This window comes from Streptomyces sp. NPDC090045 (genome assembly GCF_044747975.1).
GTDB lineage: Bacteria > Actinomycetota > Actinomycetes > Streptomycetales > Streptomycetaceae > Streptomyces.
In genome coordinates this window covers 114,424-171,866 of record NZ_JBIVFA010000007.1, presented here as the reverse complement: position 1 = coordinate 171,866, position 57,443 = coordinate 114,424, and the positions used below count along the sequence as shown (strand labels likewise).

45 protein-coding genes (2 of these 45 only partly in view) are annotated in these 57,443 nt (G+C 71.8%); 21 read left to right on the top strand and 24 right to left on the bottom strand.

Annotated features, from left to right (window positions below):
• The 5 genes from ACIPYQ_RS20450 to mce all read right to left on the bottom strand — a co-directional run.
• Nucleotides 1–730 carry the 5' portion of an ABC transporter permease gene (locus ACIPYQ_RS20450; RefSeq protein ID WP_361754934.1) on the bottom strand. It extends 41 nt beyond the left edge of the window, so the window shows 730 of its 771 coding nt (coding positions 1–730); its start codon is at nucleotides 728–730; its stop codon lies off the left edge, out of view.
• A 2-nt stretch (nucleotides 731–732) separates the two neighbouring features.
• Nucleotides 733–1,755, bottom strand: a complete 1,023-nt coding sequence (locus tag ACIPYQ_RS20445) for an ABC transporter ATP-binding protein (protein WP_361754937.1) — start codon at nucleotides 1,753–1,755, stop codon at nucleotides 733–735.
• Between the two features lie 114 nt (nucleotides 1,756–1,869).
• Nucleotides 1,870–2,808 (bottom strand): cellulose-binding protein, encoded by a 939-nt coding sequence (locus ACIPYQ_RS20440; protein WP_327416486.1) that lies wholly within the window; start codon nucleotides 2,806–2,808, stop codon nucleotides 1,870–1,872.
• A gap of 195 nt (nucleotides 2,809–3,003) precedes the next feature.
• A complete protein-coding gene (gene scy / locus ACIPYQ_RS20435) occupies nucleotides 3,004–7,560 on the bottom strand; it encodes a polarized growth protein Scy (protein WP_401252977.1) in 4,557 nt (1,518 codons plus the stop codon).
• 193 nt (nucleotides 7,561–7,753) lie between these two features.
• Nucleotides 7,754–8,182: a methylmalonyl-CoA epimerase gene (gene mce, locus ACIPYQ_RS20430; protein ID WP_008738238.1), complete on the bottom strand. Its 429-nt coding sequence runs from the start codon at nucleotides 8,180–8,182 to the stop codon at nucleotides 7,754–7,756.
• A gap of 135 nt (nucleotides 8,183–8,317) precedes the next feature.
• Between mce and ACIPYQ_RS20425 the strand changes: the two genes are divergently transcribed.
• Complete coding sequence (locus ACIPYQ_RS20425; protein WP_361754943.1) at nucleotides 8,318–9,517, top strand: acetyl-CoA C-acetyltransferase; 1,200 nt, start codon at nucleotides 8,318–8,320, stop codon at nucleotides 9,515–9,517.
• 262 nt (nucleotides 9,518–9,779) lie between these two features.
• Entirely contained in the window at nucleotides 9,780–10,742 is a 963-nt protein-coding gene (gene meaB / locus ACIPYQ_RS20420; RefSeq protein WP_361754946.1) for a methylmalonyl Co-A mutase-associated GTPase MeaB, read from the top strand.
• A 146-nt stretch (nucleotides 10,743–10,888) separates the two neighbouring features.
• Here the strand turns inward: meaB and ACIPYQ_RS20415 are convergent, their stop codons facing one another.
• The 5 genes from ACIPYQ_RS20415 to ACIPYQ_RS20395 form a co-directional block, all read right to left on the bottom strand.
• Nucleotides 10,889–11,455, bottom strand: coding sequence for a PepSY domain-containing protein (locus tag ACIPYQ_RS20415; RefSeq protein WP_401252972.1), 567 nt, complete (start codon nucleotides 11,453–11,455; stop codon nucleotides 10,889–10,891).
• 118 nt (nucleotides 11,456–11,573) lie between these two features.
• Nucleotides 11,574–12,050 (bottom strand): MarR family winged helix-turn-helix transcriptional regulator, encoded by a 477-nt coding sequence (locus ACIPYQ_RS20410; protein ID WP_030660375.1) that lies wholly within the window; start codon nucleotides 12,048–12,050, stop codon nucleotides 11,574–11,576.
• Between the two features lie 64 nt (nucleotides 12,051–12,114).
• A complete protein-coding gene (locus ACIPYQ_RS20405; RefSeq protein ID WP_361755066.1) occupies nucleotides 12,115–12,927 on the bottom strand; it encodes an AIM24 family protein in 813 nt (270 codons plus the stop codon).
• A gap of 11 nt (nucleotides 12,928–12,938) precedes the next feature.
• Entirely contained in the window at nucleotides 12,939–13,589 is a 651-nt protein-coding gene (locus ACIPYQ_RS20400; protein WP_362234114.1) for an AIM24 family protein, read from the bottom strand.
• Complete coding sequence (locus ACIPYQ_RS20395; RefSeq protein ID WP_030009698.1) at nucleotides 13,589–14,227, bottom strand: AIM24 family protein; 639 nt, start codon at nucleotides 14,225–14,227, stop codon at nucleotides 13,589–13,591. The genes ACIPYQ_RS20400 and ACIPYQ_RS20395 overlap by 1 nt, the downstream gene beginning before the upstream one ends.
• 187 nt (nucleotides 14,228–14,414) lie before the next feature.
• Between ACIPYQ_RS20395 and ACIPYQ_RS20390 the strand changes: the two genes are divergently transcribed.
• Nucleotides 14,415–14,759, top strand: coding sequence for a DUF3817 domain-containing protein (locus ACIPYQ_RS20390; RefSeq protein ID WP_401252968.1), 345 nt, complete (start codon nucleotides 14,415–14,417; stop codon nucleotides 14,757–14,759).
• A complete protein-coding gene (locus tag ACIPYQ_RS20385; RefSeq protein ID WP_401252965.1) occupies nucleotides 14,756–15,052 on the top strand; it encodes an MTH1187 family thiamine-binding protein in 297 nt (98 codons plus the stop codon). The genes ACIPYQ_RS20390 and ACIPYQ_RS20385 overlap by 4 nt, the downstream gene beginning before the upstream one ends.
• A gap of 303 nt (nucleotides 15,053–15,355) precedes the next feature.
• On the opposite strand, the gene ACIPYQ_RS20380 is transcribed toward ACIPYQ_RS20385, so the two are convergent.
• Nucleotides 15,356–16,375: a glycoside hydrolase family 6 protein gene (locus tag ACIPYQ_RS20380; protein WP_401252962.1), complete on the bottom strand. Its 1,020-nt coding sequence runs from the start codon at nucleotides 16,373–16,375 to the stop codon at nucleotides 15,356–15,358.
• A gap of 71 nt (nucleotides 16,376–16,446) precedes the next feature.
• The gene (locus ACIPYQ_RS20375; protein WP_361754964.1) at nucleotides 16,447–17,445 is read right to left on the bottom strand and encodes a DUF5937 family protein; all 999 of its coding nucleotides are present in this window, start codon (nucleotides 17,443–17,445) and stop codon (nucleotides 16,447–16,449) included.
• A 93-nt stretch (nucleotides 17,446–17,538) separates the two neighbouring features.
• On the opposite strand from ACIPYQ_RS20375, the gene ACIPYQ_RS20370 reads away from it, so the two are divergent.
• From ACIPYQ_RS20370 to ACIPYQ_RS20350, 5 genes are all read left to right on the top strand, one after another.
• On the top strand, nucleotides 17,539–18,795 hold the full coding sequence (locus ACIPYQ_RS20370) for an MFS transporter (protein WP_401252960.1): 1,257 nt from the start codon (nucleotides 17,539–17,541) through the stop codon (nucleotides 18,793–18,795).
• 21 nt (nucleotides 18,796–18,816) lie between these two features.
• Entirely contained in the window at nucleotides 18,817–19,326 is a 510-nt protein-coding gene (locus ACIPYQ_RS20365) for a MarR family transcriptional regulator (RefSeq protein WP_361754967.1), read from the top strand.
• A gap of 67 nt (nucleotides 19,327–19,393) precedes the next feature.
• Nucleotides 19,394–19,723, top strand: a complete 330-nt coding sequence (locus ACIPYQ_RS20360) for a DUF3817 domain-containing protein (RefSeq protein WP_362241414.1) — start codon at nucleotides 19,394–19,396, stop codon at nucleotides 19,721–19,723.
• 87 nt (nucleotides 19,724–19,810) lie between these two features.
• Nucleotides 19,811–21,511 (top strand): methylmalonyl-CoA mutase, encoded by a 1,701-nt coding sequence (locus ACIPYQ_RS20355; RefSeq protein WP_401252956.1) that lies wholly within the window; start codon nucleotides 19,811–19,813, stop codon nucleotides 21,509–21,511.
• A gap of 48 nt (nucleotides 21,512–21,559) precedes the next feature.
• A complete protein-coding gene (locus ACIPYQ_RS20350) occupies nucleotides 21,560–21,967 on the top strand; it encodes a hypothetical protein (protein WP_401252953.1) in 408 nt (135 codons plus the stop codon).
• A 67-nt stretch (nucleotides 21,968–22,034) separates the two neighbouring features.
• On the opposite strand, the gene ACIPYQ_RS20345 is transcribed toward ACIPYQ_RS20350, so the two are convergent.
• On the bottom strand, nucleotides 22,035–22,655 hold the full coding sequence (locus tag ACIPYQ_RS20345) for a TetR/AcrR family transcriptional regulator (RefSeq protein WP_401252951.1): 621 nt from the start codon (nucleotides 22,653–22,655) through the stop codon (nucleotides 22,035–22,037).
• A 273-nt stretch (nucleotides 22,656–22,928) separates the two neighbouring features.
• Between ACIPYQ_RS20345 and ACIPYQ_RS20340 the strand changes: the two genes are divergently transcribed.
• The 4 genes from ACIPYQ_RS20340 (at nucleotide 22,929) to ACIPYQ_RS20325 (ending at nucleotide 27,114) form a co-directional block, all read left to right on the top strand.
• Nucleotides 22,929–23,933 carry a tetratricopeptide repeat protein gene (locus ACIPYQ_RS20340; protein ID WP_362241921.1) on the top strand — a complete coding sequence of 335 codons (1,005 nt, stop codon included), beginning with the start codon at nucleotides 22,929–22,931 and terminating at the stop codon, nucleotides 23,931–23,933.
• Between the two features lie 583 nt (nucleotides 23,934–24,516).
• Complete coding sequence (locus ACIPYQ_RS20335) at nucleotides 24,517–25,155, top strand: DUF6230 family protein (RefSeq protein ID WP_361754984.1); 639 nt, start codon at nucleotides 24,517–24,519, stop codon at nucleotides 25,153–25,155.
• A gap of 107 nt (nucleotides 25,156–25,262) precedes the next feature.
• The gene (locus ACIPYQ_RS20330; protein ID WP_401252948.1) at nucleotides 25,263–25,838 is read left to right on the top strand and encodes a DUF6114 domain-containing protein; all 576 of its coding nucleotides are present in this window, start codon (nucleotides 25,263–25,265) and stop codon (nucleotides 25,836–25,838) included.
• On the top strand, nucleotides 25,828–27,114 hold the full coding sequence (locus ACIPYQ_RS20325; protein WP_401252946.1) for a hypothetical protein: 1,287 nt from the start codon (nucleotides 25,828–25,830) through the stop codon (nucleotides 27,112–27,114). Before ACIPYQ_RS20330 ends, ACIPYQ_RS20325 begins: the two co-directional genes overlap by 11 nt.
• 149 nt (nucleotides 27,115–27,263) lie before the next feature.
• Here the strand turns inward: ACIPYQ_RS20325 and pyk are convergent, their stop codons facing one another.
• From pyk to pta, 3 genes are all read right to left on the bottom strand, one after another.
• Nucleotides 27,264–28,694: a pyruvate kinase gene (gene pyk / locus ACIPYQ_RS20320; RefSeq protein WP_361754993.1), complete on the bottom strand. Its 1,431-nt coding sequence runs from the start codon at nucleotides 28,692–28,694 to the stop codon at nucleotides 27,264–27,266.
• 61 nt (nucleotides 28,695–28,755) lie between these two features.
• Complete coding sequence (locus tag ACIPYQ_RS20315) at nucleotides 28,756–29,970, bottom strand: acetate kinase (protein ID WP_401252943.1); 1,215 nt, start codon at nucleotides 29,968–29,970, stop codon at nucleotides 28,756–28,758.
• Nucleotides 29,971–30,010: 40 nt separating this feature from the next.
• Nucleotides 30,011–32,101, bottom strand: a complete 2,091-nt coding sequence (gene pta / locus ACIPYQ_RS20310; RefSeq protein ID WP_401252940.1) for a phosphate acetyltransferase — start codon at nucleotides 32,099–32,101, stop codon at nucleotides 30,011–30,013.
• Nucleotides 32,102–32,325: 224 nt separating this feature from the next.
• Between pta and ACIPYQ_RS20305 the strand changes: the two genes are divergently transcribed.
• Together ACIPYQ_RS20305 and ACIPYQ_RS20300 are read left to right on the top strand one after the other, a co-directional pair.
• Nucleotides 32,326–33,351: an ATP-dependent 6-phosphofructokinase gene (locus ACIPYQ_RS20305; protein WP_361755001.1), complete on the top strand. Its 1,026-nt coding sequence runs from the start codon at nucleotides 32,326–32,328 to the stop codon at nucleotides 33,349–33,351.
• 226 nt (nucleotides 33,352–33,577) lie between these two features.
• Nucleotides 33,578–35,596 (top strand): hypothetical protein, encoded by a 2,019-nt coding sequence (locus ACIPYQ_RS20300; RefSeq protein WP_401252937.1) that lies wholly within the window; start codon nucleotides 33,578–33,580, stop codon nucleotides 35,594–35,596.
• Nucleotides 35,597–35,623: 27 nt separating this feature from the next.
• On the opposite strand, the gene ACIPYQ_RS20295 is transcribed toward ACIPYQ_RS20300, so the two are convergent.
• Nucleotides 35,624–36,307, bottom strand: coding sequence for a helix-turn-helix transcriptional regulator (locus tag ACIPYQ_RS20295; protein ID WP_361755007.1), 684 nt, complete (start codon nucleotides 36,305–36,307; stop codon nucleotides 35,624–35,626).
• Nucleotides 36,308–36,574: 267 nt separating this feature from the next.
• Here ACIPYQ_RS20295 and ACIPYQ_RS20290 point away from each other — a divergent pair, with 267 nt between their 5' ends.
• Nucleotides 36,575–36,895 carry a thioredoxin domain-containing protein gene (locus tag ACIPYQ_RS20290; RefSeq protein WP_401253414.1) on the top strand — a complete coding sequence of 107 codons (321 nt, stop codon included), beginning with the start codon at nucleotides 36,575–36,577 and terminating at the stop codon, nucleotides 36,893–36,895.
• On the opposite strand, the gene glgB is transcribed toward ACIPYQ_RS20290, so the two are convergent.
• The 4 genes from glgB to ACIPYQ_RS20270 all read right to left on the bottom strand — a co-directional run bounded on the left by glgB (nucleotide 36,885) and on the right by ACIPYQ_RS20270 (nucleotide 44,496).
• The gene (gene glgB / locus ACIPYQ_RS20285) at nucleotides 36,885–39,176 is read right to left on the bottom strand and encodes a 1,4-alpha-glucan branching enzyme (RefSeq protein WP_401252934.1); all 2,292 of its coding nucleotides are present in this window, start codon (nucleotides 39,174–39,176) and stop codon (nucleotides 36,885–36,887) included. The genes ACIPYQ_RS20290 and glgB overlap by 11 nt on opposite strands.
• Nucleotides 39,173–40,618, bottom strand: a complete 1,446-nt coding sequence (locus ACIPYQ_RS20280; protein WP_361755016.1) for a maltokinase N-terminal cap-like domain-containing protein — start codon at nucleotides 40,616–40,618, stop codon at nucleotides 39,173–39,175. The genes glgB and ACIPYQ_RS20280 overlap by 4 nt, the downstream gene beginning before the upstream one ends.
• Nucleotides 40,619–40,774: 156 nt before the next feature.
• A complete protein-coding gene (treS, locus tag ACIPYQ_RS20275) occupies nucleotides 40,775–42,505 on the bottom strand; it encodes a maltose alpha-D-glucosyltransferase (RefSeq protein WP_361755019.1) in 1,731 nt (576 codons plus the stop codon).
• On the bottom strand, nucleotides 42,502–44,496 hold the full coding sequence (locus tag ACIPYQ_RS20270) for a maltotransferase domain-containing protein (RefSeq protein WP_401252930.1): 1,995 nt from the start codon (nucleotides 44,494–44,496) through the stop codon (nucleotides 42,502–42,504). The genes treS and ACIPYQ_RS20270 overlap by 4 nt, the downstream gene beginning before the upstream one ends.
• A gap of 638 nt (nucleotides 44,497–45,134) precedes the next feature.
• On the opposite strand from ACIPYQ_RS20270, the gene glgP reads away from it, so the two are divergent.
• On the top strand, nucleotides 45,135–47,771 hold the full coding sequence (gene glgP, locus ACIPYQ_RS20265; protein ID WP_401252927.1) for an alpha-glucan family phosphorylase: 2,637 nt from the start codon (nucleotides 45,135–45,137) through the stop codon (nucleotides 47,769–47,771).
• A 19-nt stretch (nucleotides 47,772–47,790) separates the two neighbouring features.
• On the opposite strand, the gene ACIPYQ_RS20260 is transcribed toward glgP, so the two are convergent.
• Nucleotides 47,791–48,792, bottom strand: coding sequence for an AsnC family transcriptional regulator (locus tag ACIPYQ_RS20260; RefSeq protein WP_361755027.1), 1,002 nt, complete (start codon nucleotides 48,790–48,792; stop codon nucleotides 47,791–47,793).
• Between the two features lie 145 nt (nucleotides 48,793–48,937).
• Between ACIPYQ_RS20260 and ACIPYQ_RS20255 the strand changes: the two genes are divergently transcribed.
• Both ACIPYQ_RS20255 and ACIPYQ_RS20250 read left to right on the top strand, forming a co-directional pair.
• Entirely contained in the window at nucleotides 48,938–50,500 is a 1,563-nt protein-coding gene (locus ACIPYQ_RS20255) for an MFS transporter (protein ID WP_401252924.1), read from the top strand.
• Nucleotides 50,501–50,642: 142 nt separating this feature from the next.
• A complete protein-coding gene (locus ACIPYQ_RS20250; protein WP_401252921.1) occupies nucleotides 50,643–51,368 on the top strand; it encodes a hypothetical protein in 726 nt (241 codons plus the stop codon).
• 491 nt (nucleotides 51,369–51,859) lie between these two features.
• On the opposite strand, the gene ACIPYQ_RS20245 is transcribed toward ACIPYQ_RS20250, so the two are convergent.
• On the bottom strand, nucleotides 51,860–54,130 hold the full coding sequence (locus tag ACIPYQ_RS20245) for a M4 family metallopeptidase (protein WP_401252918.1): 2,271 nt from the start codon (nucleotides 54,128–54,130) through the stop codon (nucleotides 51,860–51,862).
• A 382-nt stretch (nucleotides 54,131–54,512) separates the two neighbouring features.
• Here ACIPYQ_RS20245 and ACIPYQ_RS20240 point away from each other — a divergent pair, with 382 nt between their 5' ends.
• Nucleotides 54,513–55,988, top strand: a complete 1,476-nt coding sequence (locus ACIPYQ_RS20240; RefSeq protein WP_401252915.1) for a sugar transferase — start codon at nucleotides 54,513–54,515, stop codon at nucleotides 55,986–55,988.
• A gap of 30 nt (nucleotides 55,989–56,018) precedes the next feature.
• On the opposite strand, the gene ACIPYQ_RS20235 is transcribed toward ACIPYQ_RS20240, so the two are convergent.
• On the bottom strand, nucleotides 56,019–56,963 hold the full coding sequence (locus tag ACIPYQ_RS20235) for a GDP-L-fucose synthase (RefSeq protein ID WP_361755044.1): 945 nt from the start codon (nucleotides 56,961–56,963) through the stop codon (nucleotides 56,019–56,021).
• A gap of 284 nt (nucleotides 56,964–57,247) precedes the next feature.
• On the opposite strand from ACIPYQ_RS20235, the gene gmd reads away from it, so the two are divergent.
• Nucleotides 57,248–57,443 carry the 5' end (the start) of a GDP-mannose 4,6-dehydratase gene (gene gmd / locus ACIPYQ_RS20230; RefSeq protein ID WP_361755047.1) on the top strand. It continues 818 nt past the right edge of the window, so only the first 196 of its 1,014 coding nucleotides appear in the window; the start codon lies at nucleotides 57,248–57,250; its stop codon lies off the right edge, out of view.

Below are 57,443 nucleotides of genomic sequence, written 5' to 3'. Positions count from 1 at the left end.
CCGCCGCCAGCGTCCAGAGGACCATGATCCCGAAACCGCCCCACGGGCCGTACGGGGTCTCGGGGGAGCCGAAGGCGTTGGGTACGACCTGCATGATCCTCGCCCCGGCGTTGCTCGGCAGGTACTGGCCGACCGTGCGGGTCGCGTCGAAACCGTTGAGGAGGTTCGAGACGATCAGGAAGAACGGGATCAGGATGCTGATGGCGGCGACCGAGCTGCGCAGCATGGCCGCCACGCCCATGCAGAACAGGGCGAGCAGCGCCAGGTACAGTCCGGCGCCGATCAGGGCGCGCAGCACGTTCTCCTCGCCGACACCGATGCCGAGGTCACCGAGGAGCGCCTGGGTGAGGAAGAACGACACGAAGCTGGTCAGCAGTCCCACGGCCAGGGCCAGCGCCGTCGCCACCGCCATCTTGCCGAGCAGGAAGTGCCCGCGGCGCGGTACGGCGGCCAGGGAGGTGCGGATCATGCCCGTGCTGTACTCGGTGCTCACGACCATCACACCGAAGACGATCATCGCGAGCTGACCGAACTGCATCGAACCGAAGCTCATCGCGGTGGGGTCGAAGGTGGCCTGCTGGGCCGCGTCCAGATTGTTCTTGTCGAACGTGGCGCTGAACAGCGCGGCGAAGCCGACGGTGACGAGGAAGACGAGGGCGAGGGTCCAGCTGGTGGAGGCGACCGTGCGGATCTTGGTCCACTCGGACTTGAGGACGGCGTTGAAGGCCATGGTCACTCGCCACCCTTGCGCGTCGCCTCGTAGCCGGCGCCCCAGGCGGGGACGTCGGCCGGCCGGGCGGGGTTGTCGGCGGCCATGCCGGGCGGGACCGGGGCGCCGGGTGCGCCCGGTGCGTGGGCGTGGTACTCGACGGAGTCGGCCGTCATGCGCATGAACGCTTCTTCCAGTGAGGCCCGTTGCGGGCTGAGCTCGTGCAGCACGATCTGGTGCTGGGCGGCGAGCTCGCCGAGCTGTTCCGCGCTCGCTCCGTCGATCTCCAGCGTGCCGGTGGCGGGGACGCTGACGGCGTTGATCCCGGCATCGTGCAGGACGTCCTTGAGTCGTTCCTGCTGCGGGGAGCGCAGCCGGACGTAACTCCGGGAGTTCTGCTGAATGAAATCAGCCATCGGAAGATCGGCCAGAAGTCTCCCTTGACCAATGACGACCAAATGGTCTGCGGTCAGCGCCATTTCACTCATCAGGTGGGAGGACACGAAGATCGTCCGCCCCTCTGCCGCCAGACCCTTCATCAGATTGCGGATCCAGAGAATTCCCTCCGGGTCCAGACCATTGACGGGCTCGTCGAACATCAGGATTTCCGGATCGCCCAGCAGCGCGGAGGCGATTCCCAGGCGTTGGCCCATGCCCAGCGAAAATCCTTTGGACTTCTTCTTCGCCACGGCCGTCAGTCCGACCAGGTCCAGCACCTCGTCGACCCGGCTCTGCGGGATATCGTTCGACTGCGCCAGGCAGAGCAGGTTGTTGTACGCGCTGCGGCCGCCGTGCATGGCCTTCGCGTCCAGCAGCGCCCCGATGTGCTTCAGCGGCTCCGTCAGGTCGCGGTAGTGCTTCCCGTCGATCCGGACCGTTCCGCTGGTCGGATTGTCGAGGTCGAGCATCATGCGCATGGTCGTGGACTTCCCTGCCCCGTTGGGGCCGAGGAAGCCGGTCACCACCCCCGGTCGGACCTGGAAGCTGAGGTTGTCCACGGCGGTCTTCGCGCCGAATCGTTTGGTAAGGCCCTCAAGCTCGATCATGCGGGCCACGCTAGAACGCCGAAGGGCCGTACGCCACCTCCGAAAGGTGACGCACGGCCCTACTTAGGTCGTGAAACGGGCGAACGGTACCGCCCGGTAACCGCGACGCGGAGGTCAGCGGCTCTGCTGCGCCGGGACGCCGCGGCTGACCGGCTCGTCGTCCACGATCGGGGTGGCCGCGGCGACGGCCGCACCGGTGAGCGTCGCCAGCATCTCGCGGACGTTGGTCAGCTGCGCGTTGATCGAGTCGCGGCGGTTGGTGAGCGCCGCCAGCTCGCGCTCGGACTCGCTGCGGATACGGTCCGCCTTGGCGTTGGCGTCGGCCACGATGTCCTCGGCCTGGCGCTGCGCGGTCTCCACCGTCTGCCGGGCCCGGCGCTCCGCGTCCGTACGCAGCTTCTCGGCCTCCAGGCGCAGCTGCTCCGCGCGGTGCTCGATCTCGGCGAGGCGCTTCTCCGCCTTGGCCTGACGCGAGGCCAGGTCGCGCTCGGACTGCTCACGGCGCTTGGCCAGGTTGGTCTCGAAGTCCGCGGCGGCCTGGGCGGCCTTGGCGCGGGTCTCCTCGAACAGCGCGTCGGCCTCCTCGCGCTTGGAAGCCGCGTCCTTCTGGGCCTCCGCGCGCAGGGTCGACGCGTCGCCCTTCGCCTTCTCGACGATGCGGACGCCCTCGTCCTCCGCCTTCGTCTTGCGGTCGGCGGCGAACGACTCGGCGTCGTTGCGCACCTGCTGGGCAGCCGACTCGGCCAGCTCGCGGTGCTGCTCGGCCGCGCGACGGGCCTCCTCGCGCAGGTCCTTCGCCTCCTCCTCGGCCAGCCGCAGGATCTTCTCGACCCGGGCGCCGAGGCCGGCGTACGACGGCTCGGCGTCGTTCACCTGGGCCTGGGCGTTCTGCGTCTCGAGGTGCAGCTCCTCGATCCGCTTTTCCAGAGAGTTGATACGTCCAAGGGCGCTGTCGCGGTCGGAGACCAGCTTGGTAATGCGGTCGTCCACCTGACCGCGGTCATAACCACGCCGCACGAGCTCGAAGCCGAAGGGGGAGGAAGTGTCGCTCATGGGGTTCCTGTCGAATGAGACCGATGAGGTGCTACGTGAGGTGTTAGGGGAATCCTAGGCGCCCAGACGGCGTGTCATCGAGTCAATCCGCGTTTGATCTGGACAATGACACCCCTTTTGAGTGGCAAGGCGGCGGAATGCTTGTCACCCGTTCGCCTGAACCTTCATCAGGTGCGCACATCCCGGACCGCTTGGCTACCCCTCCGACGACTTGCCACCCGAACGAGTGGAACCTGCGGACACTCCGGCTTTGGCACCCCCCGAGCCCTGGCCGCCGACCGTGGGCTTTCCGCCGCCCGTAGGCGCCTCGAATGATTCCAACGCCTCAAGAACGTCCTGGACACGGGAGATCTCCCCCTGAATGTCCTGCCGCCGACGCACCAGGACCTCCAGCTCACGGCGGCCCTCGTCGACGAGGCGTTCGGCCTCCGCCTTGGCCTCCGCCAGGGTCTTCTCGGCCTCCCGGGTCAGCTCGGCCTTCTTCTGCTCGGCCTCCTTGAGCAGCGCCTCCGCCTTGCGCACCGCGGCGATGCGCACCTTGCTCGCCTCGCTGCTCGCGTCCGACACCAGGGCCTTGGCCTTCGCCTCGGCCTCGACGCTCTGCTCGGTCGCCGCCCGCACCAGCTTGTCCACGCGCTCGCCGGCCGACTTCATCTGCTCCGCCGACTCCCGGCGGGCCCGCTCGTGCAGCTCCTCGACCTCGCCCTCGACACGGCCGCGCAGCTCCTCCGCCCGCTCCCTTATGGCGGCCGCGTCCGTGCGCGCGCCGACCAGCAGCTCGTCCGCGTCCGTACGGGCCTTCTCCACCATGGAGTTGCCCTCGACGGTCGCCTCCGAGGCGATCCGCGCCGCCTCCTTGCGCGCCGCGTCCACCATCGCGTCGGCCTGCTCCTCGGCGGCCGTGGTGGCGGCGAGGGACTTCTTCTGCGCATCGGCCGTGAGCTTGTCGGCCTCCGCGGAGGCCTCCGTGATGAGCCGGTCGACCTGCTCCGCGGCCTCGCTGCGGCGCTTGTTGGCCGCCTCGCGCGCCTCGTCCAGCAGCCGCTCCGACTCCGTACGGGCCTCCGTGCGGGTGCGCTCGGCCGCGGTCGCGGCCTCCGCCTTGACCCGCTCGGCCTCCGCCCGGGTGCGGGTCGCGTGCTCCTGCGCCGACGACAGCGCCTCCGACGCGTCCGCGCGCAGCCGCTCGGCCTCGGCGGCCGCCTCGCCGACCGTGCGCTCGTTCGCCTTGCGGGTCTCGGCGGTGAGCTTGTCGGCCTCGGACGCGGCCTCGGAGATGAGCCGGTCCGCCTGCTCGGCCGCCTCGGTGCGCAACCGGTTCGCCTCGGCGCGCGCCTCGTCCAGCGTCTGCTCGGACTCCCGCTCCGCGCTCGCCAGGGTCTCGCTCGCCGCGGCCGTGACGCGGTCGGCCTCCGCGGTGGCCTCGCCGATGATCCGGCCGCCGTCCGCGCGGGCGTCGTCCAGGACCCGGTTCGCCTCGGCGCGCAGCCGGTCGGCCTCCGCCGCCGCCTCGCCCACCGTGGCCTCGTTGGCCACCCGGGTCTCGTCGATGAGCCGGTCGCCCTCGGCGCGCGAGTCGACCATGATCCTCGCGGCGTCGCGCTCGGCGCTCGCCAGCGTCTCGGCCGCCTGCGCCTTGAAGCGTGCCGCGTCGGCGCGCAGCCGCTCGGCCTCCGCCGCCGCCTCGCCCACGGTGGCCTCGTTGGCCGCCCGGGTCTCCTCGATGAGCCGGTCGGCTTCCGCCGAGGCCTCGGTGATGAGGTGGTCGACCTGCTCCGCGGCCTCGGTGCGCAACCGGTTGCCCTCGGCGCGGGCCTCGTCCAGGGCCGCCGCGGCCTCGACGCGGGTGGCCTCCGCCGCCTGCGCCGCCTCGGCGGTGATCCGCGAGGCCTCGGCCTCGGCCCCGGTGACCGTGGCCTCGTTGGCCGCCCGGGTCTCCTCGATGAGCCGCTCGGCCTCCGCCGTCGCCTCCGCCGTGATCCGGGAGCCCTCGGCGCGCGCGCTCTCCAGCGACTCCGCCGCCTCGCCGCGGATGCGGTTCGCGTCGTCACGGGCATCGGCCCGGGTGCGCGCCGCGTCCCGCTCGGAGGCGGCCAGCGCGTCCGTGGCCTCCGTACGCACCCGCTGCGCGTACTCGGCGGTGTCCCCGCGCAGCTGCTCCGCCTCGGCGATCGCCTCGCCGACCGTCCGCTCCGCCAGCGCCTTCGCCGCGTCCGTCTCGGCCCGCGCCTCGCTGCGGACCCGGTTGGCGTCCTCGGTGGCCCGCTCCCGCTCCGCGTAGGCGTCGGAACGGACCCGGCCCGCCTCCTCCTCGGCCTCCGTCTTCGTACGCTCCGCCGCGTGCTCGGCGGCGCTGCGCAGCCCGGCGACCTCCTCCTCGGCCTGCTCGTGCAGACCCGCCACGGCATCCCGTACCTGCTGGGCGGTGGCCTCCGCCGCCGACACCAGCTCCGACGCGCGCCGCTCGGCCTCCTCGGTCAGCCAGACCGCCTCGGCCTGCGCCTCCTCGGAGCGCTTGCGGGCCTGCGCCAGCAGTTCCTCGCTCTGCTCGCGGGCCTGGGCCCGCTCGCTGTCCGCGTCCGTCCGGGCCGACGCCAGGGTCTCCTCGGACTCCCGGCGGCGCCGGGCGGCCTCCTCCTGAGCGGCGGCCAGCGCCTCCGCGGCCTCCTCGGCGACCCGCTCGGCCGCCGCCTTCGCCTCGGCGCGCAGCCGGTCCGCGGTCTCCTGCGCCTCCGAGCGCACCCGCTCCGCCTCGGCCTCGGCCTCGCCGCGCAGCCGTACGGCGACCTGCTCGGCCTCCGCGCGCACCCGCCCGGCGTCCTGCGCCGCGTCCGTGCGCAGCTGGTCGGCCTCCGCCTCGGACTGCGACTGCAGGGTGCGGATCCGCTCCGCCGACTCGGCGCGCAGCCGGTCGTTCTCCTCCGACGTCTCCCGGCGGATGTTCTCCGCCGCCGCGCGGGCGTCGCGCAGGGTCTGCTCGGCCGTCGTCAGCCGGCCCTCGGCGTCCGTGTGCAGCCGTACGAGCTCCTCGTCGGCCTCCGCCCGCCGGGCGGCCACCGCCTGCTCGGTCTCCTCGCGCCGCGCGAGGGCCGCCGCGTCCGCCTCGGCGCGTACGGCCTCGACCTGCTCCTCGGCCTCGGCGCGCAGCCGCTCGGCCTCGGCGCGGGCCCGCTCCAGGGTCTCCTCGGCCTGCTTGCGCAGCGTGCCCGCCCGCTCGACGGCCTCGGCACGGACCCGCTCGCTCTCGGCGGTCGCCCCGCCGCGCAGCTCGTCCGCGTCGGCCTTGGCCTTGCCGAGCAGCTCCTCGGCGGTCCGGGCCGCCTCCTCGATCTGCTGGACCGCCTCGCGGCGGGCCTCGCCGCGGATCCGCTCGCCCTCGGCGACGGCCTCCGCGCGCAGCTGCTCGGCCTCGCCGCGCAGCCGCCGGGCCTCCGACTGGAGCTCGACCGTGCGGGCCCGGTACTCCTCGGTGTCGTCCTTCGCGGCGCCCTTGAGCTCGTCGGCCGTGGCCGCCGCCTGCAGGCGCAGCCGGTCGGCCTCCGTCTCGGCCTCGCGGCGGATCCGCTCGGCCTCCTCGGACGCGGCCCGGGTGGTGGCCCGGGCGTCCTCCGAGGCCTTGTTCAGTACGTCCTCGGCGGTACGGGCGGCCTTCGCCAGCTGCGCCGCCATGTCCTCGGCCGCGGCCGTACGGGCCTGCTCGCCGGCCTCGGTGCGCTGCCGCTCGGCGTCCGCGCGGGCGTCCGCCAGGGCCTGCTCGGCCTCCGTCTTGAGGGCCTCGGCCTCCTTGGTGGCCTCGCCGACCAGCCGGGCGACCTGCTCCTTGGCGGTGCGGGTGCGCTGCTCGTTGACGGACTCGGCCGACGCGAGCTGGCGGGCCGCGCTCTCCTTGGCCTCGGAGAGGACCCGCTCGGCCTCGGCCCGGGCCTCGCGCAGCGCGGACTCGGCCTCCTGCGCGCGGGACTCGGCCACCCGGCCGAGGTCCATGGTCTGCTGCCGGGTCTGCTCGGCCTCGGCGGAGGTGGTGGAGCGCAGCCGCTCCGCGTGCTCGGTGGCCTCCTGGGCCTGCGCGGAAGCGGCGGTCAGCAGCCGCTCGGCCTCCTTGCGGGCGCGCAGCAGCGTGGCCTCGGTCTCCGCGCGGGCGGCCTCGGCGTCGGCGGCCATCCGGCGCCGGGTCTCCTCGGCGACGCGGGCGGCCTCGGCGCGGGCGGCGTTCAGGGACTGCTCGGCCTCGGCGCGGGACTCCTCCATGAGCCGGCGCGCCTGGGACTCCGTACGGGCGCGCAACTGCTCGGCCCAGGCCACGTTCTCGTTGACGTGCGCCTCGACGGTCTGGCGGCGCTCGTTGAGCTCCTGGTCCAGCCGCTGGCGGCGGTTGACGGCCTCCGCGTGCAGTTCCGCCTGCAGGCGCGCCTGGTGCTCGGCGTGCTCCTGGAGGATGCGCTGGGTCTGTGCCCGGGCGTCGCGCAGCTCGCGCTCGGCGTCGGAGCGCATCTGGTCGGCCTGGATCTGGGCATTGCGGAGCAGCTGCTCCGCCTGGTAGCCCATGTCCGCGCCGTCGTAGGCGGGGCGGGACGCCAGAGATCGGCGTACCTCGTGGAGCTTGGCGCGCAGCACCTCGACCTGGTACCCCAGGTCCTCAGCGTGCTGGACGGCCTTCCCGCGCTCCTTCTTCAGCCGCTCCATCTCGGCTTCGAAGCGCGAGAGATGGTCGGCCCCGGCCTGATGGCTCTCCTGGCTTTCGTAGCCCCGCACAGCGCGGTCCCATCCGTCCCCTGGTCGCAAGCTCACTCCCAAATGAGCATCGCTCGCCCGCTGAACGACGCCCCCGGGGGAATGGTGTCAGATACCGGGGCAGGGGTCACAGGCCCCGACCCCGTCTCCGCACCGAACCCCGGCCGAGCCATGGCCACTCTACCGGCCGGGGAATCGGGCTATCAGTGGTCCATCAGTGCTCGGGGTTGGAAGTGACGAGTTCGGTGAGGACGCCGTGGCAGTCCTTGGGGTGCAGGAAGGTGATGGAGGAGCCCATCGAACCCGTGCGGGGCTGGTCGTAGAGGACGCGGACGCCCTTGCCGCGGATGGCCTCCGAGTCGCCCTGGACGTCCTCGGTGCCGAAGGCGATGTGGTGGACCCCCTCGCCGTTCTTGGCCAGCCACTTGCCCACCGCGGAGTCCTCGCGGGTGGGCTCCAGGAGCTGGAGGTAGGAGGCGCCGCCGTCGGACGTCTCGTTGATCTTCAGCATGGCCTCGCGGACACCCTGCTCCTCGTTGACCTCGGAGTGGAACACCTCGAAGCCGTACGTGGCACGGTAGAACTCGACGGTTTTGTCCAGGTCGAAGCAGGCGATCCCGATGTGGTCGATTCTTGTCAGCATGGTGACAGTGCACCGCCGAAGGGGGCGGTCACGCAACGTGCGCGCGATCACACCGGCAGCCCGGTGACCGCTGCGGTACCGCCCAGTACATTCACGTAAACCCTCGTTCACTCCTCATCCAAGGGGCTGTGCCTCATGTCCGGATCGAACAACACCACTTCTGTGATCGTCGCCGGGGCCCGCACGCCCATGGGACGGCTTCTCGGCTCGCTCAAGTCCTTCTCGGGTGCCGATCTCGGCGGCTTCGCCATCAAGTCCGCGCTGGACCGGGCCGGGATCTCCGGCGACCAGGTCCAGTACGTGATCATGGGCCAGGTGCTGCAGGCCGGCGCGGGCCAGATCCCCGCCCGTCAGGCGGCGGTCAAGGCCGGCATCCCGATGAACGTCCCGGCGCTCACCATCAACAAGGTGTGCCTCTCGGGCCTCGACGCGATCGCGCTCGCGGACCAGCTGATCCGCGCCGGAGAGTTCGACATCGTGGTCGCGGGCGGCCAGGAGTCCATGACGAACGCCCCGCACCTGCTGCCGAAGACCCGCGAGGGGTACAAGTACGGCGCGGTCGAGATGCTGGACGCGATGGCCTACGACGGCCTCACCGACGCCTTCGAGAACATCGCGATGGGCGAGTCCACCGAGAAGCACAACACCCGCCTCGGCATCGAGCGCGCCCCGCAGGACGAGTTCGCCGCGGCCTCGCACCAGCGTGCCGCCGCCGCCCAGAAGAACGGCGTCTTCGAGGCCGAGATCACCCCGGTCGAGATCCCGCAGCGCAAGGGCGACCCGGTGATCTTCTCGACGGACGAGGGCATCCGCCCCGAGACCACCGTGGAGTCCCTGGGCAAGCTGCGCCCCGCCTTCGCCAAGGACGGCACGATCACCGCGGGCACGTCCTCGCAGATCAGCGACGGTGCGGCCGCCGTGGTCGTGATGAGCAAGGCGAAGGCCGAGGAGCTCGGACTGGAGTGGATCGCCGAGATCGGCGCCCACGGCAACGTGGCCGGTCCCGACAACTCTCTCCAGTCGCAGCCGTCCAACGCGATCCTGCACGCCCTCAAGAAGGAGGGCCTGGAGGTCTCCGACCTGGACCTCATCGAGATCAACGAGGCCTTCGCGGCGGTCGCCGTCCAGTCAATGAAGGACCTCGGCGTGACCCCGGAAAAGGTGAACGTCAACGGCGGCGCCATCGCCCTGGGCCACCCGATCGGCATGTCCGGTGCCCGTGTGGTGCTGCACCTGGCGCTGGAGCTGAAGCGCCGCGGCGGCGGCATCGGCGCGGCCGCGCTGTGCGGCGGCGGCGGCCAGGGCGACGCGCTGATCGTCCGCGTCGCCAAGTAGGGCACCGGCCGGGGGGGGGGGGGGCCCCGGGGGGGGGGCGGGGGGGGGCCCCGCCCCCCGCCCCCCCCCCGCCCACCCCCCCCCCCCACCCCGCCCGGGGGGGGGGGGGGGGGGCGCCGGGGCGGGGGGCCGGGGCGCCGCGGCCCCCCCCCCCGCCCCCCCGGCCCCCCCCCCCCGCCCCCCCCCCCCCCGCGCGCGGCCCCCCGCCCCCCCGACCGTACCCGCACCCGTACCCGTACGAGAACCGAGGAGCGCAGCACGTATGACGGCGGTGGACGTCCCCCAGCTGGTGGCCCAGGCGCGTGAGGGCCGGCCGAGAGCGGTGGCCCGGCTGATCTCGCTGGTCGAGGGGGCGTCCCCGCAGCTGCGGGAGGTGATGGCCGCGCTGGCCCCGCTGACGGGCGGGGCGTACGTGGTCGGGCTGACGGGCTCGCCGGGCGTGGGCAAGTCGACCTCGACCTCGGCGCTCGTGTCCGCGTACCGCAAGGCGGGGAAGCGGGTCGGCGTCCTCGCCGTCGACCCGTCCTCGCCCTTCTCGGGCGGGGCACTGCTCGGCGACCGGGTCCGGATGTCGGACCACGCCTCCGACCCGGGCGTCTACATCCGCTCCATGGCCACCCGGGGACACCTGGGCGGGCTGGCGTGGGCCGCCCCGCAGGCGATCCGGGTCCTGGACGCGGCCGGCTGCGAAGTGATCCTGGTCGAGACGGTCGGCGTCGGCCAGTCGGAGGTGGAGATCGCCTCGCAGGCCGACACCTCGGTGGTGCTGCTGGCCCCCGGGATGGGCGACGGGATCCAGGCCGCGAAGGCGGGGATCCTGGAGATCGGCGACGTGTACGTCGTGAACAAGGCCGACCGGGACGGTGCGGACGCGACGGCCCGCGAGCTGAACCACATGCTGGGGCTGGGGGAGGCGCGCGGCCGGGAGGACTGGCGGCCGCCGATCGTCAAGACGGTGGCGGCGCGCGGGCAGGGCATCGACGAGCTGGTCGAGGCGCTGGAGAAGCACCGGGCGTGGATGGACGCGCGCGGGGTGCTGGCCGAGCGGCGTGCGGCGCGGGCCGCTCGGGAGGTGGAGACCATCGCCGTGACGGCGCTGCGGGCGCGGATGGCGGACCTGCACGGGGATGCGCACCTCGACGCGCTGGCCGGGCGGGTTGCGGTGGGTGAGCTGGATCCTTACGCGGCCGCGGATGCGTTGTTGGCGACGCTGACCGAGGCGTGAGCGTGAGCCTGGGCTGAGGCGGGGGCCGGGTGCGGCGCCGTTGCCGGGGCTCCGCCCCGGGCCCCGCGCCTCAAACGCCGGCGGGGCTGAAAGAGCGGGGCTCCGCCCCGGGCCCCGCGCCTCAAACGCCGGCGGGGCTGGAGGGGTCAGTTGTTGTCGTCGCCGTTGTTCGAGTTCGAGTCGGACTGGGTGACCTTGCCCGTGGCGTGGTCGACGTGGGCGTCCCAGGTCTTGCCGTCGGAGGATCTGACCTCGACCTCCCAGTAGTGGGCGCCGCCGTCCTCGTCGTCCTGCCAGCTGACGGACCAGACCTGCCCGGGGTGGGCGGCCAGGGCCGCCTTCATCGCCTGTTCGGCGGTGACCTTGGCGGCGATCAGGTCCTTGTGCTCGGCGGGGTTCTCGTCGGTGTCGAGGTTCTCCTCGGTGACCGTGCCGTCGGCCGCCACCTCCAGTTCGGCGTGGCCCTTGCCGTCCTTGCTGATCACGTCGACGTGCCAGACGGTGCCGTCCTTGTCGAGGGACTCGACGACGCCCGGGTAGTGCTTCAGGGCCGCCGCCGATGCCTGCTCGGCCGTCTCGGCGGTGGGGACGGCGGCAGCGGCGGCGGTGACCGTTCTCGCCGTGTCGGCGGATGCCGCGGTCGCGGCCGACACCGGGCCTCCCACGATCAGGACGACGGACGCGGCCGCAGAGATGCACGTGGTGCGCTTCATGGAGGGACCTCCTCAGGCCGGCCATGGCGCTCACGGTTGCCCGGCGGCGGCCGGCAGCGGGCGGATATCGCCCATTGTCCGGCCCGCCGCCGTGCGGGGCGCGTCGAGCGCCCGGAGGTCAGACCTTGCCGCGGGTGCCGCGCAGGTGCTCCGCCACCGGGGTCAGCGAGGCGCGCAGCGCCGCCAGGGCCTCCGGCGGCAGCAGGTCGATGAAGTGCTGACGGACGGACGCCACGTGGTGCGGGGCGACCTTGCGCATCGTCTCCATGCCCTCGTCCGTGAGCACCGCGTACAGGCCGCGGCGGTCGGACTCGCAGTTCACCCGGCGGACGAGGCCCGCCGTCTCCATGCGCGTGATCTGGTGCGACAGTCGGCTCTTGGACTGCAGGGTGGCGGTGGCGAGGTCGCTCATCCGCATCCTGTGGTCCTGCGACTCCGAGAGGTTCACGAGGATCTCGTAGTCGTTGTTGGTGAGTCCGAAGGGCTGGAGATCCTTTTCCAGCTGGTGCATCAGCAGTCTGCTGACGTCCAGGTGGGTGCGCCACGCGCACTGTTCGGCGTCGGTCAGCCAGCGGGTGGCCGTCTCGGTCTCCATGGTCTCCATGAATGAACTCTACCTAAAAAGTTGAATTACGTACAAAGGTCGGAAGTCTTGGGCGTCACAGTCCGAGGCGGCGCTGGAGATCACCCAGCTGTCCCGGCATCCGCGGTACGCCCAGCTGCCCCATCGGGCCCTGACCGGCCCCCGGAACGCCCTGGGCGTTGCCCGTGGCCGCGCCGGCGCCGACCGCGCCGATCGCCTGCTCCGCCATCAGCATCTCCGACGACTGCAGCAGCACCGTCCCGGCTCCGACGAACTCGAACTGGTGCTCCTCGCCCGAGCTGCCACCGATGCCGGTCAGCGAGCGCAGGCCGCCCAGCACGCCCGACATGTAGCCGTGGTCGTAGTGGTGGCACGGCGAGGGGCAGTCCGCCCAGCCCACCAGTGCCTGCGGGTCCACGCGCAGCGGCGGCTCCATGAACACCACGGGGCCGTTGGACGCCGCCACGAACTTGCCCGTGCCGATCAGGGTCAGGAAGCCAGGGACGATCGACTGCTTCAGCGCCAGGGAGGGCTGGTAGGCGAGCAGGTTGCCCGACCGGATCGTCAGGTTGCCGTTGTCCAGGTCGTACGAGTTCACGTCGAAGGCCCGGTCGGCCAGCAGCATCTTGCCCGAGCCCTCGGCGACCACCCAGTCGCTGGCGTGCAGGGGCGAGTGGAAGCTGGTGCGCAGCAGGCGGTCGAAGCGTCCGTTGCCGATGCCGTTGAACTCGATGTTCCCGTAGTACGAGATCATCTTGCCCTTCTGCAGGAACCACTGGCTCCCCTTGAGCTCCACGCAGAAGGTGTAGGCGTTCACGTTGTCGTCGGAGGGCAGCGTGTACGGGTCGAAGACCGTTGGACTGCCAGCGCCGCCGGGTCCGCCGGTCACAGGGCCAAAGTTCACAGCTTCTCCTCGGAGGCCTGTACGTACACCGCGCCCTGGCCGGACAGCTCCAGCTGGAACGCCTCGCCCGAGCCGCGCCCGACCATGTCCCGCCAGCCGAGCGCGGTGGAGAGCTTGTTGCGTACGTCGCCGTGGTGGGCGACGTACGCCTGCGGGTCCACGTGGACCGGGCGCTGAGGGCTGATGGGGAGCTCGATGACCCCGCCGTGGGCCATCACGGCGACCGAGCCGTGGCCCTTGAGGGTGGTGGTGAACAGACCCTGGCCGGTCACCTGGCCGCGGACCATGCCCATGACCCCGCCCTGGGAGCCCATGAACATCGTGCCCTGCTGGAGGGTGCCGTCGAAGGCGAGCAGCCGGTCCGCCTCGACGTAGAGGGTCTCGCCGGTCAGGTTGATCACCTGGATGTGGTGGCCGCCGTGGCCGAACATCACGGTGCCGCTGCCCTCGACCGTCATCAGCGGGGTCTGCTCGTTGGCGACCCGGCGTCCGATCATGCCCATGACCCCGCCCTGACCGCCCGTCAGGCTCGGGGTGAAGGAGACCTCGCCGCGGTACGCGAGCATCGCGCCGCGCTGGCTGAACATCTTCTGGCCCGGGACGACCTGGGCCTCGACCATCTTCGAGTTGATCTCGCGGAACGGCATCAGATGTCGCCCCCGACGGTGTTGCGCTCGCTGGGCTGCACGTACACCAGGCCCTCGCCCTCGAAGCGGATCTGGAACGCCTCGCCGGAGCCCTCGCCGATGAGTGTGCGGAAGTTCACACCGGACTGGAAGGACTGCTGGAGGTTGCCGGTGTGCGCGATGTACGCGCCCGGGTCGACGGAGAGCGGGTACTGGGCGCTCACGCGCAGCACCACCGCCGGACCGTCCGACATGATCGCCGCCTGGCCGGAGCCCTCGACGGTCGTGGTGAAGAGACCGTTGCCCGTCGTCGCGCCGCGCAGGCCGGTGAAGGTGGTGCCGGTTCGCAGGCCGGCGTCGGTGCACAGCAGGTTGCTGGACTCGACGTAGAGCTTCTCGCCGCGCAGATTGACCAGATTGATCTCACTTGCGCGGTCGGCGAAGAAGCAGGTGCCGTGCCCCTGTACCTCCATCACCGTCATCTGTTCGCCGGTCAGCCGGCGGGTCACCATGCCGCGGAGGCCTTCGCCACCGCCGGTCATCTTCTTGAAGGCCATCTGCCCGTCGTACGCGACCATGGAGCCGTTCTTCGCTTTCACGGCATCCCCGGTCAGGTCGACGGCCAGCACCTTGCTGCCTTGGAGTCGGAACTGAGCCACGGGAAGACGTTATCGGCAGCGGGCGGGCCCGAACAGAGCCCCGTGGCCGATATATGCCACACCTGGTCGATATGGGCGCGATGCCGGGGCCGTCCGGGCCGCCGCGAGGGGGGAGGGGCCGGGCCAAGATCCCGCAAAGCGACTGAGACACTGGAACCGACCCAGGCCTCCACCCCGAAGGTTGAACGTGGACATCAAGACCGCCTCCGCCCTGCACCGTCTGCGCCTGATCTCCGTTCCGGAGGCGCTGTCGTTCCCGGCCCTGCTGATCTTCGGCTCCCTGCTGAGCCGGGTCTCGGACATCGACTACCTGGTGCTGCCGCTCGGTGCCATCCACGGAATCCTGTTCCTCATCTACGGCGTCCTGCTCATCGACGTCTGGGCCAAGACGAAGTGGCCGGTGAAGCGGGTCCTGTTGTTCTTCGTCCTCTCGCTGGTGCCCTTCGGGGGGCTGTACGGCGACAAGCTGCTCAAGCGGGAAGAGGCCGACAGCGTGGTGGCGGCCCGCGCGCGACAGGCGGCGGAAGCGTGATCGTCGCGTTCTCGGTGACCCCGCTGGGGGTCGGGGAAGAGGTCGGCGAGTACGTCGCCGACGCGGTGCGGGTGGTCCGCGAGTCCGGGCTGCCGAACCGTACGGACGCCATGTTCACCACCGTCGAGGGCGATTGGGACGAGGTCATGGACGTGGTCCGGCGTGCGGTGGCCGCCGTCGAGGAGCGGGCGCCGAGGGTCTCCTTCATCCTCAAGGCCGACATCCGACCCGGCGTCAGCGACGGGATCACCTCGAAGGTGGAGACGGTGGAGCGGCACCTGGCCGGGGGCTGAGGCGCCCGGCTGCCGTGCCTGATGTGCCCAAGCGCCCCTGGCCTCCTGGCCGGGGGCGCTTTCGCGTGCGCGGGCCGGTGGTGGGGGCCCGGGCTGCGCCCGGCTTCCTGGGGCGCCGCCCCAGACCCCGCGCCTCAAACGCCGGCGGGGCTGGATTTTGTGCGGCGGGGGTGGAGGATCGGGGCTCCGCCCCCGGCCCCGCGCCTCAAACGCCGGCGGGGCTGGAGTGGTGCGGCGAGGCTGGAGTGGTGCGGCGGGGTGGAGGGTGCAGTGGGGCTGTATCTGCTGCGCTGCAAGCGCCGGTTACTCCGTGGCGCGGCGGGCCAGGCCCAGGGCGTGGGCTGGCCACCAGGTGCCGGGTGGGGGGCCGCCGTGGCAGGTGCCGTCGGAGTCGCCGGGGCGCTTGATCCACAGGTACGCGTCGACGAGCGGGTCGCCGGTGCGGTCGGTCGGCGGGGTTCCGAGGGCGCGGCCCGGCGGGTTGCACCGTGCCCGGTCCCCATCGCCCGGCAGCGGGCCGGCGCCGTTGCGGCCGGTGTCGATGACGAAGTGTCTGTTCCCGGTCCGTTCGGAGATCCTGGCGCCGTAGGCCCGCGCGGCCGCGTCGGGCTGGAAGCCGGAGACGTTGACGGCGAAGCCGTCCGCGTGTTCCAGGCCCGCCTTGGTGAGGGGTGCGACGAGGTCCGTCGGATTCTTGACCGAGGCAGGATCGCCCGCGTCCAGGTAGACCTTGGTGTTCGGGTTCCGCTTGAGCCGGTCGACGGCCTCGGACAACAGCCGGTAGCGCTCGGCGTGGTGGCCGGCCGGGGTGCAGCCGTCGAGGGTATGCGCGAGGGCGCCGGGCTCCAGGACGACCAGGGCCCCGGTCTTCCCGATGCCGTCGGCGAAGGCGCCGATCCAGTTGCGGTACGCCCGGGCGTTCGCGGCGCCGCCGGCCGGGTGCTGCCCGCAGTCGCGGTACGGGATGTTGTGCGCGGCGAGCAGCAGGGTCCGCCCGGTGGCCCGGGCGCCCGCCGCGGCCCGGCGGATCTCGGGGCCCGGGTCGCCGCCCGGCGCCCACAGGGTCAGCGGCCGGTCCGCGATCCTGCGCAGCGCCTGTGCGTCGCTGTTGCGGCCGGCCGCCTCCCAGGCGGCTACTTGCCGGGCGGCCTTGCTCCCCGGGTCCACCCAGTACGGGGACTCGGCGGCGGGCGCGCCGGGCGAGGGGGCCGCGGGGGGACCGGGGGCGGGTGCGGGCCCACCCGAGCAGGCCGTCGCGGCGGCGAGCAGCAGGAGGAGGCCGAGGGCGGACGGGAGGCGGCGGCTGGCGGCGGCGGGGGGCATCCGGCTTCCTCGGGACGAAGGGTCGGGCAGCGGACCGGGATATCGTGACATAACGGTCAGTTGCCGCCCCTTTACGACACCGTGGGGTCTCCGGCCGCGAGGGCGATGGCCAGGGGGGTGCGCTCGTACAGGACCTGGTGGCCGTGGCGGGCGGAGATGAGCAGGCCCGCCGCGTGCAGGATGCCCAGATGGGCCGAGACCGTGGACGGGGCCAGGCCGAGCCGGTGGGCCAGCGCCGTCGTGGAGGACGGTTCGTCCAGCGCGCACAGCACGTCCGCCCGCGCCGGGCCCAGCAGGCGGGCGAGCGCGGCCGGGGTGTCCTCCCGTACCGGGGTCCACAGGGCGCCGATCCCGCGGGCCGGATAGACCACGGTCGGCTGCCAGGGCGGGTCGAACCCGCCCGCGATCTGCGGCCAGACGAAGGCGCTCGGCATGAGGACCAGCCCCTGGCCGCCCAGGACGCGCTCGTGGTGACTGGGCCGCTCGATGGTCAGGGTGAGGGAGGCCGCGTCCCAGGAGAGGTCCGGGTGCAGACCGTCGAAGAGCGACTCCAGTCCGCCTGCGGCGAGGCGGCGCGTGTGGAAGAGGACGTCGGCCTCCAGCAGGGCCCGCAGCCGCGGCCAGTGCGGTGCGACCAGGACGCTCCAGGCCCGCTCGATCAGATCGGCCAGCTCCTGCACCGACCGCGCCGGATCGGCGAGCAGGGCCCGGCCCGCTTCGCTGTCGAGCGCGCCCGGCGTGCAGGCCAGGGCCTTGCGCATGTCCTCGCGCGCCGCGGCCGGATCGGCCGCGCGGATCAGCGCGAGCTCCTCCTCGAAGGTGACGCCGGGGCCGCTCGGCGGCGGGCTGATGAAGTCCGTACTGTGCCCCCGGCGCGGCATCAGCAGCCACAGCGGCCGCAGGTCCAGCCCGTCGGCGGCGGCCCGGATCCGCCGCAGCCAGGGCAGGTGGTAGCCCTGCCGGTCCGGGCGGTTCAGGGTGCGGACCGCCTCCTGCGTCTCCCACGCGGGCGACAGCGCGAACCGGCACCGCAGCAGGTCCCGGTGTCCGAACCGATGGTGCAGACCCATCCCCGCCCCCTTTCCTCACCGTGTGCGCCACTTCAATATTCGGGTACGGACGAATCTCTGGGGCGCCGCACCCCAGGCGCGGACGCTGGGCCCATGCCAGCCGACACCCAGGAGCCCGGGCGGTCCACGCCGTCGCCGGGCTACCGCTCCGTCTTCCGGACTCGCGAGTTCCGCCCCGTCTTCGCCGCGCACCTGATGTCCGTGCTCGGTGTCGTCGTCGCCGAGATCTCCCTCACCGTGCTCGTCTACCGCGCCACCGGCTCACCCCTGATGAGCGCGCTCACCTTCGCCCTGGGCTTCCTCCCGTACGCCCTCGGCGGGACCCTGCTCGCCGGGATCGCCGACCGCCACCCCGCCCGGCGGGTGCTCGTCGTGTGCGACCTGGTCTGCGCCGCCTGCGCGACGGCCATGATCCTGCCGGGTACCCCGGTCGCCGTGCTCCTCGCCCTGCGCTGCGCGATGGCCTTCGTGGCACCGCTCTTCCAGGGCACGCGCAACGCCTCTCTCGCCGACATCCTCGGCCCCGGCGACACCTTCGTCCTGGGCCGCTCGCTGATGCGCATGGTGGCCCAGAGCGCCCAGCTCGTCGGCTTCGGCCTGGGCGGGCTGCTGCTCACCGTGCTCGCGCCGCGCGGGGCCATCGCCCTCACCGCCGCCGGATTCCTCGGTTCCGCGCTGCTGCTGCGCCTCGGCACCCGCAGCCGGCCCGCCCGCACGCGGACCCGTACCTCCCCGCTCGCCGGGCTGCGCGCCGTACTCGGCCGACGCCGGCTGCGCGCGCTCACCCTGCTGTTCTGGCTGCCGCCCGTCTTCGTCGTCGTCCCCGAGGCGCTGCTCGCCCCGTACGTCGACGGCATCGGCGCCGGCACGGCCGTCCTCGGGCTGCTGATGTGCGCGATGCCCGTCGGCACCATCGCCGGCGAGCTCTGGGCGGGCTCCGCGCTCACCGCCCGCACGCGATCGCGGATCGTGGCCCCGCTCGCCGCCGCCGGTCTGCTGCCGCTCCTGCTCTTCGCCGTCCGGCCGGGCGTGCCCCTCGTCCTGGCCGCGCTGCTGCTCGCCGGCCTCGCCCACGCCTACACCCTCGGGCTGGACCAGTGGTACGTCGACGCCGTGCCCGAGGAGCTCCGCGGACGCGCGATGACCCTGCTCAGCACCGGCCTGATGACCCTCCAGGGAGTGGGCATGGCCCTGGCCGGCCTCGCCGCCGAATTCCTGCCCGTGCACGCGGTCGTCACCGGATCCGGGATCCTCGGCACGGCCGTCGTCCTGCTGCTCCTCGCCGAACTCCGGGCGGCCGCCCGCCAAGAGGAAGGACTGAAGAATGAGACGGCCCTCGCCGCGAAGTGACCTCCCGGTAGGGTCGGACCCGTGCCCAAGCCGCTCAGCCTTCCCTTCGACCCCATCGCCCGCGCCGACGAGCTCTGGCAGCAGCGCTGGGGGCCCGTGCCCTCGATGGCCGCGATCACCTCGATCATGCGCGCGCACCAGATCCTGCTCGGCGAGGTCGACGCGGTGGTCAAGCCCTACGGACTGACCTTCGCGCGGTACGAGGCCCTGGTGCTGCTCACCTTCTCCAAGGCCGGGGAACTGCCGATGTCGAAGATCGGCGAGCGTCTGATGGTCCACCCGACGTCGGTGACGAACACCGTGGACCGGCTGGTGAAGTCCGGGCTCGTCGACAAGCGGCCCAACCCGAACGACGGCCGCGGCACCCTCGCCTCCATCACCGAGAAGGGCCGCGAGGTCGTCGAGGCGGCCACGAAGGACCTGATGGCGATCGACTTCGGCCTCGGCGCCTACGACGCCGAGGAGTGCGCGGAGATCTTCGCGCTGCTGCGCCCGCTGCGGGTGGCCGCCGCCGACTTCGAGGAGGCGTAGGGCCGGCCCCGGCCGGGACCCGGGGCCGCGTCAAGATCGAGCAAAACGGACGGTTAGGCTCGTCCGCATGAAACGAAGCGTGCTGACCCGCTACCGCGTCATGGCCTACGTGACCGCGGTCATGCTCCTGATCCTCTGTGCCTGCATGGTGGCGAAGTACGGCTTCGACACCGGCGCCGGCCTGACCTTCGCGGTCTCGCAGGCCCACGGCGTCCTCTTCATGATCTACCTGGTCTTCGCCTTCGATCTGGGCTCCAAGGCCAAGTGGCCCTTCGGCAAGCTGCTCTGGGTGCTCGTGTCGGGCACCATTCCGCTGGTCGCCTTCTTCGTCGAGCGCAAGGTCCGCGCCGAGGTGGAACCGCTGGTCAGCGACTCGCTGGCCACCGCCAAGGCCTGATACGAGGCGCACGTCACCCACCCCCGGGGCGAGTCCCCGGGGGTTTGCCATCGACATTTACTAGGACGTCCTAGTAAATTCATGGGTATGGACGCTGACGCCATCGAGGAAGGCCGCCGTCGCTGGCAGGCCCGCTATGACAAGGCCCGCAAGCGCGAGGCAGACTTCACCACGCTCTCCGGCGACGAGGTCGAGCCGGTCTACGGGCCCCGGCCCGGCGACGCGTACGAGGGCTTCGAGCGCATCGGGTGGCCGGGCGAGTACCCGTACACCCGCGGCCTCCACGCCACCGGCTACCGCGGGCGGACCTGGACCATCCGGCAGTTCGCCGGCTTCGGCAACGCCGAGCAGACCAACGAGCGCTACAAGATGATCCTGGCCGCCGGCGGCGGCGGGCTCTCCGTGGCCTTCGACATGCCGACCCTCATGGGGCGCGACTCCGACGACCCCCGCTCCCTCGGAGAGGTCGGGCACTGCGGGGTCGCCATCGACTCCGCCGCCGACATGGAGGTCCTGTTCAAGGACATCCCCCTGGGCGACGTCACGACCTCGATGACGATCTCGGGCCCGGCCGTCCCCGCCTTCTGCATGTACCTGGTCGCCGCGGAGCGGCAGGGCGTGGACCCCGCCGTGCTCAACGGCACGCTCCAGACCGACATCTTCAAGGAGTACATCGCCCAGAAGGAGTGGCTCTTCGAACCCGAGCCGCACCTGCGCCTCATCGGCGACCTCATGGAGTACTGCACGAAGGGCATCCCGGCCTACAAGCCGCTGTCCGTCTCCGGCTATCACATCCGTGAGGCCGGGGCCACGGCCGCGCAGGAGCTCGCCTACACCCTCGCCGACGGCTTCGGGTACGTGGAGCTGGGCCTCTCGCGCGGCATGGACGTCGACGCCTTCGCGCCCGGGCTCTCCTTCTTCTTCGACGCGCACCTCGACTTCTTCGAGGAGATCGCCAAGTTCCGCGCCGCCCGCCGCATCTGGGCGCGCTGGATGAAGGAGGTCTACGGGGCGAAGAGCGAGAAGTCGATGTGGCTGCGCTTCCACACGCAGACCGCCGGCGTCTCCCTGACCGCGCAGCAGCCGTACAACAACGTCGTGCGCACCGCCGTGGAGGCCCTCGCGGCCGTCCTCGGCGGCACCAACTCCCTGCACACCAACGCCCTGGACGAGACCCTCGCCCTGCCGAGCGAGCAGGCGGCCGAGATCGCCCTGCGCACCCAGCAGGTGCTGATGGAGGAGACCGGCGTCGCCAACGTGGCGGACCCGCTGGGCGGTTCCTGGTTCGTGGAGCAGCTCACCGACCGCATCGAGGCCGACGCCGAGAAGATCTTCGAGCAGATCAAGGAGCGCGGCCTGCGCGCCCACCCGGACGGGCAGCACCCCATCGGGCCGATCACCTCGGGCATCCTGCGCGGCATCGAGGACGGCTGGTTCACCGGGGAGATCGCCGAGTCGGCCTTCCAGTACCAGCGGTCCCTGGAGAAGGGCGACAAGCGGGTCGTCGGCGTCAACGTCCACCACGGGTCGGTCACCGGGGACCTGGAGATCCTGCGGGTCAGCCACGAGGTGGAGACCGTCCAGGTACGGGAACTGACGGCGCGCAAGGCGCAGCGCGACGACGCCAAGGTCGACGCCTCCCTGAAGGCCATGCTCGACGCCGCCCGCGACGGATCGAACATGATCCCGGCCATGCTGGACGCGGTGCGGGCCGAGGCCACGCTGGGCGAGATCTGCAACGTCCTGCGCGACGAGTGGGGCACGTACACGGAGCCGCCGGGCTTCTAGGCCCGCCTGTGTGAGACGGCCGGTCGTGGCGCCCCGTACGGTGGCGCCATGACCGGCCTTCCCGTTTCCGTGCCCGGTGTCAGCGCCCGTGTGGTGATGCAGACCGGCTGCGGCCCGTACGCGTACATCGTCGCCGACTTCGAGCCGCCCGGCCCCGGCGGCGAGCCGGAGTTCCGGCACACCGTGCCCGACCACCGGCTCCCGCACGAGTTCCTGCCCGCCGTGTGGGAGGGGATCCGGGAGGGGCTGGGCGGAGTGGCGGCCGTCGTGGTCCTCACCGACGGGGGCTTCCACGAGGTCGACTCCCGCGACTGGGGCTACCACCTCGCCGGCCGGTACGCGGGGCAGGCGGCGCTCGCCGCCGCCGGCCTGGGGGAGCCGCCCGAGGACCGCGGTCGGCAGATCCGGGTGAACTGGCCCGGGAAGCCCCGGCCGGCACCCGGGCCGGGGACATGAGCGGCCCGGTGGCCCGTCGGCGCCAGGCCGGGCCGGCAAGATCCGGAAGAGACGGCCGGTCTGGGCCTCAGACCGCGGCCGGGCCCTGGAGGCCGTGCATCAGGAGGGCCGTGAAGGTGGCCACCCAGAGCTCGTCCACGGGCTCGGAGCTCACCAGGGCGCGGTGCACCACCGTGCCGGCGATCACGTCGAAGATCAGGTCCGTGGTGCGGCCCGCGAGGGACTCGTCCTCCTCGTACGGGAGTTCGCCGCGGGCCTGGGCCCGTTCGCGGCCCAGTACGACGAGACGTTTCTGCCGGTCCACGATCGCGGACCGGATCCGGTCGCGCAGGGCCTCGTCCCGGGTGGACTCGGCGACGACCGCCATCAGGGCCGTACGGGCCTCCGGGCGCCGCAGCAGCGCCGCGAACTGCAGGACCACGTTCTCGATGTCGGCTTCGAGGGACCCCCGGTCGGGGAGTTCGAGCGCGTCGAAGAGCTCCGCCACCGCGTCGACGACCAGCTCGTTCTTGCCCGCCCAGCGCCGGTAGAGGGTGGTCTTGGCGACCCCCGCGCGGGCCGAGACGTCACCCATCGTCAGCTTCGACCAGCCCAGCTCGACCAGCGCGTCCCGGGTCGCGGCGAGGATGGCGGCGTCCGCGGCCGCACTGCGGGGACGACCGGTGCGGCCGGGGCTGGGGTTGCGCATGGCCGAGACCATACCCGTCGGTAGCCGAGGCGGCGGCTGTGGTTCAGATCACGGGGCACCAAAGGACCCGGACGGCCTCCGGGAGAGTTACGCTACGGCTCGTAGCGTAAGAGCGACAACCACGCGAAGGGCTACAGGCGCCAGGTGGGGACCCGGCGCCGCAAGGCAACGAGACCAGCAGGACGACCAGCACCACGATCGCGACAGACGGCCGGTACGGCCAATTCACGCGATCTTTTTCGTCGGCGCGCGCACACGGGGGAGGATGTACGCATGCAGCCCAGAAACATGTCCATGAGCGGCGTCGTCGACCTCGCCGCGGTGAAGGCGGCCGGCGAGGCCAAGGCCAAGGCCGAGCAGGCCCGCGCCGAAGCGGCACGCCAGGCCGGCCAGGGTGGCGGCGCGGGCCCGTCCGCCGGTGCGGTGCCGCCGTCCGCGCTCGTCATCGACGTAGACGAGGCCGGCTTTGAACGCGATGTGCTCCAGCTCTCCGCCGAGGTTCCGGTCGTCCTGGACTTCTGGGCCGAGTGGTGCCAGCCGTGCAAGCAGCTCAGCCCGCTGCTGGAGCGCCTGACCGTCGAGGCGAACGGCCGGCTCGTGCTGGCCAAGGTCGACGTCGACGCCAACCAGATGCTGATGCAGCAGTTCCAGATCCAGGGCATCCCGGCCGTCTTCGCCGTGGTCGCCGGCCAGGTGCTGCCGCTCTTCCAGGGCGTGGCCCCCGAGCAGCAGATCCGCGAGACCCTGGCCCAGCTGGTGCAGGTCGCCGAGGAGCGCTTCGGGATCATCGGCATCGAGGTGGACCCGAACGCGGAAGGTGCCGCTCCGGCCGCCGCGGCCGAGGCCGAGACCCCGGCCGGCCCGCACGACGCGCTGCTGGAGGCGGCCGTCGTCGCGCTCGACGCCGGTGACCTGGGCGGCGCGGTGCAGGCGTACAAGAACGTGCTCGCGGACGACCCGGCCAACACCGAGGCCAAGCTGGGCCTGGCCCAGGCCGAGCTGCTCGCCCGGGTCCAGCACATGAACCCGCAGGCGGTGCGCTCCGCGGCGGCCGAGAACCCGAAGGACCCGGCGGCGCAGATCGCCGCGGCCGACCTCGACCTGGTCGGCGGTCACGTGGAGGACGCCTTCGGCCGTCTGGTGGACACCGTGCGCGTCACGTTCGGTGAGGACCGGGACGCCGTGCGGCTGCGGCTGCTGGAGCTGTTCGAGGTCATCGGCGCGGACGACCCGCGGGTGTCCGCGGCGCGTACGGCGCTCGCGCGGGTGCTCTTCTAGGCCCGCCCCGGCCCGCTCCGGGCGGCCGACGATTTGTTGACACGTAGATAAACAGCGGCCGCGCTTTACCAAAACTTGGTAATCGCGGCCGCTGTTACTCGCAGTAAATCGAACCCCGTGAACTGTCCGGTGTGTTCACCATTCCCCCGTTCTGTCGTGGCCCTGGGTAACACCCTGTGTTGCCACCCGACCGCGACAGGTCGTCCTCAGGTTATCTGGCCGTTACCCGCCAGTAACGAACCCCCTTGTGCCCCGGCCGGGAATGGACCACGATCGGCGACGCTCGGTCCTTCCCGCAGAGCCGCTCACTCGGAGCCGCGGTGAAGGGTCCCCACCGAGCCGGCCTGTGGCAGTGGCACCGGCCGTGGGACAGGGGGGTCTCTGCCACACCGGCGGGGCCTGTCCTCCAGGTTGCGCGAACGCGTGGCCCAGTGGTTGTCGCTCGGGGGTGATCGCCGGTGTTTCGGACGTGGCACAGCCGCGGCCCGGCCGCCTGCGCTCCTTCCCGAGGACGTAGCACTTCTCCCATCCCAGGACGGGCACGGCCCGGACCGGAGATGTACGTCCGAGAAGGAGGAACGAAATGAGTTCTCAGGTTCGTGGCGGGACCAGATGGAAGCGCTTCGCGCTCGTCATGGTGCCGAGCATCGCGGCCACGGCCGCGGTCGGTGTGGGTCTGGCGCAGGGTGCCCTCGCGGCGTCCTTCAGCGTCTCCGGCCAGGACTTCAAGGTCTCGGCCGACAAGCTTGACGGTGACAACCTCATTCAGTACGGCGGTATCGCCGAGGGGCACGACCTCAAGGGCAACGCGCAGCACCACCCGGTCACCATCTCCGGGTTCAGCCACGCCGAGATCACCAACATGTGCCAGTCACTGGTGACCCCGACGCCGCTGGGCAACATCACGCTGCAGCTGCGCACCGGCCACAAGGGCAAGCCGGCCGTCGCCGACAACATCTACCTGGATGTTGCCGAGCTCGACACCGACGCCGAGTTCAAGAACCTGGACATCGGTGTCGCGGTCGGTGACCCGAGCCACAAGACGAAGCCGCAGGCCGGCACGGTTGCCAGCCCGTACGCGTTCTCGCAGCGCGCCGACAAGGCGATTCTGACGAACGTGCGCCAGAAGGCGTGGGCGACGACGGCGGGAACCTTCAAGCTTCCCGACCTGAAGCTGCGCCTGCTCGGCGGCGACCAGCCGTGCTACCAGGACGCGAACTGATCCGTCCAGGCGAGTGACCGGAGGGGCGGTCGGCGGCGCACGTCGCCGCCCGCCCGTCCGGGCTCCACAGAGTTTTCCGTACCACCGTTTCCAGGGAGCTGTTGTCCATGAACCCCCAGGCCCCCGTTTACGTTCGCGCTGAAGACGACGCCTGGCTCACCGTGGCGTGGTACCACTTCCACGCCTGGCGCGGGCGCCGTCCCTTCTGGGCCGGTCTGTTCACGTTCGTCAGCGGCTTCCCCATCGCGTACTTCCCGTACGCGGACCTCCGGCTCGGCAACCTCAGCCTCGCGATGGCCACCACCGGCGGTGCCGGGGCGCTGATCATCGGTGTCCTGCTGATCACGCTGGGCCTGGCTCTCTGGTTCCAGCAGGCCATCCGGGTCTTCGCCGGCGTCGCCTCGATCCTGCTGGCCCTGGTCTCGCTTCCGGTGTCCAACCTCGGCGGCTTCGGGCTGGGCTTCGTACCCGCCCTGATCGGCGGCGCGCTCGCGCTGGCCTGGGTCCCCGGGCAGCCGGCGGACGAGGAGCCGGCCGACCAGCGCCAGGGTGCGCTGGACATGGGCAAGGCGGAGGCGATGGCGGGCCCCCAGGGCCTGCCGGGACAGCGCGAAACGGAAATGCCGGAACACGCGAGCGAGACGACTGCCCACGCCGATGGCGGGAGGAACAGTGCGGGGTGACGAGACGCAGCGGGGCGTGGCCCCAGGCGCAGGGTCCCGTGAGACCAAGGGGCCGCGCCACGCGGCGCCCAGGAAGTCGCTGCTGAACAAGATCCAGATACCCGTCGGCAAGACGATGGCGCTCGCGGCGATGCCGACGGCCGTGTTCGTCGGGATGGGCATGGCGCCGAAACTGGCCGTGGCCGACGACAAGGAGATCCCCTTCGCGCCCGGGCCGTGCGTCACGCGGTCCGACGAACCCGCGGAGACCGAGAAGTCGCCGTCCCCGACGCCGTCGACGACGCCTTCGCCGAGCACCTCGCCCGGTGCGACGCCCTCTCCGTCCGCCTCGGCGGCGGCGAAGCCCAAGCCGAAGACGAGCCCCTCGCCGTCGGCGACCACGCCCGCGCCCCCGGCGAAGCAGGAGACGGCCCCGGCCGCCACCCCGACGCCGACCAAGAGCACGAACCCGCTGGACCCGCTGGGCGTCGGTGACGCGCTCAAGGACCTCGTCGACGAGCTCGGCCGGCCCCTCAAGGACGGCCTGCCGAAGACGACCCCGACACCCACCCCGACGCCGTCCACGACCGCCAAGCCGACTCCGGACCCGGCCGCGGACGCGATCCGCGACGCGGCGAAGCAGGCGGGCGTCGACGTCTCGGAGCTGTCCGAAGAGGTCAAGGACACCGCGAAGAACCCGAAGGACGAGACGGGCAAGGCGGGCGAGCGCGAGAACAAGGACAAGGACAAGGACGAGGACAAGGACGAGGCCAAGTCCGAGGAGTCGAAGGACCCGGACGGGAAGCAACCCTTCCCCTGCCCGACCTACGACGCCAAGGCGCTGGCCGACGCCGAGCTGGAGCAGGGCATCCCGCTCCTGCCCGACGAGCCCTGGTACCTCGACAGCTCGCTGCTGACCCTCTACGGGCTGGACTACCACGGCATCGTCGAGGTCAAGACCGGCAGCGGCAAGATCAAGAAGGTCCTGAAGTTCACCGCGGACTCGCTGGACATCAAGGACCTGTACCAGACGGTCGGCAAGAACGGGAACGTCGCCCACCTGAAGTCGCGTCCGGGCTCCACGTCCAAGATCCGCGGCGGCACGGTGACGATGTACACCGAGAGCCTCAAGGGGAACCTGTTCGGACTGATCCCGATCGAGTTCACCCCGAACAGCCCGCCGCCCCTGAACGTCCCCTTCGCGTTCTTCACGAACGTCAAGGTCGTCCAGGCCGGCCAGTTCGGCGGCACCCTGACCGTGCCCGGCCTGAAGAACTACATCGGCCCGCCGGAGTAGTCCCGTACGGCAGCGGTCACCTGGAACGGCGTCACCCGGAACGGCGTCACCCGGAACACACCGAGGGCGGCACCCCGGATCCCGATCGGATCCGCGGTGCCGCCCTCGGTCTCTGTGCGGCAGAGTTCACTTCAGGCGGTGCGGCGACGTCAGTCGCGGTCGCCGCCGCCCAGGTGGTGGACCCGGACCATGTTGGTCGTGCCCGGGACGCCGGGGGGCGAGCCGGCGGTGATGATGACGGTGTCGCCCTCGTTGTAGCGGCCGAGCTTGAGCAGCTCGCCGTCCACCAGGTCGACCATCGCGTCGGTGTTGTTCACGTGCGGGACGACGTACGACTCGACGCCCCAGCTCAGCGAGAGCTGGTTGCGGGTGTTGACGTCCGTGGTGAAGGCCAGGATCGGCTGCGTGGAGCGGTAGCGCGACAGGCGGCGGGCGGTGTCCCCGGACTGGGTGAAGGCGATGAGCGCCTTGCCGTCGAGGAACTCCGCGATCTCGCAGGCCGCGCGGGCGACGGAGCCGCCCTGGGTACGGGGCTTCTTGCCCGGGACCAGCGGCTGGAGGCCCTTGGAGAGGAGCTCCTCCTCGGCCGCCGTGACGATCTTCGACATCGTCTTGACGGTCTCGATGGGGTAGGCGCCCACCGAGGACTCGGCGGACAGCATGACCGCGTCCGCGCCGTCGAGGATCGCGTTGGCGACGTCGGAGGCCTCCGCGCGGGTCGGGCGGGAGTTGGTGATCATCGACTCCATCATCTGGGTCGCGACGATCACCGGCTTGGCGTTGCGGCGGCACATCTCGATGAGCCGCTTCTGGACCATCGGGACCTTCTCGAGCGGGTACTCGACGGCCAGGTCGCCACGGGCCACCATGACCGCGTCGAACGCGGCGACCACGGCCTCCATGTTCTCGACGGCCTGCGGCTTCTCCACCTTGGCGATGACGGGGACCCGGCGGCCCTCCTCGTCCATGACCTTGTGGACGTCCTTGACGTCGTTGGCGTCGCGGACGAAGGACAGGGCGACCATGTCGCAGCCCATCCGCAGGGCGAAGCGGAGGTCGTCGACGTCCTTCTCCGACAGGGCGGGGACGTTCACGGCGGCACCCGGCAGGTTGATGCCCTTGTGGTCCGAGATGACACCGCCCTCGATGACGATGGTCTTGACCCGGGGGCCCTCGACCTCGGTCACGCGGAGCTCGACGTTGCCGTCGTTGATCAGGACCTGGTCACCCTTGGCGACGTCGCCCGGGAGACCCTTGTAGGTGGTGCCGCAGATGGACTTGTCGCCCGGGACGTCCTCGGTGGTGATGGTGAACTCGTCACCGCGCACCAGCTCGACGGGACCCTCGGCGAAGGTCTCCAGACGGATCTTCGGGCCCTGGAGGTCGGCGAGGACGCCGACGGCACGCCCGGTGTCCTCGGAGACCTGCCGGACGCGGTCGTACCGCTCCTGGTGTTCTGCCTGGGATCCGTGGCTGAAGTTGAATCGGGCCACGTTCATACCTGCCTCGATGAGCGCTTTCAGCTGCTCATACGAGTCGACGGCGGGGCCCAGCGTGCAGACGATTTTGGAACGGCGCATGACTGGATCCTATCGGTTTGTTTCGTAGCGGAATATTCCGTCTGGTGGAAAGTCCAAGTGACTAGTGGGTAACCAGCGCATACGCCTGGGTGGCGATCTCCAGTTCCTCATCCGTCGGGACCACCGCCACGGCCACCCGGGCATACTCCGCCGAAACCAGCCGCGGCCGCGGGGAACGCGCCGCGTTGGCTTCGAGGTCCAGCGCCAGCCCCAGCTCGGCCAGGCCGTCCAGCGCGGCCTCGCGGACCTGGTGGGCGTTCTCGCCGACCCCGGCCGTGAACGCCACCGCGTCCACCCGCCCGAGAACCGCCGAGTAGGCGCCGATGTACTTCTTCAGCCGGTGGACGTACGCGTCGAAGGCCAGGCGCGCCGTCTCGTCGCCCTCGCCCGCCCGCCGGAGCACCTCGCGCATGTCGTTGTCGCCGCACATGCCCAGCAGACCGCTCTTCTTGTTCAGGAGCGAATCGATCTCATCCACCGAGAGGCCCCCCACCCGCGCCAGGTGGAAGACGACCGCCGGATCGAGATCGCCCGAACGGGTCCCCATGACCAGTCCCTCCAGCGGGGTCAGGCCCATGGACGTCTCCACGCACACCCCGCCCCGCACCGCCGAGGCGGAGGCGCCGTTGCCCAGGTGCAGCACGATCACGTTCACGTCCTCCACCGGCCTGCCGAGCAGGGCGGCCGTCGCCCGGGAGACGTAGGCGTGGGAGGTGCCGTGGAAGCCGTACCGCCGGATGGAGTACGCGTCGGCCGTCGCGGCGTCGATCGCGTACCGCGCCACGTACTCCGGCATCGTCGAGTGGAAGGCGGTGTCGAAGACGGCCACCTGCGGGATGTCCGCGCGCAGCGAGCGCGCCACCTCGATGCCCGTCACGTTCGCCGGGTTGTGCAGCGGAGCCAGCGGGATCAGGTTCCGGATCTCCGCCAGCACCTCGTCGTCGATCACGGTCGGCCGGGTGAACTTCGTCCCGCCGTGCACCACCCGGTGCCCCACCGCCGCCAGTTCGGGGGAGTCCAGGCCCGTCCCGTCGGCGGCGAGCTCCGCGGCCACAACCTTCAGCGCGGCCTCGTGGTCCGCGATCGGGCCGAGCTGCTCGCGCTTGCCGCCGGCGGCGGCCGGGCCGGCCAGCGGCTCGTGCACCAGCCGCGAGGTTTCCTCCCCGATCCGCTCCACCAGACCGACCGCGAGCCGGGACCGGTCCGCCATGTCGAGGAGCTGGTACTTGACCGACGAGGAGCCGGAGTTGAGGACGAGTACGCGCGATGCGGTCACGATGAGGGTCTTTCCTTGTCTCGGGCGGTGGGGGAGGGGATCAGGCGGTGGCCGAGGGCGACGGCGCGCCCTGCGCCTGGATCGCGGTGATGGCCACGGTGGTGACGATGTCCTGGACGAGCGCGCCGCGCGAGAGGTCGTTGACCGGCTTGCGCAGGCCCTGGAGCACCGGGCCGACCGCCACCGCGCCCGCCGAACGCTGCACGGCCTTGTACGTGTTGTTGCCCGTGTTGAGGTCCGGGAAGATCAGCACCGTCGCGCGGCCGGCCACCTCGGACCCGGGCAGCTTGGTCGCGGCGACCGAGGGCTCCACGGCCGCGTCGTACTGGATCGGGCCCTCGATCTGCAGGTCGGGACGCTGCTCGCGGACGAGCTCGGTGGCCTTGCGGACCTTGTCCACGTCCGCCCCGGAGCCGGAGGTGCCGGTCGAGTACGAGAGCATCGCGATCCGCGGCTCGACGCCGAAGGCGGCGGCGGTGGCGGCCGACTGGACGGCGATGTCGGCGAGCTGCTCGGCGTTCGGGTCCGGGTTGACGGCGCAGTCCCCGTAGACGAGGACCCGGTCGGCCAGGCACATGAAGAAGACCGAGGAGACGATGGACGCTTCCGGCTTGGTCTTGATGATCTCGAAGGCCGGGCGGATGGTCGCCGCGGTGGAGTGCACCGAGCCGGAGACCATGCCGTCGGCCAGGCCCCGCTGGACCATCAGCGTGCCGAAGTAATTGACGTCGGTGACCACGTCGTTGGCGAGCTCGATGGTCATGCCCTTGTGAGCCCGGACCTTGGCGTAGTACTCGGAGAAACCTTCCCGCAGTGGAGAGGTCGCCGGGTCGATCAGCTGCGCGCCCGAGATGTCGACGCCGAGGTCGCCGGCCTTCTTCAGGATCGCCTGCTCGTCCCCGAGCAGGGTGAGGTCGCAGACGCCCCGGCGCAGCACCACGTCCGCGGCGCGCAGCACGCGCTCCTCGGTGCCCTCGGGCAGGACGACGCGGCGGCGGTCGGAGCGGGCCCGCTCCAGCAGCTCGTGCTCGAACATCATCGGGGTGACCCGCTCCGAGCGGGCCACCGAGAGCAGGTCGCGGAGCTCGCCGGTGTTCACGTGCCGCTCGAAGACGCCGAGCGCGGTCTCCAGCTTGCGCGGGGTCGCGGAGTTCAGCCGGCTCTGCAGCGAGAAGAGTTCGGCGGCGGTCGGGAAGCTGTTGCCGGCCACCGACACCACGGGCGTGCCCGGGGCCAGCTTCGAGGCGAGCGTCAGGATGTCCTGGCCCGGGCGCTCGTTCAGGGTGAGCAGCACGCCGGCGATCGGCGGGGTGCCCGAGGTGTGCGCGGCCAGTGCGCCGATGACCAGGTCGGAGCGGTCTCCGGGGGTGACCACCAGGCAGCCGGGGGTCAGGGCGTTCAGGAAGTTCGGCAGCATGGCGCCGCCGAAGACGAAGTCCAGGGCGTCGCGGGCCAGCCCGGCCTCGTCGCCGAGGAGCACCTCGCCGCCGAGCGCCCGGGTGATCTGGGCGACGGTCGGTGCGGAGAGCGACTTGTCGTCCGGCAGCACGTAGCAGGGCACGGGGAGCCGGGCGGCCAGCCGCTCGGCTATGAGGTCGCGGTCCTCCGCGGCCACCCGGTTGACGACCATCGCGACGACGTGGCAGCCCAGGGTCTCGTAGGCGCGGTAGGCGTTGCGGGCCTCCGCGCGCACCGCCTCGGCGTGGTGCTTGGTGCCGCCGACGACGGGGACGACGACCGCGCCCAGCTCGTTGGCGAGGCGGGCGTTGAGCGCCAGCTCGTCCGGGAGGTTGGTCTCCGCGTAGTCGGTGCCGAGGACGAGCATGACCTCGTAGTCGCGGGCCACCCGGTGGTAGCGGTCCACCAGCCGGGAGACGAGTTCGTCGGTGCCCTTCTCGGCCAGGATCGCCGAGGCCTCCTGGTACTCCATCCCGTAGGCGGTCGCGGAGTCCTGGTCGATCCGGTAGCGGGCCTTCAGGAGCTCGAAGAGGCGGTCGGGTCCGTCATGGAGCAACGGACGGTAGACGCCGACCCGGCCCGTCTGCCGGGTCAGGAGCTCCATGATCCCCAGCTCGACGACCTGGCGGCCGTCCCCCCGCTCGATACCGGTCACGTACACGCTGCGCGTCACGCCCGCACTCCGTCCCATGCTGTGGATGTCTGTTTGGTCTGGCTTGACCCCTTGACAATACCTCTGCCAATAGATAGGGCGCCCCCTGGGAAAGGGCCTGGCCAGGGGGGCCGAAAGGCCCGGAGGGGGGACCGGCACAAGACGCGCGGCACCCCGGGCCCGTGGAACAATCGGACAGGCTTCACCATTACGCCCTTCATATGTACGGCAGGAGACACAGCACGATGCGTATCGGAGTTCTCACCGCAGGCGGCGACTGTCCGGGCCTCAACGCTGTCATCCGGTCGGTCGTACACCGCGCCCTGGTCGGGCACGGGGATGAGGTCATCGGTTTCGAGGACGGCTTCAAGGGCCTTCTCGACGGCCACTTCCGCCCCCTCGACATCAATGCCGTCAGCGGCATTCTCGCCCGCGGCGGCACGATCCTCGGTTCGGCGCGCATGGAGCGCGCCCGCCTGCACGAGGCCGCCGAGAACGCCCAGGAGCTGGCGACGCGCTACGGCATCGACGCCCTCATCCCGATCGGCGGCGAAGGCACCCTGACCGCCGCCCGGATGCTGTCGGACGCCGGGATGCCGGTCGTCGGCGTGCCGAAGACCATCGACAACGACATCTCCTCCACCGACCGCACCTTCGGCTTCGACACCGCCGTCATGGTCGCCACCGAGGCCATCGACCGCCTCAAGACCACCGCCGAATCGCACCAGCGCGTGATGGTCGTCGAGGTGATGGGCCGCCACGCGGGCTGGATCGCCCTGGAGTCCGGCATGGCCGGCGGCGCCCACGGCATCTGCCTGCCGGAGCGCCCCTTCGAGGTGGACGCCCTGGTGAAGATGGTGGAGGAACGATTCGCCCGCGGTAAGAAGTTCGCCGTCGTCTGCGTCGCCGAGGGCGCGCACCCGGCCGAGGGCTCCATGCCGTACGAGAAGGGCGCGATCGACCAGTACGGTCACGAGCGCTTCGCCGGCATCGGCAACCGCCTCGCGATCGAGCTGGAGCACCGCCTCGGCAAGGAGGCCCGCCCGGTCATCCTCGGCCACGTCCAGCGCGGCGGCGTACCCACCGCGTACGACCGCGTCCTGGCCACCCGCTTCGGCTGGCACGCCGTCGAGGCCGTCCACCGCGGCGACTTCGGCAACATGACCGCCCTGCGCGGCACCGACATCGTGATGGCCCCGCTCGCCTCCGCGACCACGGAGCTGAAGACGGTCCCCGAGGACCGCATGTACGAGGCGGAGTCCGTCTTCTGACCCGCCCGGCCGGGACCCGCGCCCCTGCCGGGCCGGGACCTTCGGCCCCGCTTTCCCGCCGGACGGCCCCGGAGACGTGTGCTCCGGGGCCGCTCCGCGCCCCGGACCCCGCTGGATAGGATTCCGGCCGGGGGATAGGTCGGCCGAGTCGTGTGGACGGATCGGGCCTGCGTGTCCGGGCCCGTCCTCCGCTCGCACGCACTCGATGGAAAGGTGCCCCACTCCCGTGGCGACCAGTTCTGCCGTCCTGACCTCCGAACCGGTCGAGAACCGACCGGGACCCGGGGGCGCCGGCCCCGCCGCACGGCGCAGCCCGTTCGTCCTCGCCGCGGCCCTCGCCGCGTCCTGGGCGGTGCCGCTGCTGCTCCACGCGGTCGCCCTCGACGTGCTGCTCCTCCCCGTCCTGGTCCTGACGATCGCCGCCCTGATCCGGGTGGGCGGCGGACTGCTCGACCGCCTCGTGGTCGCGGCCTTCCTGCTCTGCGGCGCCGTGATGGGCTTCGGCCTGCTCTTCTCCGTCTGGCCGTGGGGCCTGGCCCCCGTGCCCGGGGCCGGCCTGCTGCTGACCATCGCCTCCCTCGCCGGCTGGCTGGCCCGCCGCCGGCCCCGCATCCCGCTGCGGCTGCGCGGCACGGACGCGCTGATCGCCGGCACCGTGGCCGTGGTCTGGCACTACGTCCACCACCCGGTGGCCGGGAAGTCGGCCGCCGACCGGCTGGCCCACTTCGTCACGTCCGAGGACCGGATGGGGCACTTCTCGTACTTCACCGGGATCCGGCAGGTCGGCGGCTACGCCTTCCTCCACCAGGACGCCGCCCGGACGTACATGATGACCCCCTCCGAAGCGGTCTACCCGCAGGGCTCCCACTTCCTGCTGGCCTGGACCGACGCCCTGGTGACGTCCTCGGCCCAGGCGGGCTCCGCCCTCGCCATGACGAACCGGTACTTCCTCTACGTCCTGGCCGCCTACGCGCTGTTCTGCGGGGCGCTGGTCTGGGCCGCCCGCTGGATCGGCGGCCCGCGCCTGCGCGGCTGGCGCGCGGCCGCGGTCTGCGCCACGGTCGCCGCGCTGATGATGTCCGGATCGATGGCGCAGCTGATCGAACGGGGCTTCGACTCCGAGACCATCGGCCTGCTGTTCCTGGCCGTCGCCCTGGCCCTGCTGGTGCGGCCCGCGACGGGCCGGACCGAGTTCGTCCTCGTCGCGGCGGCCGGACTGATCGCCGTCACCTACGTCTACAACCTCTACGGCGCCCTCGTCGGCATCGCCCTGGCCGCGGTGCTGCTCGTGCACCGGCGCCGGTTCGCCGGCCGCTGGCTCCCGGTCCTCGCGGCCCTGGCCGCCGCCACCCTCGTGGCGGGACTGCCCAGCGTCTTCTCCGTCCTCACGAAGCTGGACGTCGCCAAGACCTCGAACCTGGCCGGCCCGATGGTCATCCCCGACCGCCCGGTGTTCATCGGGCTCGGACTGCTGGCCCTGGTCGCGGCCACCCTCCCGGTGAACCGCCGGACCGGCACCGGACGGATGGTGCTGGCCCTCGTCCTCGGCGCGTCCGTGGTGATCGGCGTCTTCGGCGCCTGGCAGAAGCACACCATCGGCTACTACTCGTACTACTTCGAGAAGCTGACCGCCTCCGGGCTCGTGATCGCCCTGCTCTCCCTCGGCCTGATCGGGCTGATGCTCCCGGCCGCCGGCGGGACGGCGGGCACCGCGCTGCGCCGCCGGGTGGACCTGCTGCTGCGCTCCGGCCTCGCGGCGGCCGCGGCGCTGGCGCTGTTCGGCGGCGTCCAGTGGGGCGTGCCCTCCGGCTGGGGCCACCCCTCGGCCTGGTACGAGAGCTCCATGCTCAAGTGGGCCCGGGGCGAGGCCAGGAGCACCGACATCGGCCCGCCGGCCGCCGCCCTCACCGGGCGCGACCTGCAGGGGGTCACCTCTCCGGTGATCGCCCTGTACGGCAACGACGCCTACCTCAACCTGAGGTCGACCTTCCTCGCCCAGATCCTCACCCACCAGGCGGGCAACATGGTCGGGCTGTACGAGGTCTTCCACGTCAAGGTCGGCGGACCCGCGACGGTCGAGGAGGCGGAGTACCAGGCCTCGCTGGGCCACCTGAAGACCGCGATCGCCTCGTGCCCGGCCCCGCCGACCGTCCTGGTGGGCGACCGGACGACCGCCGACCGGCTCAGGAACGACCTGGCGGCCGCCGCCGTCGCGGCCACCGTGGTCCACGCCCCGCTGCCGTAGGAGGCGCTGCGGCAGCCCGGACGCGTCCTACGCCGTACCGCCCGCGAGCTGCCAGAACCGGTCCACGATCTCGACCAGGAACTCCCGGCCGGCGTCCCCGCTGCCGGCCTCGCCCTGGCCGCCGCCCCAGCTCAGCGTCGCCACCATCCGCGACTGGTAGTCGCCGTGCAGCTGCTCCAGTACCCATTCCAGGTTGGACTTGGGGATCGGCAGCAGCTTGCCCAGCGGCTTCACGTACGCCTGCCAGCGCGTGGTCACCGCACTGCGCAGCAGGTCGGCCAGCTCCTCCTGCTTGCCGGTGGCCGTCACGAACTGCGCCAGCGTCAGACCGAGCACCGTGGCGAGGGCGGCGGACTGCCGTTCGTTGCCCTTCCAGCGCCCGGTGTCCTCCATCTTCTGGTACGAGTTCGTCTCCAGCCCGATCCGCCGGGCCAGCTCGTCGGCGGCGAGCCCCCGGGCCATCCGGTGCTCCCGCAGGGTGACCGGCTCGGCGAGCAGCTCCCCGGGCGCACACCACAGGACGCCCGCGAGCGCGGTGAGCTCGACCGAAGAGGGTGATATCTCGCCACGCTCCCAGGCCATCACTGTCTCGGGCGCGACGACGAGTCCGTACTGGGCGCGCAGGCCGTAGGCGACATGTCCGGGAGCCATGCCCAGGGCCGCGCGCAGACGACGCGCGGCGGGGGCATTGAAAGGTGGGCTGGAGTGCACACCGCACACCGTAGAAGTGGCTGGGCAACGGCGCCTACAGACCAAACAAACAAGCCCATACCTCGTAGGAAAGTCCTATGGAGATAAGGGCATTCGCCGGGTTTCCGGGCGACTGTCCGGTAATCGGTGAGCCAGAAGATCCTTTGCTGTGAGTACGGTTCCAGCCAATGCCCGTCGGCGCAAGAGCCGTCACACCCTCCGCACAAGATGAACAGGACACCTATTCCATTTCCCCTCCGTCCTTTGCCTTGACGTCGGCGTAACGACCTGCGGCTGCTCAGCCAGATCCGCGTGCTCCAGGACTTCGGCTTCGAGCTGGAGGAGACCCGGCCCTTCGTGGACTGCCTGCGGGCCGGCCACCCGGCCGGGGGCGCCTGTCCGGCCTCGCCGGCCGTCTACCGGCGCAAGGTCGTGCAGATCGGCGCGGACAGCAACCCCGCCGCCGTCACGCGGTACGGGGTGCTGTCCCTGCCGACACTGCTCCTCTTCCGCGACGGCGAGCCCGTGCGGCAGATCGTCGGAGCCCGGGCCAAGCGCCGGCTCCTCCAGGAAGTGGAGGAGGGGCTGGCGGCCGCCGCTAGGGCCTGAACCAGACCGTCGCCAGGGGCGGGAGGGTCATGCGCAGGCTGGCCGGGCGGCCCTGCGCCGGCACCGGCTCCGCCCGCAGCGGCCGGGTGTGGTGGACGCCGCTGCCGCCGTAGACTTGGAGGTCGGTGTTGAGGACCTCCCGCCACAGCGGCACCTCCTCCGGCACGCCGATCCGGTAGCCGTGCCGGACCACGGGCGAGAAGTTCGACACCGCCAGGAGCTGCGAGCCGTCCTGCGCGTACCGCAGGAAGGCGAACACGTTGTCGTCCGCGGCGTCCGCCTCCACCCAGGCGAAGCCCTCCGGCACGGTGTCCCGCTCCCACAGGGCGGGCGCCGCGGTGTACGTGCGGTTCAGGTCGCGCACCAGGGTCCGTACGCCCCGGTGGTCGCCGGCCGCCGCGTAGGAGTCGTCCAGCAGCCACCAGTCCGGCCCGTACATCTCCGACCACTCCGAGCCCTGGGCGAACTCCTGTCCCATGAACAGCAGTTGCTTGCCAGGATGGGCCCACATGAAGCCCAGGTAGGCCCGGTGGGCGGCCCGCTTCTGCCACCAGTCCTCTCCGGGCATCTTGGACACCAGCGAGCCCTTGCCGTGCACCACCTCGTCGTGCGAGATCGGCAGCACGTAGTTCTCGCTGAAGGCGTAGATCATCCCGAAGGTCATGTCGTTGTGGTGGTACTTGCGGTGCACCGGCTCCTTCGACATGTAGCGCAGGGTGTCGTGCATCCAGCCCATGTTCCACTTCAGGCCGAAGCCGAGCCCACCGGAGTCCGTCGGGCGCGTCACGCCGTTCCAGGCCGTGGACTCCTCCGCGATCGTCACCACCCCCGGGCAGCGCCGGTACACGGTCGCGTTCATCTCCTGGAGCAGCGCCACCGCGTCCAGGTTCTCCCGCCCGCCGTGCTCGTTGGGAGCCCACTCGCCCTCGGAGCGCGAGTAGTCGAGGTAGAGCATCGAGGCCACCGCGTCCACGCGCAGCCCGTCCACGTGGAACTCCTCGCACCAGTACACGGCGTTGGCGACGAGGAAGTTGCGGACCTCCTTGCGGCCGTAGTCGAACTCCAGCGTCCCCCAGTCCGGGTGCGCGGCCCGGCGCGGGTCCTGGTGCTCGTACAGTGCCCGCCCGTCGAACTCGGCGAGGGCCCAGTCGTCGCGCGGGAAGTGCGCGGGCACCCAGTCGACGATCACCCCGATCCCGGCCCGGTGCAGCGCGTCCACGAGGAAGCGGAAGTCGTCCGGGGTGCCCATCCGCGAGGTCGGCGCGTAGAAGCCGGTGACCTGGTAGCCCCAGGAGCCGCCGAAGGGGTGCTCGGCGACCGGCATCATCTCCACGTGCGTGAAGCCCAGCTCCTTGACGTACGCGGGGAGCTGCTCGGCGAGCTGCCGGTACGAGAGCCCGGGCCGCCAGGACGCCAGGTGCAGCTCGTACACCGAGAAGGGGGCCTGGTGCGGGGGCCTTTCGCCGCGCCGCGCCATCCACTCCGCGTCCTGCCACACGTGGGCGGAGGCGGTGACCACCGAGGCGTTCGCGGGCGGGACCTCCGCGGACCGGGCCATCGGGTCGGCGCGCAGGGTGTGACTGCCGTCCGGGCGCGTGATGTCGTACTTGTAGAGCGCACCGGCGCCCACGCCGGGCAGGAAGAGCTCCCACACGCCGCTCGCGCCGAGCGAGCGCATCGGGTAGGCGACGGAGTCCCAGTACGAGAAGTCCCCGGCGACCCGGACCCCCTGCGCGTTCGGCGCCCACACGGTGAACCGGGTCCCGGCCACGCCCTGGTGCTCCATCGGATGGGCACCGAGCGCCGTCCACAGCTGCTCGTGGCGGCCCTCGCCGATCAGGTGCAGGTCCAGCTCGCCGAGGGCGGGCAGGAACCGGTACGGGTCGTGGATCTCGATCTCGTCGCTGTCGTACGCGACCAGCAGCCGGTACTCCGGCACGCCGGTCAGCGGCAGCAGCCCGGAGAACAGCCCGTCGCCCTCGTCGAAGAGCTCGGCCCGCAGCCCCTTGGCGACGATGGTGACCGCCTTGGCGTAGGGGCGCAGCACGCGGAAGGCCACCCCGCCCCGCGTGGCACGGGCGCCCAGCACCCCGTGCGGATCGTGGTGGCGGCCCTCCAGCAGCCGGGCCCGTTCGTCACCGCCGAGTGCGGGAGCCGGCCGGACCCCGCGCGGAGGGGCGGCGGCGCGGCGGGCCCGGGGGGCGCGGGCCTTCTTCGCCGCCGCCGGGGCGGGTACGGCTTCGTCGCGGACGGTCGGTGACGGCTGTCGTGCGGCGCTCACGCGAGCGGCCTCCTCGGGGGCTTCGGGCGGGGGTGCGGGGAGATGGAACCGGGGGCGGGCGGGGTCGGCGGCACGCGGTGCGCGGGTCGCGAGGGTTCCGAGAGCCGCCGGATCGCGGCCATCGGGACGTGCAGCCAGTCGGGGCGGTGCCGGGACTCGTAACGGGCCTCGTACACCGCCTTGTCGGTCTCGTACGCCCGCAGCAGTACGGGGTCCTCGCGGGGGTCCCGGCCGGTGGTGCGGGCGTAGCCCTCGCAGAAGGCGGCCCGGCAGTCGTCCGCCCAGGCGGGGGCGAACGGCCGGTGCGAGCGTGCGGCGTAGTCGAAGGAGCGCAGTATCCCGGCGATGTCGCGCACCGCCGGTTCGGGACGGCGCCGGTCGGCCAGCGGCCGGGCCGGCTCGCCCTCGAAATCGATCAACGACCAGCTGCCGTCGAGGGTGCGCAGGGTCTGACCCAGATGGAGGTCCCCGTGGATCCGCTGGGCGGGCACCCCCGCTCCCCGGGAGGCGGCCAGCGCGTCGAAGGCCCCCCGCAGCCCCGCCTCGTAGGGCCGCAGGGCGGGCACCTCCCGGGCGGTCGCGGCCAGCCTGGCGGTCATCCCGGCGGCCAGCCGTGCGGTCTGCTCGGGGCCGAGCGCGACGGTGGGCAGCGCGGAGGCGAGCGCGCTGTGCACCTCGGCGGTGGCCCGGCCGAGCGCGTGCGCCTCGGCGGTGAAGTCGGCCCCGGCGCCGAGCCGGCGCAGCGCGAGCTGCCAGCCGTCGTCGGAGCCGCGCAGGTACGGCTGGAGCACGCCCAGGGTCAGCGGCTCGCTCCCGGGCGGCTCGGCCTCGTACCAGGCGACGGGCGCCGGGACGCGGGCGCAGCCGGCCGCGGCCAGCGCCCGGGGCAGCTCCAGGTCAGGGTTGACCCCGGGGCCGACCCGGCGGAACACCTTCAGGATGAACGAATCTCCGTAGATCAGCGAAGAGTTGGTCTGCTCCCCGGAGAGCGGCCGGGGCACGAGCCCCGCCGGGATCGGCGTGGCCGGGTCCCGGTCGAAGCGCAGCGGGCCGAGCGCCCCGGGGGAGCGCAGCCGCTCCAGCAGCATGGCCGCGAGCCGCGGGTCGCCCAGCGCCTCGTAGACCGCCCGGCCGGCGTACGGACCGTCCTCGGCGTGGCCGATCAGGGTGGGCGCGAGCGCGGGCGGCAGCGACGGGCGGATGCCCAGCAGCAGTTGGTAGCAGTCCCCGTCGACGTCGAGGAGCAGGTGCAGCAGTCCGGGGGTGGAACCCGGCGGCAGCAGCTCGGCCGCCGAGACGGTCCTGAGCCTGCTGATGGTGCGGCCCTTGCCCGCGAACCAGCGCTGTGCGGGCAGCCAGGCCCTCAGCATCGGTTCCAGCGGGGTGATCCCGGCGGCCCGGTCGGCCGTCAGCCGGCTCCGGGCGGATGCAGCCTCCGACATGGCGTCGCGTCCTTTCCCCGGGCCGTCACAGAATGCGCAGAGTGTCCCGGATGCGCGGCAGTTGCTTCTCCGGCATGTGCGAGTGTCGGGTCAGGATGGTCCGTACAGGGGCGGGCGATTGACCCATTCGAGCTGCCCGCCCCTTTGCCGGTCCCGTTACCCGTTGCGTAGCCCGCCGCGTTGCTTGCCGCGCTGTTCGGTCCGCAGCCGGAACCAGTAGAAGCCGTGGCCCGCCAGGGTCAGCAGGTACGGCCACTCACCGATCGGCGGGAAGCGCACGTCGCCCGTGAGCTCCACCGGGACCCGTCCGTTGAACGACCGAAGATCCAGCTCGGTGGGCTGCGCGAAGCGCGAGAAGTTGTGCACGCACAGCACCAGGTCGTCCCCGTGCTCACGCAGGAACGCGAGCACCGCCGGGTTCGACGACGGCAGTTCGGTGTACGAGCCGAGTCCGAAGGCCGGGTTCGCCTTGCGGACCTCGATCAGCCGACGGGTCCAGTGCAGCAGCGAGGAGGGCGAGGACATCGCGGCCTCGACGTTGGTGACCCGGTACCCGTAGACGGGATCCATGATGACCGGCAGGTTCAGCCTGCCCGGATCGCACGAGGAGAAACCGGCGTTGCGGTCCGGGGTCCACTGCATCGGCGTGCGGACGCCGTCGCGGTCGCCCAGCCAGATGTTGTCGCCCATGCCGATCTCGTCGCCGTAGTAGAGCACCGGCGAACCGGGCAGCGACAGCAGCAGGGCCGTGAACAGCTCCATCTGCTTGCGGTCGTTGTCCAGGAGGGGGGCGAGCCGGCGCCGGATGCCGATGTTGGCCCGCATCCGCGGGTCCTTGGCGTACTCGGCGTACATGTAGTCGCGCTCTTCGTCCGTGACCATTTCGAGCGTGAGCTCGTCGTGGTTGCGCAGGAAGATGCCCCACTGGCAGTTGTTCGGGATGGCCGGGGTCTTGGCCAGGATCTCGGAGACCGGGTAGCGGGACTCTCTTCGCACGGCCATGAAGATGCGCGGCATGACGGGGAAGTGGAACGCCATGTGGCACTCGTCCCCGCCCTTGGTGAAGTCCCCGAAGTAGTCGACGACGTCCTCGGGCCACTGGTTGGCCTCGGCGAGCAGCACGGTGTCCGGGTAGTGCGCGTCGATCTCGGCCCGGACCCGCTTGAGGAGCTGGTGGGTGCGGGGCAGGTTCTCGCAGTTGGTGCCCTCCTCGGCGTACAGGTAGGGCACGGCGTCGAGGCGGAAGCCGTCGATGCCGAGGTCGAGCCAGAAGCGCAGGGCGGAGACGATCTCCTCCACCACGGCCGGGTTCTCGTAGTTGAGGTCCGGCTGGTGGGAGAAGAATCTGTGCCAGTAGTACTGCTTGCGTACCGGGTCGTACGTCCAGTTGGAGGTCTCGGTGTCGACGAAGATGATGCGGGCGTCCTGGTACTGCTTGTCGTTGTCGGCCCACATGTAGTAGTCGCCGTACGGGCCGTCCGGGTCCTTGCGCGACTGCTGGAACCACTCGTGCTGATCGCTGGTGTGGTTCATGACGAAGTCGATGATCACCCGCATGCCGCGGGTGTGCGCCGCGTCCACGAACTCCACGAAGTCGGCGAGGTCGCCGAACTCCGGCAGCACGGAGGTGTAGTCGGAGACGTCGTAGCCCCCGTCGCGCAGGGGCGAGGCGAAGAACGGCGGCAGCCAGAGGCAGTCGACGCCGAGCCACTGGAGGTAGTCCAGTTTGGCGGTGAGCCCCTTCAGGTCCCCGACGCCGTCGCCGTTGCTGTCGTGGAAGGAGCGGACGAGGACCTCGTAGAAGACCGCCCGCTTGAACCAGTCGGGATCGCGGTCCTTGGCGGGGGTGTCCTCGAAGGTGTCGTGGACGGGATCGTTGATCATCATGTGGTGGGTGACCCTCCGGTGGGCGGGGACGGTCGCAGAGCGGCCAGTACGTGCGCGGGCGTGCGGCCCGGCTCTAGGCGCACGTAGTTCGCCCTGCCCCAGTGATAGGTCTCGCCGGTGAGCTCGTCGCGCACCGCGAGGGACCCGTGCCAGTCGAGGCCGAGTACCGGCATGTCCAACGACACCGTCGCCTCCTGGGTGTGGTGCGGATCGAGGTTGACGACCACCAGTACGGAGTTGCCTCCGGCGTGCTTCGAATAGGCGATCACCTGTTCGTTGTCGGTCGAGTGGAAGTGGATGTCGCGCAGCTGCTGGAGCGCGGGGTTGCGGCGGCGCAGCCGGTTCAGGGCCGTGATGAGCGGGGCGATGGTGGCGCCGTCGCGATCGGCGGCCTCCCAGTCGCGGGGCCGGAACTCGTACTTCTCCGAGTCCAGGTACTCCTCGCTGCCCTGGCGCACCGGGGTGTTCTCGCAGAGCTCGTATCCGGCGTACACCCCCCAGGCGGGCGAGAGGGTGGCCGCGAGGACCGCCCGTACCTCGAAGGCGGGACGGCCGCCCTCCTGCAGGTACTCGTGGAGGATGTCCGGGGTGTTCACGAAGAAGTTCGGCCGCATCACGGAGGCCGAGGTGGTCCCGGACAGCTCGGTCAGGTACTCGGTCAGCTCGGCCTTGGTGTTGCGCCAGGTGAAGTACGTGTACGACTGCTGGAAGCCGACCGCGGCGAGCGCGCGCATCATGGCGGGACGGGTGAAGGCCTCCGCCAGGAAGATCACGTCGGGATCGGACTTGTTGATGTCCGCGATCACCTTCTGCCAGAAGACGACCGGCTTGGTGTGCGGATTGTCGACCCGGAAGATGCGGACGCCGTGCTCCATCCAGTACCGCAGGATCCGGCACGTCTCCTTGACGATGCCGGCCATGTCGGTGTCGAAGTGGATCGGGTAGATGTCCTGGTACTTCTTCGGCGGGTTCTCGGCGTAGGCGATCGTCCCGTCGGCGCGGTGGCGGAACCACTCCGGGTGCTTCTCCACCCACGGGTGGTCGGGGGAGCACTGGAGGGCGAAGTCCAGCGCGATCTCCATGCCCAGCTCGCGGGCGCGCGCGACGAACGCGTCGAAGTCCTCGATCGTGCCGAGCTCCGGGTGGACCGCGTCGTGCCCGCCCTCGGTCGATCCGATGGCCCAGGGCACGCCCGGATCCCAACTCCCCGCGGACAGGGTGTTGTTCGGGCCCTTGCGGTAGGTGCTGCCGATCGGGTGGATGGGCGGCAGGTAGACCACGTCGAAGCCCATCGCGGAGATCGCGGGCAGCCGCTCCGCGGCGGTCCGGAAGGTCCCGCTGACCGGAGCCCCGCCGGGCTCCAGCACCGCTCCCTCGGAGCGCGGGAACATCTCGTACCAGGAGCCGAACAGGGCCCGCTTGCGCTCGACGAGGAGCGGCAGCGGCTTGGAGGCGGTGACGAGCTCCCGGTACGGGCGCTTGGAGAGCGCCGCGTCCACGGCGGGGTCGAGGGCGGCGGCGTACCGCTCGGCGGCCGGCCGGTCCTCGTCGCGCATGGTCTCGGCGGCGGCCAGCACGGCCTCGCGGCCGTCGCGCTTGGGAATCCGGGCCCCGGCCCGCTCGTAGAGCTCGGCGCCCTCCAGCAGCATCAGCCCGGTGTCGATGCCCGCCGGGATCTTGATCGCGGCATGGGCCCGCCACGTGGCCACCGGGTCGCTCCACGCCTCGACCGTGTACGTCCACCTCCCCTCGGCCTCGGCGGAGACGCGGGCCCCCCACCGGTCGGTGCCGGGGGCGAGCTCGTGCAGCGGTACGGGGGGCCGCAGCCGCCCGCTCGGATCGCGCAGGACGATGTGCGCCGCAACGGCATCGTGTCCCTCGCGGAACACGGTGGCCGAGATCTCGAAGACCTCGTCCACGACCGCCTTGGCGGGTCTGGCGCCGCAGTCGACGGCGGGGCGGACGTCCAGCACGGGAATGCGACCGATCATGATGGGATCACCTGGGGGCAGTTCGCAGGGCTCGGTGACAACAGGCCAGTCGGTGTCACGACTGGTAGTGCACGCTCTGTTCGCTCTGTTTCTAGCCGCTCGGAAGACGGCTGGGCTGCGGGCATGGCCGCTCCTGTCCGCGTTCACTCGGGTGGCGGGGAGAGGGTTTGTGGGCGAGTGCCTCGTGCGTGTACGACGTGTACCCGGGGAGCCCTTCCCACTCACGCCCGGCCCAATCCGCGCGCTCGGTTAACTACTCGTACGTAGTGGAACGGGCCATACCCAGCCTCGGATCGGCATCCGCCGGGGCTCCGTCAAGTCGGCCGGGACTAGGTGCCGTAGGGACCGACACCACCCGTCCCAGCGGTCCCTCGGGCACCTCGCGGACCGCTCGAACGAGTGGCGGGGAGACGGGGCCCGTAGCCCTCGGGAGCCCCCGCGAGCAGCGCGCGGACGCCCGCGCGGGGGCCCGGCCGGACCCGGAGCCGTCGGCAGGGTGCGTCAGGCGGGGCCGGCGGCCGCCGCCGGAGGCGCCATGGCCGGAACACGCGGGCCTCGCTAGCCTTCCCGGGGTGATGCGCGGGTGCACAGCGTGGTGCGACCGCTCCGATCCGCAATCCCCTGCGAAGGTGGAACGTGTGAAGGCTATCCGTCGATTCACCGTGCGCCCCGTCCTCCCGGAAACCCTGCTGCCGCTCACCGACCTCGCGCGCAATCTGCGCTGGTCGTGGCATGCCGAGACCCGTGAACTCTTCCAATCCGTCGACCCCGAGGGCTGGCTGGCCGCCGGCGGCGACCCCGTCCGGCTGCTCGGCGCCGTCTCCGCCGCCAGGCTCGCGGAACTGTCCGCGGACCGCCGCTTCCTGCGGCGCCTGGCCGTCGCCGCCGCCGACCTCGACGACTACGTCAACGGCGGGAGGTGGTACCAGAGCCAGGAGAACGGCGCGGAACTGCCCGCCGCCATCGCCTATTTCTCCCCCGAGTTCGGCATCACCGCCGCCCTGCCCCAGTACTCAGGCGGCCTCGGCATCCTCGCCGGGGACCACCTGAAGGCCGCCAGTGACCTCGGCGTCCCGCTCATCGGGGTGGGACTGCTGTACCGGCACGGCTACTTCCGCCAGTCGCTGTCCCGCGACGGCTGGCAGCAGGAGCACTATCCCGTACTCGATCCCAACGAACTCCCGCTCGGCCTGATCCGCCAGGAGGACGGGACCCCCGCCCGGGTCTCCCTGACCCTGCCCGGCGGCCGCGCCCTGCACGCGCACATCTGGCAGGCCCGCGTCGGGCGGGTGCCGCTGCTGCTCCTGGACTCCGACGTCGAGGACAACGACGCCGCCGCCCGCGAGGTGACCGACCGGCTCTACGGCGGCGGCAGCGACCACCGGCTGCTCCAGGAGATGCTGCTGGGCATCGGCGGTGTCCGCGCCGTCCGGCTGTACTGCGGGCTCACCGGCCACCCCGCCCCCGAGGTCTTCCACACCAACGAGGGCCACGCCGGGTTCCTCGGGCTCGAACGCATAAGGGAACTGGAACGGGAGCAGGGGCTCGGCTTCGACGCCGCCGTCGAGGCGGTGCGCGCCGGGACCGTGTTCACCACGCACACCCCCGTCCCGGCGGGGATCGACCGCTTCGAGCGGGCCCTGGTCGCCCGGCACTTCGGGGACGGCGGGGAACTGGCCGGCGTCCCGGTCGAGCGGATCCTGGAGCTCGGCGCCGAGACCTACCCCGGGGGCGACCCCGGGGTGTTCAACATGGCCGTGATGGGACTGCGGCTGGCCCAGCGGGCCAACGGGGTGTCCACCCTGCACGGAGCGGTCAGCCGGGAGATGTTCGCCGGCCTGTGGCCCGGCTTCGACCCGGCCGAACTGCCGATCACCTCCGTGACCAACGGGGTGCACGCCCCGACCTGGGTGGCCCCGGAGGTGGTCCGGCTCGGCGTCCGCCAGATCGGCGCGGGCCGCACCGAGGACGCCCTGTCGGTCGGCGGCTCCCACCGCTGGGACGCGGTCGCCGAGATCCCCGACCAGGACGTGTGGGACCTGCGGCGGGTGCTGCGGGAGCAGCTGGTGCAGGAGGTACGGGACCGGCTGCGGGCCTCGTGGCTCCAGCGCGGGGCCGCCGCCGCCGAGCTGGACTGGGTGGACTCCGTACTCGACCCCGACGTGCTGACCATCGGCTTCGCCCGGCGCGTGCCCTCGTACAAGCGGCTGACGCTGATGCTGCGCGACCCGGACCGGCTGCGCAGGCTGCTGCTGGACCCGGACCGGCCGGTGCAGATCGTGGTCGCCGGCAAGGCGCATCCGGCCGACGACGGCGGGAAGCGGCTCGTACAGGAACTGGTGCGGTTCGCGGACGACCCGAGGGTGCGGCACCGGATCGTCTTCCTCCCCGACTACGGCATGGCCATGGCGCAGAAGCTCTACCCGGGCTGTGACGTCTGGCTGAACAATCCGCTGCGCCCGCTGGAGGCGTGCGGGACGAGCGGGATGAAGGCCGCGCTCAACGGCTGCCTCAACCTGTCCGTGCTGGACGGCTGGTGGGACGAGTGGTTCGAGCCGGACTTCGGCTGGGCCATCCCGACCGCCGACGGGCTCGGCGCCGACGAGGACCGGCGCGACCACCTGGAGGCGAGCGCCCTCTACGAGCTGATCGAGGGCCGGGTCGCACCCCGGTTCTACGACCGGGCCGGGCGCACCGGGCTCCCGGTGCGGTGGATCGAGATGGTCCGGCGCACGCTCGTCTCGCTGGGGCCGAAGGTGCTCGCGGGCCGGATGGTGCGCGAGTACGTGGAGCGGCTCTACACTCCGGCCGCGCTCGCCCACCGGGCCCTGGACGCCGGGGCCGCGCGCGACCTCGCCTGGTGGAAGGGCCGGGTCCGGGCGTCCTGGCCGCGGGTCTCCGTCGAGCACGTGGAGGCGCTGGCCGCGGCTCCCGTGAACGGCACCGCCGAGCTCGGGGCCACTCTCACCCTGCGGGTGCAGGTGTCGCTGGACTCCCTCGCGCCCGAGGACGTGGAGGTGCAGGCCTTCGCCGGCCGGGTGGACGCGCAGGACGTGATCCGGGACGGGCGGACCTTCCCGCTCAAGCCGGCCGCGGGGCCCGACCTGGAGGGGCGCTGGGTGTACGAGGGCCCGCTCGCCCTCGACCGCACGGGGCCCTTCGGCTACACGGTACGGATCCTGCCGGCGCACCCGCTGCTGGCGACCCCGGCCGAACTGGGCCTGGTCGCGTCCCCGGTGGACACGGACGCGGGGGGCGGCGTACTGCTGCGGTAGGACCCGCCGCGGTACCGGTTCAGGGGGCGGGCGGCGGATCCACCAGCCGCTCGCCCTCCACCAGCATCCCGGCCCGCTTGACGCTGCGCAGGGCCGGGATCACCTCCACCTGCCCCACCCCCTCCACCGCGCCGATCCGCTCGGTCAGGTACGTGTAGAGCGCGTCGGTGTCCCGGCACACGACCACCGCCATCAGGGAGGCCGCCCCGGTCACGGCCGCCGCGAACGGCACCTCGGAGTGGCTCGCCAGGGCGGCCCCCACCTCCGCGAGGCGGGCCGGCGGGACGGTCAGCACCATCGTCGCCTCCGCCTCGTAGCCGAAGAGCGTGGGGACGAACTCCACGTCGAAGAAGAGGGCCCCGAGCTCGCGCAGCCGCTCCAGCCGGCGGCGGGCGGTCGACTCCGACAGGCCGGTGGCCCGGGCCAGTTCCGGATAGCCGGCGCGGCCGTCCCGGCCCAGCACGGTGAGCAGCGCGAACTCCGTGTCGTCCAGGGCGTACCGCTCCGGAGCGGGCGGCGCCGGCGGCCGTTCCAGCGCCGCGATCTGGTCGGGGCGCAGCACGTCCACGCCCGCCCACGCGTCGGGCCCGCCGAAGAACTTCCGCAGGATGGTGTGGGCGCTGATGCCGGTCACCCGGCGGGTGCGCGGCAGCTTCTCCAGCAGCAGCGTGTCCCGGTCCCTGCGGGTACGGGCCCGGGTCATGCAGTGGACCTCGGTGCCGCCCGAGTTCAGGGTCACCCACGCGATGTCCGGGCGACGGGCGAGCGCCTCGGCCACCGGGAGCGCGGCGTCCGGGGCGCACTGCACCCGCAGCCAGGACTCGAACAGCCCGACGCGGCTGCCCACCGGCAGCCCGACCACCCGGATCAGGCCGGTGGTCCGCAGCCGCCGGTAGCGGCGCACGACGGTCTGGTCGGAGACCTCCAGAACCTCCGCGAGCCGGCTGAAGGGGGCCCGGCCGTCGATCACCAGGGCCTGGATTAGGGACCGGTCGAGGGCGTCCAGCTCCGTGTCGTTCATGGTTTCCATCATGACAGGGGCTCCGATGACAGAAATCCGGCAGAAGGGGGCCGCTGGATGGGGGGTCGGAGCGGTGCGGTGGGACCTTGAGGTCGCCGGGGATCCGCCCGTGCCTTCGCCCCTCCGTCATCCGAGGAGAACTCCCATGCGCAAATGGCTGCCACTGACGGCCGTCTGCCTCGGGGCTTTCATGCTCCTGGTCGACGTCACGATCGTGACCGTCGCCCTGCCCGACATGGCCGCCGACATGGCCTCCGACACTTCCACCGGGGGCTTCTCCGTTCTCCAGTGGGTGATGGACGTCTACGCCCTCGCACTGGCCGCCCTGCTGCTGGGCGCGGGCTCGCTCGCCGACCGGATCGGCCGCCGCCGCGTCTACCTCGGCGGACTCGGGCTCTTCGCCGCCGCCTCGCTCGCCTGCGGGCTGGCCACCGGCCCGGCCGAGCTGATCGCCTTCCGCGCCGTCCAGGGCATCGGGGGAGCCGCCATGTTCGCCACCACCATGGCCCTGCTCAGCGCGGCCTACCAGGGCCGGGACCGCGGGGTCGCCTTCGGCGTCTGGGGCGCGGTCAACGGCGCCGCCGCCGCGGCCGGACCGATCATCGGCGGGCTGCTCACCGAGCAGTTCGGCTGGCGCTGGATCTTCTTCATCAACCTGCCCGTCTGCGCGCTGGCCGTGTACGTCACCCTCAAGGCGGTGGCCGAGTCCCGCGACCCGCGCGCCGGACGCCTCGACCTGCCCGGCATGGCCACCTTCACCACGGGCGCCGCGGCCCTCACCTACGCCGTGATCCGGGTGGGCGAGAACGGCTGGAACTCGCCCACCACCCTCGGCCTGCTCGGCCTCGGCGTGGCCGCCTTCGGCGCCTTCGTCCTCGTCGAACTGCGCAGCTCCCACCCGATGCTGGACCTCTCGCTCTTCCACAGCCCCACCTTCGTCGCCGTCATGGCCGCCGGACTGCTGCTCTCGGGCGCCGCGTTCTCCTACCTGATGTACGTCTCCCTCTGGCTGCAGTCCGCCGAGGGGATGAGCCCGGTCGGCGGGGGCCTGGTGCTGCTGCCGCTGAGCGCGGCGGGCTTCGTCGTCGCCGCGGTGGCCGGGCGGCTGCTGCACGGGGTTCCGCCCCGGCTGACCATCGGCGGCGGGCTGCTGCTGATCGGCGTGGGCGCGCTGCTCCAGGCCTGGATGCTGGACGCCGGGGACGGCTGGAGCGCGCTGGTCCCGGGGCTGCTCGTGACCGGCGTGGGGGTGGGCGCCGCCACCCCGGCGCTCGCCGCCACGGCGATGGGGGCCGTGGCCCCGGCCCGGGCGGGCATGGCGGGCGGCGCCCTGAACACCGCGCGCCAGCTGGGCACCGCCCTCGGCATCGCCGTGCTCGGCGCCGTCTTCCACGCCGGGCTGCGCTCCGGGCTCGGCGAGGGCGGCCGGGAACTGGCGGAGCCGCTGGCCTCCGGCGGCGCCGGGCAGTTGCTCGCCGAGGCCCCGGCGGGCGCGGCCCGCGAGACGCTGACCGGCCTGGTGGAGGCGGCCTTCGCGAGCGGTCTGCGCGAGACGTTCCTGGCCTCGGCCGCGATGGGCCTGGCCGGCGCGCTGGCGGTCTTCCTGCTGCTCCGTGGCGGGACCCCGGCGGCCGCCGCCGGCATCCCGCGGGCCCGCACGGAGTCCGCGGCGCCTGCGGACGCGGTGGCGCCCCCCGCCCGGAACTGAGATCCCGCGGCTGGGACCTCACGGGTGAACCTTCGAACGTACTGGGCATGCCGAATCGTTTCCGCAACCTGCTCCGCTCCTACGCTGCCCGCGGATGCCACCTGACCCGGCATCCGCGGACCCGAGGAACGGACTTCCCCCCATGCGTCTTCGCACCACCACCGCCGTGCTCGTCGGCGCGCTCGCGCTCGTCCTGCCCACCGCCGGCCCGTCGCTGGCCGACGACAACGGCGACCGCGCGCTCGGCACGCTGAACTACCGGTTCGTCAACGACAACGACGTCGAGGAGAACGGCCAGATCCGGCCCGCGGACAACAACACCTGCTACGTGCTGACGCGCACCTCCCGGGACAGGCCCGCGGTCTCGGTCCAGAACAACACCCGGTCGCGGGCGCACCTCTTCGACAACGTCAGCTGCTCCGGCGAGGAGGTGGCGACGCTGAGGCCGGACGGGCAGGTGAACCGGGTCAAGGCCGTCGCGGTCAACTTCACGCCGGTGAACGGGGAGGGCGACGGCCGAGGCGACAACGACGGCCGCGGCGACTGGAACAACGGCGGTGACCAGGGCCGGGACGACCAAGGCCGTGGTGACCAGGGCCGCGACGACCAGGCGCGCGACGACCAGGGCCGTGGCGACCAGGGCCGCGACGACCAGGCCCGCGAGGACCAGGGCCGTGGCGATCAGGGCCGGGACGACGAGGCCCGCGACGACGAGGCCCGTGACGACGAGGCCCGTGACGACCAGGGCCGTGGTGAGCAGGGCCGGGACGACCAGGCGCGTGACGACCAGGGCCGCGGCGACCAGGCCCGCGACGAGGAGGAAGAGGAGGAAGACTTCCTCGACGTCGTCTTCCGCGCCATCGGCTGATCCGGTGGCTCCCTGACCCGGGAGTGGTCCGGCGCCCCGCGCGGCGGCCGGGCCACTTCCGCGTCAGGCCCCTTCCACCGGACCGGCACCCGCCACTCCACCACGTCCGCCGCCGCATCGGCCCGCGCGAGATAGGCCACCAGCACCGGCGGCTCCTCGTCGCCCACCACGGCGACCTTGGTCAGTCAGGGTTCGCAGCGCGCCAGCCGCGAGGCGAGGGCAGGGATCCGACCCGGGACTCCCGCGCCCACGAGCACGTGGTCGACGCCTGCCAGGATCGCGCCGAACAGGGCGGGGGCGGTGGCCAGCCGGATCTTCTCCAGGTAGTTGACGCCGACGATGCCGTCCTCGCCCGCAGCCGCGGGGTGGTCCGCAGGGGGACCTCCCGGTGGTGAGGGGGCGTCCCATGGGACAGGGCCGCCCGGGGAGGTCTTCTCCCGGGCGGCCCCGTGTCTAACTGTTCAGCTGCGGCTCACGATGCCCCGGTGGGGTCAGAAGGTGAGCTTCCAGCTGTTGATGTAGCCGACGTCCAGGCTGGCAGCGTCCCTGACGCGGAGCTTCCAGGTGCCGTTGGCGACCTCGGAGGAGGCGTTCACGGTGAAGGACTGGACGATGTTGTCCGCGCTGCCGCCGGTGCGGTTGCGCAGGTTGTACACGCTGCCGTCGGGGGCGACCAGGTCGACCACCAGGTCACCGACGTAGGTGTGGACGATGTTCACGTCCACCTTCAGCGTGCTCGGGGCGTTGCCCGTGCGGGTCACCGCGAGCGGGGACTCGACCGTGGCGTTGTCCGTGATCTGGTAGTCGTTCGTGTTCTCGAAGACGTTCTGCTGGCCGGTGCCGACCGTCCAGGTGAAGGACGCCGTCCCGGTCTTGCTCTGCGAGTCGGTCACCGTGACGGTCACGTTGGACGTGCCCGCGGTGGTGGCCGTGCCCGAGATCAGGCCGGTGGAGGAGTTGATCGACAGGCCGGCCGGCAGGCCGGTCGCCGCGTAGCTCAGCGCACCCGGGTTGGTGCTGGTGGCCTGGACCTGCAGGCTGACAGCGGTGTTGATCTGGGTGTTCTGGTTGGCGATCGGGGTGACCGAGACGCCGCTCACGATGCGCGGGCCGACGTTGATGGCCGCCCAGGCGTTCGCCGCGTTGTTGTAGGTCGTCGAACCGGCGCCGTAGAGGTCGGCCGCCGCCTGCAGGGTGGCCGTGCGGGCCGCCGCGTAGTTGGTGTTCGACTTGAACAGACCGGTGGTCAGCGCGCGGAACCAGATCTTCGAGGCGGCGTCGCGGCCGATCGCGGTGACCGGGAGGCCGTCGGAGGTCGGCGAGTCGTAGCTCACGCCGTTGATGACCTTGGCGCCGGAGCCCTCGGAGGCCAGGTAGTACCAGTGGTTGGCCGGGCCCGAGGAGTAGTGGACGTCGATGCCGCCGAGGCCCGAGTACCAGGCGTCCTTGGACGAGCCGTCCTTGCTCGGCTTGTCCATGTAGCGCAGCGGGGTGCCGTCGCCGTTGATGTCGATCTTCTCGCCGACCAGGTAGTCGCCGACGTCCTGCGGGTTGTTGGCGTAGAACTCGACGGCCGCGGCCATGATGTCCGAGGTCGCCTCGTTCAGACCGCCGGGCTCACCGCTGTAGGTCATGTTGCCGGTGACCGAGGTCAGGCCGTGGGTCATCTCGTGCGCCGCCACGTCGGTGGAGGTGAGGGGCTTGTTGTTGCCCTCGCCGTCGCCGTACGTCATGCAGAAGCAGGAGTCGCTCCAGAACGCGTTGACGTAGGCGTTGCCGTAGTGCACCCGGGTGTACGGGGCCACGCCGTCGTTGCGCAGGCCGTTGCGGCCGTGCACGTTCTTGTAGTAGTCCCACGTGACGGCCGCGCCGTAGTGGGCGTCCGCGCCGGCCGTCTCCAGGTTGGACGGCAGGTTGTTGCCCCAGGTGTCGTCCGGGCCGGAGAACAGGGTGCCGGTGCCGGAGCCGGTGCCGCGGTTGAGGTTGTACGTCTTGTGGTTGCCGCGGGCGGCGTCGGTCAGGTTCCAGGTGCTGCCCGACTGGGTGGTCCCGAGGGTCACCTGGCCGCTGTACATGGTGTTGCCGGTGCCGGTCTCGATGGCCTGCCACTCGGTGATCTTGGCGCCGGTCTTGGCGTTGGTCACCACGTGCAGCTCGTTCGGGGTGCCGTCGTGCTGGAGGCCGCCGACGACGGTCTCGAACGCGAGCACCGGAGCGCCCTCGGCCGCCCAGATCACCTTGCGGGCGTTCTTGGAGGCCTTGGCCTCCTTCGAGCCCTCGGCGTTGGCGGCGGAGACCGCCTGGCTCTCCGCGGCCGCCGGGGTGACCGTGGCGTTGGTGTCGGCGACCTTGATCTCGTGGTTGGTCGCCTTGGTCACGCTCTTGGTGACACCGCCCTTGGCGTGAACGGTGAGGTCACCGCCGAGCACGGGGAGGCCGTCGTAGGTGCGCTCGTACGTCGTGTGCGTGGTGCCGTCCGCATCCTGGACGACATCGCGGACGACGAGCTTCTCGCCACTGCCGAGGCCGAGCGCCTTGGCGGCCTGCGCGGTGGTCGAGTTGGCCTCGGCGAGGAGCGTCGCACGCTCCGAAGCGCTGAGTACGCGGTTGGCCGCGCCCGGATTGGGCTGGGCGGCCTTGGGTGCCTGGGACGCGGTGGCGTCGGCGGTGGCGGTGCCGGTCTGTATGCCTACGGCGAGCAGGGCTGCCGCGGCAACGAGCGCGCCGGCCGCGGTGGCACGCCTCTGGGGGGTGGACCTCAACGCAGACTCCTTCTGCAAGGGGGGTTCCGGATGGCTGGGTGGGCCTCCGGGCAGAACAGGGCTGGTGCGATGAACGGTCGAAGATTGCCACTTGGCGGACTAGATGTCAGGGCCGCGTCAAAAGGTTGGCCGGAAACGGTTCGTTGTCCGAAGATACGTATCCGGTATCCGGACCATTCACCTTCGTGTGCGTAATGCGGTGTTCGGCATCCGGAACGGCTGATACCGGTTGCTAACACTTGCGCAACAAGAGGCTGCGTTGACCCAAACGGCATTTACCGTACGGGTGTTTGTCGTACTGTTTCCCGGTGCGGCAGATGTCCGTTGCCAGGGGAAGCCATGGACACCCGCCACTGTCATAGACCACGTGCCAGGGGGGCCCATGAGGCATGTCCATTTTCCTGCGCAAAGAGTGGCCGGGGCGGCCCATGAATCCGTCGGGTCCGCCCGGCGCCACGGGGACAAGGCCCGCTGGTACCGCCCGGCCGCCGTCGCCGCCGATTTCTTCGGCGCCGCCCTCCCCGTAGGGCTCGTCTTCGATGCCGCACAGCAGGTCCGCCCCCTCTACTGTGCCCTTGCCGCCGCCGTGGCGTGGACCGGGGTCCAGGCGCTGCGCCGGCGGTACGCGACCCGCGCGCTCGGAGAGTCGCGCGGAGTGCTGCCCGTCGTCCACGACTGGCTGATTCTCATCGGCGTGCTGGCCGTGGCCCGCGTGGTGACCGAGGAGGCCACCCCCCGCCTGTCCGCTCTCGGCGCGCTGTTGCCTGCCCTCCTCATCACCGTCGCCTGCCACAAGCTGACCTATCGTCACCTTTCGGCCGCCCGCCGCGAGGCCCAGGCCGTGAGCCGGGTCCTCGTCGTCGGCGAGCCCGACGCGGCCGAGGACGTCATCGCGCACCTCGCCGCCCGCACGGATCACCCGTACGTGGTCGTGGGCGTGGTTCCGGTCGGCTCCGGGGCCCTGTCCAGCGGGGTGCCCGTGGCGGCCCGGCTCGACGAGGCGATGCCCGAGGCCCCGGCCGGGGACTCCGCGGCCGTGCTCGGCGCCGTCCGCAGCCACCACGCCGACCTGGTGCTGGTGGCCCCCGGCGTACGGATCACGGGGGAGCGGCTGCGCCGCGTCGCCTGGGCCCTGCACGACGCCGGGCTGGAACTGGCGGTCTTCCCCGGACTCGTGGAGGTCTCCGTCAAGCGGCTGGAGACCCTGTCCGCCGGCGGGCTGGCCGTGCTGCGGGTCGCGCCCCCGGTCGGCCGCGGCGTGCAGACCCTGCTCAAGTCGGCCCTGGACCGGGTGGGAGCCGCGGCCGGGCTGCTGCTGCTCGCGCCGGTCTTCCTCGGGGTCGTGCTGGCCATCCGCTTCGGATCGCGCGGTCCGGCCTTCTACCGCCAGCAGCGCATCGGCCGCGGCGGGATCCCCTTCGTCATGTGGAAGTTCCGCACGATGGTGATCGACGCCGACGCCCGCAAGGCCGAGCTGTCCGGGGCGAACGAGAACGACGGCCTGATGTTCAAGATGCGCCGTGACCCCCGGGTGACCCGGGTGGGCCGGCTGCTGCGCCGCACCTCGCTGGACGAACTGCCGCAGCTGCTCAACGTACTGACCGGCGACATGTCGCTGGTCGGCCCGCGCCCGCCGCTGCCGGAGGAGGTGGCCCAGTACGACGAGGTCGAACTGCGCCGGCTCACCGTGCGGCCCGGGATGACGGGGTTGTGGCAGATCAGTGGAAGGTCCGATCTGTCCTGGGATGAAACGATCCAGCTCGACCTGCAGTACGTCGACAACTGGTCCTTCACCAGCGATGTCGACGTGATGGGCCGTACGCTCCGCGCCGTCGTCGACGGACGCGGAGCGTACTGAGACACCGGAGCACCGAGGCCGCCCGTGCGATCAGCTCTGCTCGCGCCACCACTTGTACGTGGCGGCGATCCCGTCCCGCAGCGGGACGGCGGGCTTCCAGCCGAGCGAGGTCAGGCGGCCGACGTCCAGCAGCTTGCGCGGGGTCCCGTCGGGCTTGGAGGTGTCCCAGGCGAGCCGGCCCCGGAAGCCGGTCACCTCGGCGACCGTCTCGGCCAGTTCCCTGATGGTCAGGTCCTCGCCGCAGCCGATGTTGACCGGCTCGTCGCCGTCATAACCGCCGAGCAGCACGGCGCAGGCGGCGGCCAGGTCGTCCACGTGCAGGAACTCCCGCCGCGGGGTCCCCGAGCCCCACAGGGTGACCTCGTCGCGGCCCTCGGCGGCGGCCTCGTGGAACCGCCGGATGAGGGCGGGCAGGACGTGCGAGGTCTCCAGGTCGAAGTTGTCGCCCGGGCCGTAGAGGTTCGTCGGCATGGCCGAGATGTACGAGGCCCCGTACTGCTTGCGGTACGACTGGACCTGGACGATGCCGGCGATCTTCGCGAGGGCGTAGGCCTCGTTGGTCGGCTCCAGCGGGCCGGTCAGCAGGGCGTCCTCGCGGATCGGCTGCGGGGCCAGCTTCGGGTAGATGCACGACGAACCGAGGAACAGCAGCCGGCCCACGCCGGCGGCGTGCGCGCCGCCGATCACGCTGAGCTGGATCTGGAGGTTCTCCTCCAGGAACTGCACCGGGTAGGTGCTGTTGGCCATGATCCCGCCGACCTTCGCGGCGGCCAGCACGACGGCGTCCGGCCGGACGTCCTTCAGGTACGCACCCGTGGCGGCGGCGTCGCGCAGGTCGAGGTCGGCGCGGCCCCGGGTGAGCACCTCGTGGCCGTCGGCGGTCAGCCGCCGGGCGACCGCGGACCCCACGAGGCCGCGGTGGCCCGCGACGAAGACGCGGGCGTTCGGGGGCAGGAGCGGCAGCGAACTTGTCATACCGCCGATGATGCCAGTCCGCTCCCGCGGGAACCGCAGTGGTCCGGGCCCCCGGGCCCCGGATCCACCGCCGTACTCCGCACCCGCCCTGGTGGCGGGCGTGTGCGGGCCGTGTGTGAAGGGCGTGGAGGAATCCGCCGCAAAGGCGGCTGGACCGGGCGTGTACGGTACGCATCCAGTCCCGGTTACGGCCGGTGCGCGGGGCCGTCTGCCTGCCGGGACCCCGAACGGGTGGGGGCGCCCCGTTCACCACAACTGACCGAAACCATCCCCAGGGGGACCGTATGGGCAAGACCGCACTGATCACCGGCGTCACGGGGCAGGACGGCTCGTACCTCGCCGAGCTGCTGCTCTCCAAGGGCTACACGGTGCACGGGCTCGTGCGGCGGTCCTCCAGCTTCAACACGGAGCGGGTCGACCACATCTACCAGGACCCGCAGACGGCCAACCGGTCCTTCGTCCTGCACCACGCCGACCTCT

What these genes read in the sequence shown, in the direction of transcription:
- ACIPYQ_RS20440 (WP_327416486.1), bottom strand. Translation starts at nt 2,808, where the DNA reads ATGAGCGACACTTCCTCCCCCTTCGGCTTCGAGCTCGTGCGGCGTGGT.
- ACIPYQ_RS20255 (WP_401252924.1), top strand. Translation starts at nt 48,938, where the DNA reads ATGCGCAAATGGCTGCCACTGACGGCCGTCTGCCTCGGGGCTTTCATG.
- ACIPYQ_RS20410 (WP_030660375.1), bottom strand. Translation starts at nt 12,050, where the DNA reads ATGGAGACCGAGACGGCCACCCGCTGGCTGACCGACGCCGAACAGTGC.
- meaB (WP_361754946.1), top strand. Translation starts at nt 9,780, where the DNA reads ATGACGGCGGTGGACGTCCCCCAGCTGGTGGCCCAGGCGCGTGAGGGC.
- ACIPYQ_RS20355 (WP_401252956.1), top strand. Translation starts at nt 19,811, where the DNA reads ATGGACGCTGACGCCATCGAGGAAGGCCGCCGTCGCTGGCAGGCCCGC.
- ACIPYQ_RS20415 (WP_401252972.1), bottom strand. Translation starts at nt 11,455, where the DNA reads ATGAAGCGCACCACGTGCATCTCTGCGGCCGCGTCCGTCGTCCTGATC.
- ACIPYQ_RS20425 (WP_361754943.1), top strand. Translation starts at nt 8,318, where the DNA reads ATGTCCGGATCGAACAACACCACTTCTGTGATCGTCGCCGGGGCCCGC.
- ACIPYQ_RS20240 (WP_401252915.1), top strand. Translation starts at nt 54,513, where the DNA reads ATGAGGCATGTCCATTTTCCTGCGCAAAGAGTGGCCGGGGCGGCCCAT.
- ACIPYQ_RS20445 (WP_361754937.1), bottom strand. Translation starts at nt 1,755, where the DNA reads ATGATCGAGCTTGAGGGCCTTACCAAACGATTCGGCGCGAAGACCGCC.
- ACIPYQ_RS20360 (WP_362241414.1), top strand. Translation starts at nt 19,394, where the DNA reads ATGAAACGAAGCGTGCTGACCCGCTACCGCGTCATGGCCTACGTGACC.
- ACIPYQ_RS20380 (WP_401252962.1), bottom strand. Translation starts at nt 16,375, where the DNA reads ATGCCCCCCGCCGCCGCCAGCCGCCGCCTCCCGTCCGCCCTCGGCCTC.
- treS (WP_361755019.1), bottom strand. Translation starts at nt 42,505, where the DNA reads ATGATGATCAACGATCCCGTCCACGACACCTTCGAGGACACCCCCGCC.
- ACIPYQ_RS20375 (WP_361754964.1), bottom strand. Translation starts at nt 17,445, where the DNA reads ATGGGTCTGCACCATCGGTTCGGACACCGGGACCTGCTGCGGTGCCGG.
- ACIPYQ_RS20305 (WP_361755001.1), top strand. Translation starts at nt 32,326, where the DNA reads ATGCGTATCGGAGTTCTCACCGCAGGCGGCGACTGTCCGGGCCTCAAC.
- ACIPYQ_RS20235 (WP_361755044.1), bottom strand. Translation starts at nt 56,963, where the DNA reads ATGACAAGTTCGCTGCCGCTCCTGCCCCCGAACGCCCGCGTCTTCGTC.
- ACIPYQ_RS20330 (WP_401252948.1), top strand. Translation starts at nt 25,263, where the DNA reads ATGAACCCCCAGGCCCCCGTTTACGTTCGCGCTGAAGACGACGCCTGG.
- mce (WP_008738238.1), bottom strand. Translation starts at nt 8,182, where the DNA reads ATGCTGACAAGAATCGACCACATCGGGATCGCCTGCTTCGACCTGGAC.
- ACIPYQ_RS20340 (WP_362241921.1), top strand. Translation starts at nt 22,929, where the DNA reads ATGCAGCCCAGAAACATGTCCATGAGCGGCGTCGTCGACCTCGCCGCG.
- ACIPYQ_RS20335 (WP_361754984.1), top strand. Translation starts at nt 24,517, where the DNA reads ATGAGTTCTCAGGTTCGTGGCGGGACCAGATGGAAGCGCTTCGCGCTC.
- ACIPYQ_RS20370 (WP_401252960.1), top strand. Translation starts at nt 17,539, where the DNA reads ATGCCAGCCGACACCCAGGAGCCCGGGCGGTCCACGCCGTCGCCGGGC.
- ACIPYQ_RS20250 (WP_401252921.1), top strand. Translation starts at nt 50,643, where the DNA reads ATGCGTCTTCGCACCACCACCGCCGTGCTCGTCGGCGCGCTCGCGCTC.
- ACIPYQ_RS20400 (WP_362234114.1), bottom strand. Translation starts at nt 13,589, where the DNA reads ATGCCGTTCCGCGAGATCAACTCGAAGATGGTCGAGGCCCAGGTCGTC.
- ACIPYQ_RS20350 (WP_401252953.1), top strand. Translation starts at nt 21,560, where the DNA reads ATGACCGGCCTTCCCGTTTCCGTGCCCGGTGTCAGCGCCCGTGTGGTG.
- ACIPYQ_RS20270 (WP_401252930.1), bottom strand. Translation starts at nt 44,496, where the DNA reads ATGATCGGTCGCATTCCCGTGCTGGACGTCCGCCCCGCCGTCGACTGC.
- ACIPYQ_RS20260 (WP_361755027.1), bottom strand. Translation starts at nt 48,792, where the DNA reads ATGAACGACACGGAGCTGGACGCCCTCGACCGGTCCCTAATCCAGGCC.
- ACIPYQ_RS20345 (WP_401252951.1), bottom strand. Translation starts at nt 22,655, where the DNA reads ATGCGCAACCCCAGCCCCGGCCGCACCGGTCGTCCCCGCAGTGCGGCC.
- pyk (WP_361754993.1), bottom strand. Translation starts at nt 28,694, where the DNA reads ATGCGCCGTTCCAAAATCGTCTGCACGCTGGGCCCCGCCGTCGACTCG.
- ACIPYQ_RS20280 (WP_361755016.1), bottom strand. Translation starts at nt 40,618, where the DNA reads ATGTCGGAGGCTGCATCCGCCCGGAGCCGGCTGACGGCCGACCGGGCC.